Below are 56233 nucleotides of genomic sequence, written 5' to 3' on the forward strand. Positions count from 1 at the left end.
TGAGAGGGACGGTGGCTAGCATGAAGTCGCCGCCGTCCACAATATTTAACAAATGCCAATAACCGTGGTTCGTGCAGATCTCAGAGAAGGATATGTAAGAGCCCACTCTTACGATTTTGTCGCGTGACGGCGAGCGTCATTTTTCGCTCGACGCTTCGCCAGCTCACGATATAGCGCGGGGGCGACACTCCGATCCAATCGGCGACGCGCACCCATTCGCCTTCTTCCGGGGGACCGTACAGTTCGAGATAGGCATCCAGCCGATATGTCACCTTTCGCAGGCGCATGACTTCAATGCAGGTCCGCAAAGTCTGTAGATCTCTCGCTGTTCGTTCAAACGCTCTGATCGAAAGATGGTTTGATGAAGCTGCATCCTCTAAGTGCCTCATCAATTCGTCCCTCGGGAGGAAGAAGACCGTTGTCGACATATCGGTAACTGCGTCGCAGTGATAACGATCCGCAAATAGCGATGCTTCGGCGACCAGATCACCAGTATTGGCTATGTTTAGCGTTAAACGCCCGCCATCTTGCTGCGCTCGCCGAAGAAAGAACCGCCACTTGCTGTGGAACGTCACAGATCTTTGACTCAATCAATGGTCAAAACTTCAAGAAATGCGCAAATCGCGTCATTCAATTCTAACCCAAACGTCAAGCATTTCTGACCCAAAAAGGAATGCGGGCAATCAGGTTTGGCGAACATCCTTTGTCGCGAATTATTTCGAGCTCTCGCTTCACTGAATAGAATGAGCCAGCACCTTCGGGAGGAGGTGAAGATGCTGGCTCTTTGCGTTGGCGCTCCCCGTACATTTTTCGCCCCCGCTCATGCTGGCTTACTCTGGGAGGAGCGAGAACCAGCAATTTTGGTGTTGTCCTCTGACCTAGAGGACCTCTGCTCTTTCAGTCAGCCATCAGTTTCGCGGCATATTCCGGGATATCAGATCGCGAGATTCCGATCTCAGCGAGCTGGTAGTCGCTCATATTGGAAAGCGTGGAGAGCATCCGAGCCATTTGCAGTGTCTTCAAGGCACTACTTGCAGTGGATCCGACCCACGCCAAGAGGCTGATTGATAGGGCGATGGCGTGACCGCGATCTGTGCCAGCCGTTTGGGTGTCAGCAACCATAGGCGGCCTCCAAAGCGAGCTTTTTGATGTTGCTGCGTGGGATGCCCAGATCTGTCAAATCACGGTCGGATAGAACTGAGAGTTCATAATACGTAGCTCTATAAACCCTGCGTTTGGCCTGTGCCTTTCGCATCGTGTCCAGCTTTTGACTAAAGAACGTGCGGCCAGCTTCGAAAACGACATCCAGCCCGCTGTTTGATCGTGTAATTGCCATGATATTGCCTCGTCTCTTGCTGCGGTGCAGTATTTATGCTGCACTGCAGAGATACGTCTGTTTGGTAGCGCTCACAATTCGACAATTTGGCAAAGGCCCCATGCCATATTGGAACAGCAAAGGTCATGACATGGACATTTCTGCGCAAATGCTAATCTTTGCGACGGTTGTCGAGCAGGGCAGCATCTCTGCGGCTGCAAGATCGATGGGGCAGACCCCATCAGCTGTGAGCAAACAAATCGGTCTGCTCGAAGATCAGGCCCACTACCGCTTGCTCAACCGTACCAGAACGGGGGTTTTGCCCACACAAGAGGGCCAGGAATTCTACGAAAAATGCAAAGCGATGGCCGATAGGTTCCAAGAGGCCGAAGCAATGATACTCAACTTAGATGGTATCCCGAGAGGAGAACTCAAAATCACTTCAACCGTCGCGTTTGGGCAGTCTCAGCTGATTCCGGCTTTACCTGAATTCATGGAAGAGCACCCAGAGGTCCAAGTGTCGTTAGATTTAACCGACCGGGAAATCGATCTTCGGAGTGAAGGGTTCGACGTGGCGGTCTGTTTCGCCGAACAGCGTAAGAACCCTGATATGGTCATCAGGCGCATTATGCAAAGCCGCAGGGTTTTGTGTGCCTCACCTGACTACCTCGAGCGGTCTGGAGTGCCCACGAATTTTGAAGAGCTAGCCGAACACAATTGCCTGAGGGTTGCAGGCAAAACCCAAAGGAATGCTTGGAACAGTGCTGGCGCGACAATTGGAGATAGATTTGAAGCCAAAGGCAGTTTTGGAGGAAACAGCACAGATGTTGTCTTTCGTGCTGCGCTAGCCGGAATTGGCATCGCGCGGCTACCATTCTATATGGCAGACCGGAAGCTTCAGTCCGGCGAACTTGTCCATGTCATGCCGGAATACGCACCACCGAGCACGGATATCGTGGTGATGTTTGCCGACAAGCGCAATCTAGCACCGAAAACACGCGCGTTCGTGGATTATTTGGCGCGGCGATTTCGAGATACCTAAGACAACCAAAAGACATGACAAACAAGTCTGTAAGCCAAACAGAAGGTCACAAATCAAGCCGACCCTTTTCGGCGGAAAAGCCTAGTCGCATTCGAAAGGCAAGTTGCTTAAACGAGCGATTAGACGACACTAAGTTGCAACAAGTCCTAAGACTTCCCCGAGACAAGGTTACTTCAATGACTACAACGACAGTTCCGCGACTGAAAGATAGACCAAATTGGGTTTACCTTTTGCGGGAGTTCGATGCGCTATACCGCCATGGTTCTGCGGGAGGCAGTAGTGCCATCCGTGCGCATCGCAAAACTGTACGAGATCGACTTTCTGCTGCAATGGCGCAGAATCCGGAAATCCTTCAAAGGTTACGTGAGTTGAAGCCCGTAACTGCGCATTTCGCTCGAGCGCTGGATTTAGGAGAGCGGGCCGCTATGCAGGGCATGGCTCGAGCACTTAGGGAAGTGCGAGATGAGCTTACATGGGAGTATGGCTACGAGCGTATTAGCAAAACGCTAAGTCAAAAATACGCCTACTGCGAAATACTTGGCCCGAATGGACCTATTGAATGCAAGAACCTCATATTGGGTTTTGTACTCTTTGCACCCAGTACGACCTACCCGCAGCACAGTCATCAAGACATCGAAGAAAGCTACATTTCAATTGCGGGTGCCTAGTCCGAAAACAATGCAGCGGTCTTTGCGCCGGGATCTCTCATACTCAATCGATCGGGAGATGAGCACAGAATTACGACTGGAGATCTTGACCCATGTCTGTTGGCATATGCATGGACGGGCCCAGAGGCGCGGTTAAGAACCCCGAACATGCGATTAACCGGAACACGGAAAGCCAAGGCGAAATCGTAGATGATCATCCAAAAAAACATAGGCTTCATAGTTCAGACGAAGTTCAAGGGTAGCTCACAGCTAGGTGCCACAGGATACTGAGCAGCCCGCTCCGACTGATCCACCGCTGTGCTTAGAGAACGGAGGATAAGTTAGACTAGCTTGTCCACCTTCAGGGCGTCGATTGGCCAGCATAGCCGACATTCGCGTAGGCGCAGTCCCACATCATCAGCAGGCGTAATGCACAACAAAGCGGACCTTTCGCTGCAGTCGCAAATGCGTCCAAAGTCCACATTCGCAATGCCCCATTTTTCACCACCGCTTGCCGAACAATTCAAGGGATGTTTCCCTTCAAAGCCTTAATCCGGTCACCTCTGGCCCGGATGGTGGGTTTTCGATCTTTTCCGGGATGGATCTCGTGGCAGAGTCGATTGAGTGACAGAGCAATGTCCGATAGCTCTTTCAGTGTTGCCAATCCAGAAAAGCATTCGCAACGCCTAGATGCTTTTCCTTGGTCTCCGAATCCATCCGTATTGCTGCTCGACACATCATGGACCAGCGCGGATTGTGTGCGAGCTTATCCAGATGTTTGAAGATAAAACGCCAATACAGGCCATCCCAGACCTCTGCCCAAGGTCCTTTGCTCCAATGACTCATCTTTCGGATATAGTTTGAACCTGAAAAATAGGGTTTGGTGGTGATAAGTCCACCATCGGCATGCTGGCTCATAGCATAAGCGTTTGGGACCATGACCCAGTCATAGCTGTCAACGAACATCTCCATGAACCAGCGATAGACCTCATCTGGGTCGATCTCGCACAGGAACATGAAACCACCCAGGACCATCAGGCGTTCGATGTGATGGCAATAGCCGCTCCGCAGTATGCGCCTGATCGTGTCGTCAATCGGGTCGATGCCGGTGGTGCCATCGTAGAACGAGGCGGGCATCTTGCGGCTGTGGTCCCAGTGATTGGTGGTTCGCATCTCGACGCCAAGGCATTCATAGGTGGCGCGCATGAACTCTCGCCAGCCAATGATCTGCCGGACAAACCCCTCTACCGAGTTGATGGGGATATCCCGTTTCTGCGCGTGTTCAAGTGTTGCGTCCAGTACTTGCCTGGGCGTCAGCAGCCCGATGTTCAGAGCGGGAGTTAGAACCGCGTGCCACAGCCAGCTTTCCCCTTCGACGATCGCGTCTTCGAAATCCCCAAACCGATCAAACCGGCGTTCGAGGAATTGTTTTAACCAATCCGCGGCCGCCCTGTGCGAGGTCGGGTAGTAGAGCCTGTCCAGCGACCCGAGCGCGTCCGGAAATTCTGTGATGACACCATTCTTTGCGGCGTGGTCAATGGCGTCATGCGCAGGCCGATCGATCCAGGGCAGACTGCCCAGCAGCGCTTTGGGAACCTTTTTGCGATTATCTTCGTCAAAGCTCCACTGGCCACTCATTGGTTGATCACCGTCCATCAGCACGTCCAGACGACGGCGCTGGCTTTTGTAGAACTCTGCCATTAACCAGCGTTTGCGGCCCTTAATCCATGTCGCGTTATCTGCTGGCGTGTTCAGAAAGCCGGGTGATGGCCGTATCTTCAGAGCGATACGCAGAGCCTGAGCGGCCTTTTCCAGGCGGTTTTGCGCGATGAAGTCCACTGGGTCGGCCATCACTACGCGATCGACCCCGTCCTTGGCCAGCCGCTGAAACAGGCGTAGGCAAGAATCCGTCCGCATCTCATATCGGTAGATTTCGGCATTCAAGCCTTTGGCGATCAAATCCTGATGGTAACGTGCCATGCTGGCACGATGGAGCCAGAGCTTTTGCTTATGCATCCGCGCGGGATATCTCGCATCGCCAAAGAAGAGCGGATCCTCGAACAGAACCACCAGATCCGGGAGCTCGGCAAAACCCGGATGATCGGCAAAAAGCTGGTTGGGCAGAAGGATCGTGGCAATGGGCATGATGGTTCTGGCACGCTCTATTTACCACCGAACTATGCCGCGTGGCTGCTTTGGCAAATGATTGTTCTTTTGTTACCCCTGCGACCGTCGGCTCTGCGGCACGCACTGCTTCATCGCAACAAGTTAAGATTCTCCAGAATGGTGGGGTTCTTCTTCTTCAAATTGAAAAAGCCCGCATTGGCGTAGGGCCAAGCGACACTATCGTATTTGCGTCTTACCCGAAGCAGTACCACGCCAGCCTCGGCCAATTTCGGTTCGGCTCTGTCCAGACGCGCCCGTACGGGACCGATGGGTGGATAGGCGGTGGCGACGGTTCGCACCCCGACCCGCTGGGCGGCTGCAAGGATCGGGACACTCCAGTCATCGGCAGATTGAGGCTGCACGTCAGTGTTCACCAAAATGCTGCTCAGTGCGGCACCAGCAAATCCTTGCGCCGCCTCGCCAATTGGCTGAGGAGACCGACCACGAGTCGCCAGTAGCCCCAACACATCTGCCGGTTCGTGCGGCATAAGATCGGCACCACATAGGTCTTCTTCGGTCAGCAAAAGCAAATAAGGCCCTGAATTTGGCGCATTGCATGGCGCGATCGGTCGCCTTGGGTGATCGGCAGTTTCAGTCAAAGGATCAGCCACACCTGCAAGACCTGTCGGACAAAAGCGACCCTGGTTATACTTCTCTATGTTCTCGGCGCGGGCCAGGTAGCTTTTACCTTTCGTGTGCAGCCCAGCGACCCATCGCCAACTGAGTGTATTCGACGCCGGATCACCATCGAGCAAATGCCTGAGAAAGAAATCCGCACCCAGTTCCCATGGCAAGCGAAGCGTGAAAACCCAGATCGACGCCATCCACATGCGCGCATGGTTGTGCAAATACCCCGTTCGGATCAGCTCTTTTGACCAGTGATCGAAACACTCGATGCCGGTCGCGCCGGACACGGCCTCGCGGTAGGTCAACTGCAGGCTCGGATCAAATTCCAACGCCTGATGGCTTTTGACCAAGTCGGATTGGTACATTGCCCAGACACTGGGGCGTTGTTCCAGCCAACCCTTGAAATATGTGCGCCAGCATACCTCCTGCACGAACTGCTCAGCCTGACTGTGGCTATGGGAGGCTAGTACACGTGTTAGTACTTCTTCTGTTATGAGTCGGTGACGGATCCAAGGTGACAAAGCCGAAACATTCTTGCGCTGTTCAGCGCCAAAATCGTAGTTTCGCGTGCTCGCATAGTGGCGACCGGTACGCGCTGCAAAGCGCTCGAGTCGTTGCAACCCGGCTGCACGTGTTGGGGTGAATGCAACCTGTTTATCGCTCAAGGCCAGTCCCGGAAGCAGATCACTCATGGCGCGCGCCCACACCGGGTCGAGCAATAGCGGACGTCATCCCAAACCTTCGCCTATTTCTTGCCCCATCTGAACGGACGACCGCATTTGGCGCAGAGTTTTTGTGGTAGATCAGATCTCTTACGCATTTTCATGGGGCATCTCCGAAGGGCAGGCTCAATTGGGTTGCCGCATCCTTTTTCGAGATTTGTTTGCGGTTTAAGCGCGCGGTCTTTCGGCTGGCGTGTTTCGCAACAATCGCTTGCGCCTCCGAGAGAAACTTGGGGCCACGCCGCACTGCCCAGACTCGTTCGCGTGCGGCTTTTGCCGCCGCAAGGTGGTCAAAGATACGAACCGGATAGCGCCGCCCGATCACTTGAGTTGAAGCCTCATACTTCCAAGGCTCGTGAATGTATTTTTCGGGAATTTCCGCAAGTTCAGGCAGCCATGTTCGGATGAATATCCCGGCCAGGTCCTGATCATACCCTTGTTTGACCGGGTTGTAGATGCGCACTGTATTGATGCCCGTAGTGCCCGATTGCATCTGGACCTGGCTCCAATGAATGCCAGGTTCATAGTCGGTGAACAGACGCGCCAGATGCAGTCCAGGTGCACGCCAATCCAGCCACAGATGATAGCTTGCCACCGCCATTACCATAGCGCGCATCCGGAAATTGAGCCATCCCGTCGCCTGTAGAGACCGCATACAGGCATCCAAAAACGGATATCCGGTTTCCCCCGCAATCCATGCGCCGAGAATCTCGGTGCTTGGGGATTGCGGACGCAGACCGTCATAAGCCGAGTGCAAGTTCTCAAATTCAATCCGAGGGTCGTCTTCAAGCTTTTGGATAAAGTGGCAATGCCAGTGCAGCCGACCAGAGAAAGAGCGCAAAGATTTTTGCCAGTTTCGCGCCCCTTTCGGAAGGCTCGGACGACGAGCTTCGCAGGCTTGCGTAACCTCGCGCATCGAAAGAGCGCCCCATGCGAGATACGGCGAAAGCCGGGAGCACGCCTCTGCCCCCGACACCGGGCTGGACATGTCGCGCTGATAGTTCTCACCGCGATTGGCCAGAAAACTTGCAAGGCGTTCCAGCCCAGCACGTCTGCCCCCGGCCTGACGTTGCGGGCAAGGATCGCCGGCCAAGCCCAAATCGCGTGTTGTTGGTATGTGCCCGAGTTCAAGGTCAAGTGGCGGCAATGCGGGCGCAGGGGTGATTGGTTCAGCCATAAACTTATCCCAGCGCGTCGCCCAGCCATCCCGAGACCCAAGTTTTCGCCAAACACCATGGTTTTGCACCTCGGTCCAGGGAACCCCCTGCTCGCGACACCACGCGGCGACTTTTAGATCGCGCTGATAGGTCCAATCGTTACCGGTCTCTTCATGGGACCAGAGCGCGTGCAACAGCCCAGCCTGCCTTAAGTCATCCAAGACATCGACAATTGGACCGAATCGTACAAGCAGAGGCTGGCCCAGCCGAGCGAGATCTATCCTTAATTCTGCGAGTGTTTCAGAAACAAAATTCCAGTGCCGTGCGGATGCATCCGGCTGTTGCCAAAGCTCTGGTTCGACAACGTATATAGGTAAAGTTGGTCCAAGCTGAGCGGCTCGGGCCAGCGCCCGATGATCTTCCACACGCAAGTCCCGTTTGAACCATACGACTTGCACTTGCCATGCCCTCGCACATTGTTTGGGTGATGCGGGTGAAACTAGCCCGTACCGAATACCTGTCCACGTCAACAGGTTTTGTCTTCCGTGAAGCAATCAGTCCTCGGTGTTGGGACACACTCTGCTTGTGTTCAATTCAAAATCGCGATCGATAGGTTCAGTGCAGAAGCGAAGGCGACCCAGGTCAGATACGGTAGAAAGGCCAACATTGCGATCCCATCCGATCTGCGCACCTGTTGAATGAAGGCGGCAATCACGATCAACAGCGATAGAATGATCAAGAGGGCCAACCACGGCAGGTGCAACACGAAGAAGACGGGTGACCATAGTAAGTTCAGGCCCATTTGTGCCCACCATAACTTCATCGCAATAGCGCTCTTATCCAACTCGAACTGACGCCAACCCACCCAGGCGATCAGCACATAGAGCACAGTCCAGACCGGAGCAAATATCCAGTTGGGCGGGTTGAACACGGGTTTGGATAGACCCGCGTACCATTCCCCCGGTGCGGTCAGTGTTCCTATCAGGATGCCACTACCCAGCACGAGTGCTAGGAAGCCAATCCGTATCAACAGTTTTGTCATCTTTGGAACCTCATTCGTATGACGTAGCCACACGAACGGCCATCAGCAATCTGGGATCGTCAGCAAGGTCTGAGCGTCAGCAGAGAAAACTGCAGTACTGCTTTCACCTTCCTTCGAATATGTCACTGTGGCGCCAGCAATCTCTGAACCGCTGACAGTGATTTCGCGCTGGCCGATGGTATCATCGACGTCGATGCTAAAGGAAATACTGGATCCAGCCTTGAGGGACGCAATCTGGAGTTCAATGAAATCTTGTCCGTCCACAACCGGAGGCGCATCGAGCAAAGCTTCTGCTCCATCGATAAATTCGAGAGGCTGGAACACCTCCACCCCTGCTCCGGCCTCAGACACATCAAAAATCAGACGGCCAGAAGACGGCGAAAGATCTACTCTCAAAGTCGAGGAACTCAGATCGCACCTTCCCACATTGTTAATAGTGAATTGATCCTTGGGCGCGCCCTCGACAAAGCGCACCTCAAGTCCAGCATGGAGCGTTCCGGTCGAAAGAAAGCCAATGGCCGTTGCCAACAAGTATGAACGAAACATCGCAACCTCTTAATCGTCTCTATACATACATTACGCCCCACACAGGTTTTGGATTGTTTTTGCAGGTGTTCAATTCAAAGCGATGCCCAAAAAACAGGCCGGTATTCGCCAGATACCTGGTGGTATGTAGGCTGAGTCGTTAGGAAAGCGCACTTTTTCCGTCTCCTGAACACCCAGCTACGAGCGCACGTTTCGCTGTTCTAGGTGTTCGGTCCCGGCATCTGGTGGATCGGATTTAGGATGAATCGATCTGGCTCTAATGTCCAGATTTTGCAGGTGTATTCGTAGGGCGTGAGACCAGAGAGCGTCTTGAGGCGGCGGGCGAAATTGTAAGCATCAAGGAAGTCGGCCAGATGTGTGCGAAGCTGGTCGTGTCTGTCATAGTGGTATCGTTTAACGGTTGCGTCCTTGATCGTGCGGTTCATGCGCTCAACCTGGCCATTGGTCCACGGATGGTTTGGCTTGGTTAGCCGATGCTCGATGCCGTTGGCTTCACAGATCATGTCGAACCGCATGGGCCGGGAATAGATTGTGTTGCGATTGCGCGGCTGCTCGGCGAACTGGATGCCATTCGTAGTCCTCCGTTTTCTGAACATAGCGGTGGACCCGTTCAGTTGGGGAGGCTCAAACCAGAGATCACTTCACATAAAACCGCTATTCAGTGATGCTCGCTGTTTGGTGTCGTACTTTCAAACATCAATAGTTGCGAAATCTGACGCCCGGTATGTCACTCTCCGTCGACCACGAAGCGAACAACGCTGACCTTTTCAGCGCTTAATTCGATGCGAGGTTTCCGAAACTGATTACGCGACGCGTCAACAATGCCCGGGCCTTGTACTCTACCAATCCGGAAAACGTGTCGTGAAATAGCTGGGGAGTCGGACTGTTAACAGCCGCTGCAGCATGGATCTCAAAGAAATGCCCACTGTTATTTTTGCGGGGCTTCCATCCTCTGGAGAGTAGCCAATCGCTTGTCGTGTTTCGGTGATATCCCAGCGCATACCTGGGTTATCTGACATTAGGTTTAGGGCTGCGAAGGAAATATCCTTGGCATCTATTGCGGCGCGCATTCCGTTTAGAAAGTCCCGATCACTCAACCACATTTCCTGACCCCACCGGCCCATCGCCATGTGTGTGCCGGGTTTGTTGTCGTGAGTCCATTGTGTCCAGCCGATGCGCAAGCAGATGACCGACAGTCCGTGATGCTCAGCGAAATAAGCCCCTGTCCGTTCACAGAATAGCTTTGACATGCCGTAGGCGTTTACTGGCCCTGGTGGTGTCGTGCTGTTGAGCACCTGATGCGTGAACCTTTTGTCGCCGTGAACCCAGTTGGAGCTGGCAAGAACCACGCGGCTGACGCCCATGGCTGCCGCATGGTGATAGAGGGAAAGCGTTGCGTCCATATTGTGTTTGATCGCGGAGGCCCAAGTGGCGGAGGGCTCTCGGTCACCAGCTAGATGCACGATAACGTCCACTCCCTTAAGCAAACTGACCCAATTGCTGTCGTCGGACAGGTCTGCGGTGTGAATGTCGGGATGATCAACTGGGCGAATATCGATGCCAGAAACGGTGTAGTCGGGGTCGCTTTCTAGCGCGTCAAAAAGTTTGCGGCCGAGATGCCCACCAGCGCCTGTAATCAGGACATGCATGACAGGAGTTCCTTGTTGTTTGCGAGTCCCAATGGCATTTGGGATGCATCTTCCTCCGCCAAGACGCGGAACGTCTGCCGAAAATTCAGCGTTTCATTCGGTGCGAGGTTGCGTGCCGGGGAGTGCCACTCCGCTTCGCAATAGGCGTAATCGCCCGAGTTAAAGACCTCAAAAGGATAGTCGTGTGCAAATTGATCGCCCTGTTGAGGTTCTGGTACTGAACACATCAGCTGAGGGCCGTCAGCGCCGCACCGCGCCACTGTACGTCCGTTTGGGTTCGGTAGCCCGACCTTGAATTCCTGCTGTCTGTTGCAATCCACGACAATGCTTTTGCCGTGCGTAGCTATCATCCCTTCGGAAGAGCCAAAAACAGGATAAAATGCGGGGTCTTCCAACTCGACACCGATCTTGGCAGGGGTGTTAAGCATCATGACTGACCAAATGCCGGTGAGGCGAGAGGAGGTCCCATGGTTGACCACGATGTGTTCTATTTCCCAGCTTTCCGCCGAGGTCAGCGTGATGCGGCGCGACACTGACAAATGCGAGGTCGGGCATAATGCGCTGGTCATGTCGATGCGAGTGCTGCTTCTCGAAGTGATCTGATAGGGGCCGCTGTCCAACACGGGAAACGGAGCGCCGTTTACCCAGGATGCATCTGGGGCGATCCAAGTCTTCTCACCGCCCCAGAGTGGAAAACTAAATTGTGGAGAGCGTGTGGGCAGATCAGTAAGCCGTGTGTCATCGACATCCAAACCGTCGAGATCTGCGTTTTTAAATAGGAGGGAGCGACCTTGGAAGACTATATCCCATAAGCGGCCCCCGATGCCGGGCAGGAGTGTCAGCTGCAGATCGTTTTGCTGCAGGTGAAGATCGCTCCATCTGTCCAACATGTAACCCCTCCTATCGGTTTCCCGGCGCGATAGAATACACCGGGACAATCGCTTAGGTGTGCTTGAACTGGACGACGTTCTCGGCAGTAATCGGCATAACCCCGGTTTCAACGCGCTCGGGTAGAGGATTGATGCCAGCCGCCTTCCAATCGGGCAAGACCTTCAGCGCGTCAGTGTTCTGCCAATGCATCATGTGGAAGGCGAGAAAGATCTCAAGATAGGATTTCTGAGCCACTGCGCCGTGAATTGTGCCGTCTTCGATATAGGGAAGCATATCATCATTTCGGTCCATCGCGACGATCTTGATGTCCTTGCGTCCCGCCTCATTGACGGCAATTGCAGCACCTTTGCCGCTGTCGCCGTCCGTGCCGCCAATGCCAACAATATCCGGGTTCGCCTGAATTGCCTGAAGGTAGGCTGTCGGCGCATAGGACGGGTCGGCCTTATCATTGACGACGTCGACGACCTCGATATCCGGGTATTTCTCGGCAAAGATTTGTTTGTACCCTTCGACACGCTCCAATGTGGAAGGGGCAGGGAAAGTGCCGAGGATAACCTTGCCTTTCCCGCCAATCGCTTGCGCAAGCATTTCGCCGCCGACACGTCCTGCTTGAACGCCGTTGATACCAAGGAATGTGGACCGGGGACTGTCGGGAATATCGCCAATACAACATGTGACTGGAATGCCAGCCTCGACCGCACGTTCGACGCCGGGGGCCAGAGTGGCTGGATCACCGGGGAAGATAAGGATGCCTGCGGGACGTCTTGCGATCAGTTCATCCAATTGGCGTGCTTGTGCGGCCGTGTCGAAATCCAACGGGCCCGTGAATGTGGCCTTGATGCCCATCAGTTCCTCAAGGTCTTCCATCGCATTTCGATAGTCCACCCAGAACGGCACCTGCGTGACGATGGACAGGAACACATACTCCTTGCCGGCCGCTTGCGCCATGGCTTCTTTGGACAGCATGGGCATTCCGAACGCTGCGGCCAATCCAGCAGTGGTGCCCGCTGTCAGCAGCCTGCGCCGATTCACATTCAATTCAGTCATCATAGTCTCCCTGTTTTGGATCTTTGGTTATTGTTGAGTTTTGGAAAGCTTGGGGATTAGCCCCGTTTGCTTCGGATCAGCATGTCCAAGGCGACCGCTGTAACGAGTACCCCGCCGATGACGATCATCTGCCAGTAGATCGATACAGCCAGCATCGTCATAGTGTTGTTAATCAACGCAACGAAAACGACGCCGAGGAAAGCACCAAGAATAGTACCTTCGCCGCCGCGTAGGGATGCGCCACCGATGACCGCAGCCGCCAGAACCTGAAGTTCGATACCGTTGCCTGCCGTGGGCGTACCGCTCATTAGGCGGGAGGCCAGCAATACACCCGCCAAAGCAGCCAGAATACCGGTCAGTGCGTACAGAATGATACGCACGCGTGTGACATGGATGCCTGACAACATCGCGGCCTTTTCATTGGCGCCGATGAAATAGACCTGACGGAAAAAGCGTGTATGGCGGACGGCCAGGTCAAACAGGACGACCAGCAGAATGGTGAACAAGACGATTACAGGAAAGCCGCCTATGCCGGCTTTGCCGATCCAGGCAAATGATGCAGGCAGGCTTGAAACCGAAAAACCTTCGGTCAGGACAAGAGCGATGCCGCGCGCGATCGACATCGTGCCGAGGGTCGCGATAAGCGGATTGATCCCGAGTCCGGTCACCAGCAAACCGTTTACTACACCGACAATTCCACCCAGCACTAATCCGCATACCACAGCGAGCGGTATTGGCATGCCGGTCAAAAGCAGCATGGCTACGACAGTAGAAGACAAGGCCATTACCGACCCAACGGAAAGATCGAACCCGCCGGATGCAAGTAGAATCGCCATACCGATCACGATGATCGCGGTGGGGGCCATGCCCACGGCCACGGCTCGAAAGTTCGAGAAGCTGAGGAAATAGGGATTAACGTTGGACATCACGATGATGATGGCGGCGATCAGAACGATCAGCGTCAGTTCACGAATATCGACAAAAGCTTGTAAAACACGGCGCAGCAGCGGACGCTTCATGGGCAAGTTGGCTTGAGCGGTCATGGTCACGTCGCGACTCCTGATTGATTGGTTTGGGCTGCGTCCACAATTGGAACGGAATTTCCGGCGGCCATTTGAAGAAGCGTGGTTTCGGTTGCCTCAGCGGCTGCGATGTCTCCCATGAGGCGACCGTCGTGGACGACAAGGATGCGGGTTGAGAGAGAAACAAGTTCGGGAAAATCGGATGACACGACGAGGATGGCCATTCCCTCGGCTGCTCGACGCAAAAGTTCGGTGTGGATTTGGAATTTGGCTCCGACATCGACCCCTTTTGTGGGCTCCTCAATGATCAGAAGAGCTGGCGCGCGTTTGAGCCACTTGGCCAACATAATCTTTTGCTGATTGCCCCCTGAGAGATCACCAACAAGTTCGTTAATCCCGCCGGTTTTGACACTGAAGGCGTCAATGGCTGTTTGGCTGGCTGCTTTGATCGAGCCCGAACGCATGAACCCAGCAGACGCATGATCGGAAAGACTGGCCGCGATCAGGTTGTCGCTGAGTGATTGTTCCAGAAAGAGGCCTTCAGTCTTGCGTTCTTCGGGAACAAACCCGACCCCAGCACGCATCGCCTGCCGCAAGGACGCAAAGTTAACAGGCTTGCCTTGAAGTCTGATCTCCCCGGTCGCGCCATGCATCAATCCGACAATCGATCGAACAATCTCGCTGCGGCGAGCGCCCATCAACCCTGCCATCCCTACAATCTCTCCGGCTTTAATTGAGAAAGAAATGTCTTCGAATTCACCTGGATGGGTTAATTCTTGGACATGCAAAACCTCTTCGCCGTTAACCTTAACTGACCGCGTGACATCACCGGGGTGAGCGCCGCCGATCATCTCGGCAACGACTTGTTCCTGAGAAGTTTCCGAAACCGGTAAAGTGCTGATGTGGCGCCCATCTCGCAAAACGGTAATGCGATCCGAGATCTGGAAAATCTCGGCCATATGGTGGCTGACATAGACGATGCCAATCCCTTTTTTTGTCAGGGACTTTAGGACTTCAAATAGTGCGTCTACTTCGTCGGGTGCCAATGCCGATGTCGGTTCATCCAGCAAAAGGACGCGGGAATTCAACGACAGAGCCTTGGCGATTTCAACAATCTGGCGGGAGCTGATCGGCAAGTTTTCCACGGGTGTTGAGACGTCGATATCCAGACCGAATTCCGCCAGCAACGCCTCCGCTCGGCGGCGCAGTTCGGGCCAGTCAACTACGCCGAACCGGGTGGGTACGCGGCCCGCGTAGATGTTTTCCGCAACAGAGAGCGCGCCAGCGAGGCTGAGCTCTTGGAAAACACAGCCGATGCCCAGGGATTGCGCGTGCGATGGGCTTTCGACTCGCTGTTCCTTGCCGTCGCACAGGATACGCCCAGCAGAGGGTTGGTGAAGCCCATAAAACAGGCCGAGACAGGTGGATTTTCCGGCGCCGTTTTCTCCACAAAACGCGTGAACTTCGCCGGGTCTCAATTCAAAGTCGACGCCATCCAAAACAACGTTCGTGCCGAAACTTTTGCCAACCCGATCCAGCTGGATCAGTGGCTGTAGCCCCGGTGAGTCAGGTTTCATTGCTGGCGTCATACAAGCTTCCTCCCGCCTTTTGATTGGCATCTGATATCTCAGATGTCAACCGAAAAAGAAAAGACCGTGAGGTGCCCAAAAGAAAGGGGCGGCGCCGTTCTGGCCCGCCCCCGTCACAACGAAGCTACGTTTTTGCTAGGATGCGGTCGCTCCTTCGAGGACGATGGCGGCGCTTTTGTAGGCTTGTCTGGTGCGGTCAATATGCGCTGTGAGAAGATATTTGATTTGGGCCATGTCACCTTCGCGAACGGCAATAGCGATTTTCGAATGCTCGTCGAAGGAGAGCTCAGTATGCTGTGGCAGCTTCGCCAAATGGGTTCGCAATGCGGCAATCTTACCGATGTAGCGTGTATAGCTGGCCGTCAGATAATCGTTACCGGCATGTTCAAAAATCAACTGATGAAATGTGGTATCCAGTGAAAGGTAGCCCTTTTCATTACCTCGCCTGCGTTCCTTCTCCATGTCCTTCACGACACGCTGCATGTCGCTGGCAAGACCTTCCGGGTTCCGCAACAACGCAAGTTCAAAGGCGGCAGTTTCGATAGCCTGTCTGAAATCGCAGATCTGAGTCACTTCCGGCTCAGACAGCGAAAAAACGCGTGCGCCTTTTTGAGGCTCGATACTGACCAACCCTTCGTCACGTAATTGAGCGAGTGCTTCGCGGACTGGCGATTTCGATACGCCCAGCTCTTCGGAGATTTTTCGCTCCGACAAAACCTGACCCATTTTCAGGGAGCCATCGATAATACTATTCCGCAAATGTTCCAGTGCGAGTTCACGCAAAGACTTGGGTCTCTCAAGCGCCATCTGAGGATATCTCCAAAAAAAGGTGTTGCCAGATGCAAGATATCTGATACACCAGATTAGGCAAGCTGGTATATCAGATATCAGAACGTACTTAGGAGATCATAAAGTGCGCGCAGAGTTGGTCGTCGATTGTAAGAACCAGCACGGGGAGGGGATTTTCTGGAATCCCGCCAATGGCCTTATCTGGTGGACCGACATTGAAGGCTGTGCGCTTTGGTCATTTGATCCTGCAACGTCGGAAACTGCCTCTCATGAGATGCCGGAGCGCGTGTGTTGCTTCGCGCCGCGCGCGTCTGGCGGTCTGATCGTTGCCTATGCGGATCGAGTTGTCTTGTTCGATTCGCCCAATAGCGAGCAAACCCTCGTGGCGCGATTCGAGTCGAACAATCCGGAGACACGGCTGAACGATGGGCGAACCGATCGCCAGGGGCGATTGATTGTTGGAGGCATGAACGAAGTTTCTGGTAAGGCCGATTCGTCAGTCATCCTCGTCGATAAAGACTTGAGTGTACGAACGATTATTGAAGGAGTGTCTTGCGCCAATTCGACTTGCTTTACGTCCGACGGTGAGACGATGTTCTTCGCGGATACCCCGGATCGGGAAATCGTCGCGTTTGATTACGACACCCGCAGTGGAACCGTTTCGAACCGTCGGCAGCACGCTTCCTTCAATGATGAACCTGGCTTGCCTGATGGGTCCTGTGTCGATGCCGAAGGGGGCGTTTGGAACGCCGAATGGGAAGGCCATCGCGTTGTTCGCGTCGCACCTGACGGCACGATAGATCGAGTGATCGAGGTGCCGGTCTGGAAGCCCACCTGTTGCGCTTTCGGTGGGCCTGATCTCGACACGCTGTTCATCACGACCTCAAGGCTGATGAGTGACGAAGCAGCTTTAACAAAAGAACCGGAATCCGGCGGCCTCTTTGCTGTGAAGCCCGGCGTTCGTGGCGTGATCGACGCGCCATTCAAAGGATAACCAACGAAATTCTGGAGGAGAAACCTATGTTGAAAACGCTTATGACCACTACGCTTGCTGCGGGGTTCGCCACGCTGGCAACGGTCGCTCTGGCGGAGAATTATCCGGCACCGGTTCCACTTGAGGACGGGGCACAAGCGCCAATCGATGCAATTGAACCCAAAAACGATACGTTCCGGATCGCGTATATGCCGCCGGCGACCGAGTTCAACTATTACATCGCCATCGGTGAAGGCATCAAAGCGGTTGCTGCGGAGGCCGGGGTCGAAGTCTTCATGCTTGCGCCCCAGTCCGGTGCGGACATCAACGGCCAAATGGGCATGATCCAGGATGTGCTGACTCAGGATGTGGATGCGATCATCTTTGGTACACATGACGAATTTGCTGCGGCACCACTGCTAAAGCAGGCTGTCGACAAGGGCATGGCCGTTTTGATGATCAATTCGGACATCCCGAACTTCCCGACACCAATTCATGGCGTTGTCGGGTACTCTCAGCGGAACGGCACGCATGCTATCGCTGATTGGGCCATTGAGACTTATGGTGATCAACCGCTGAAGGTCGGCATTATCGAAGGCCAGCCAGGCTATCACTCGACCGAGCGTGTGGGTGGCTTCCTCGACGGTATCGAGGGCAACGAAAACTTCGAGGTTGTGGTGTCCATTGATGGTAAATGGAACGTTGAAGGCGGCAACACTGCTGGTATGGATATCCTGCAGTCGAACCCTGATCTCGACATGATCTTTGCGGCGAACGACTACATGATCATTGGGGCATCCTTTGCTGCGAAAGCACTTGGCCGCAATGATATCGTTCTCTTGGGCAACGATGGCGACACGTCTGGCCTTGAAGAAATTGCGGCTGGTAACATCACGGCAACAGTCAACACCTCACCGTTCTTGATGGGTAAAGCGGCTATGCACGCAACCATTGATGCGCTCAACGGGTCCTATCCCGGCGGCTGGATCGAAACGCCCACATCAATTGAAGACAAAGACGGTGCGATCAGCGTGCTGCAAGAGCCAGAAAAGCTCTTCCCGCAGCCGTCCAAAGAGTACTGAACTTTCTCCCCGCTTCCCGGTGGCGCGTGCGCGTGCTGCCGGGTCGCAATTCACCCGAGTTTCCCTTTTGTCGAGGCAATCGCAATGACACCCGCAACGCCCCTTTGGGAGTTTGTCGATATCACCAAGGCCTATCCTGGGGTTTTGGCGAATGACAAGGTCTGCATCCGGCTTATGCCCGGTTCCATTCATGGGCTGCTGGGTGAAAACGGCTGTGGCAAGTCGACTATGATCAAGACTCTGTCCGGCGTGCAGCAACCCGATAGCGGTCAAATCCTGCACAATTGCAAGCCGGTCACGATCAGCGACCCGCAGGCGGCACGTGAATTGGGTGTCGCAACAGTTTTTCAGGAATTCTCGATCGTGCCCACCTTGTCGGTTGGCGAGAACATCTTCCTTGGCAATATGCCTCGGTCCCGCTTTGGTGTGATCGACTGGACCAAAGTCCACAACGAAGCCGCGCGCGTTTTGGCGGAAATGGATGTCGATGTTTCTCCCGAAACCATCACCGGCTCGCTATCGGTAGGCGAACAACAACTGGTCGAGATCGCGAAGGCAGTCGCGATGGACGCTCGCATGATTATCCTGGATGAACCGACGGCGGCATTGGGTGAAGATGAAATTGAGCGCCTGCACCAGTTACTGCGCAATATGCGTGAGCGCGGCACGGCTATTCTCTATGTGTCGCACAGGCTGGATGAGGTTGAACGGATCGTTGATGAAGTGACGATCCTGCGCAACGGCTGTGTTGTGCGTGCAAGTGGCGAGACCAAGATCAACGTCTCTGAGATTGTCAGCGCAATGGTCGGTGAGGACATTGGTGAGCATTATCCAAAGGAGCGGAACGCGACCAAGGATATTATGCTAGAGGCGGCGGGTCTGGCCACCAATTTGGGCGTGAAAGATGTATCGTTTTCGTTGCACCGGGGTGAAGTTCTGGGCTTGGGTGGCGTATTGGGCAGTGGCCGCACAGAGATTGCCCGCGCCCTGTTCGGGACAGATGAGCTAACCGCCGGGCAGATATCACTGAACGGCAAACCGGTTCGCTTTCGCCGGGAAATTGATGCGATCCGTGCGGGTTTGGCTCTTGTTCCAGAGAACCGTAAGTTTGACGGGTTGTTCTTCAATTTCCGTGCAAGCGGGAACGTCACCGCAGCGTCCCTCGGCGGGCTAAGCCGGTTCGGTGTTTTGAATCTCAAGGCTGAAGAGCAAGCCACCCATGACCTGATCCGCGATCTGGAAATCTCGACCCAGGCCGAGGAAAAGACGGTCAACTACTTGTCTGGTGGTAATCAGCAGAAGATTGTGATTGCACGTTGGCTGTTCTCAGCCTCTGACATCCTGATCCTTGATGAACCGACGCAAGGGATCGATATCGGCGCCAAGATCGCTGTTTACAAGCTGATTAACAGGCTCACGCGGACGGGAAAATCGATCATTCTGATCAGTTCAGACCATGATGAGTTGCTTGCGATGAGCGATCGGATTGCCGTCGTACAGCACGGAACGATAGTGCGCACGGTCGATGCATCCGACCTTACTCATGATGACCTTGTGCGCGCGTCCGCCGACACCCCCCAATCCAAGCCTAAGGAGGCTTTCGCATGAAGCGGATCTTTGACACCCAGTTGATCGGACCATTTGCAGCAATGGTGATCGTCGCACTGATCGTGGCACTTACGACCGAACGCTTCCTGAACCCGGGCAACCTTTCAAACCTGTCCCTACAGGTAAGCATCGTGGCATTGATCGCAATCGGGTCTACTATAGTGATCTTCGCTGCGGGCATTGATCTGAGTTCCGGGTCTATGGTGGCTTTGCTGACCATGATCCTTGCGCAAATGTTGAAGTTTGTCGGCATTCCACTGGTTCTGGCGTTGCCACTCATTCTCCTCATGGGCGGATTGCTTGGTCTATTTATTGGGCTGATAACAGCCTATGGGCGTATCCCGTCTTTCATCACAACATTGGCGGCGTTGATTGCCTTCAGGGGCCTTGCCCTGACCTTCAACAATGGATCACCGATCTTTTCGCTGGATCCAGCGTTAGAGCCAATCTTTTACGGCAAGCTATTCGGCGTTCCGATGCCTTTCTTCTACCTCGTGTTTTTCTACGTCCTTGCCGCGTTCACTATGAACTTCACGAAACTCGGCCGTGAGATCTATGCCGTGGGTGGTAATCCAGCCGCTGCCGTTCTGACGGGTATCAACGTGCGTAAAGTTCAGACGACGACATTTGTCATCGCGGGTTTCATGACCGCGGTTGGTGCTATCCTGATGTCAGCACGCCTCAACTCTGGTTCGCCCAATTATGGCCAGACGCTGGAACTGCAGGCCATTGCCGCTGCTGTTGTTGGCGGAGCCAGCCTTGCAGGCGGCCGCGGCAACATCCTCGCCACGCTGATGGGGGCGATGACAATCGTTATCGTCCAGAATGGTTTGAACCTAAACGCTGCGCCATCTTCGGTTCAAAACATCGTGCTGGGCCTGATCATTCTGTTGGCCGTCGGCATAGACATGTGGCGTGCAGAGATTTCGGGCTTGATGGGTCGAGTGTTCGGCCGCCCTTCATCGCAGCAGTCATCTAACGTTAAGAAGGAGGCCTGAGATGGATTTGTGGCTCAAAAATAAGCTGGTCCTGGTGACTGGCTCAGGTTCCGGCATCGGCAAAGCCACTGCCCGGGTCTACCTGGAAGAAGGTGCGCGGGTCATCGTGCATGGCCTGACCGAGGCGGAAGTGTCCGACTGCGTCGAAGACCTGTCATCTCTGGGCGAGGTTGAAGGTATTGCGGCCGACCTAACCAAGACGTCTGATGCGGAAACTCTGGCGGGTTTCGCGCAAGCGCGCGGTACAGTTGATGTGCTGGTCAACAATGTCGGCATCTTTTCGGTCAAACCGTTTGAGGATCTGACCGATGACGACTGGATGCATTACTTCAACATCAACGTCCTGTCCGCCGTTCGGATGAGCCGGATTTTCCTGCCCGAGATGCTACGCCGGGGGGAAGGGTCCATCATCAACATGGCCAGCGAAGCGGCAGTGAAACCACTACCTCAGATGGTGCATTATTCTGTCACTAAAACTGCCATGTTAGGTCTGACACGTGGCATGGCAGAATTGACAAAGGGGACAAAAGTCCGGGTTAACTCGATCCTGCCTGGTCCAACCTGGACCGAAGGTGTCGAAGCCTATTTTGACGGCCTCGCCGATCAAAAGGGTGAGCCGCTCGACACGATAGTCGACAATTACTTCAAATCAGATGAGCCCACATCGCTCATACAACGCTTTGTCCAACCAGACGAAGTCGCCCGCATGATCGTCACGATCTCTGCAAGCACAGCCTCCAATGGTTCTGCGCATCGGATCGAAGGCGGCATCGTTCGCAATATTCTTTAACTGCTAACTGGAGGAGTCCTACATGGCCGCTCTCACTTTCTCTCACATCGGCATCACAGTTCCCGACCTGGAAAAAGCCGTGGAGTTCTATTCCAAGGCGTTCGGCCTGTATGTGCTGATGGAACCAACTGAAATCCTGCATGACGAAAGCGCCATCGGTCAGATGTGCGACGATGTATTTGGGGAAGGTTGGGGAAGCTTCCGCATCGCGCATTTGTCGATGGGCGACGGTGTTGGCATCGAATTGTTTGAGTTCCCGAAGACCGTCGAAGAAGAACGCCCGTTTGAATATTGGCGGCGTGGCTTGTTTCATTTCTGCGTACAGGACGAGGATCTGGAAGGCCGCGTCAAGGTTATCGAAGACCTGGGCGGGCGCCAGCGCATGAGCCAAGTGCGCAAGTATTACCCAGGTGAAAAGCCCTATCGCATGGTCTATATGGAAGACCCTTTTGGCAACATTTTCGAGCTCTACAGCCACTCGTACGAATTGACCTATTCGGCGGGTGCTTATGACTGATCGCGCCGCCTTTCCCCCCAGAACGGACAAACCCAAGGTCGTGATCACCGATTACGACTTTGGTGATGTTGCCGTTGAGACGGAAATCCTGGAAGCCGCAGGAGCCGAGGTGATTGCGCTTCAGGCCAAGCGTCAGGAAGACCTGTTCGATGTCGCGCCGCATTGCGCAGCGATGATGAACCAATATGCCCGGATCGGGAAAGAAACGATCACGCGGATGCGAAACTGCGAGGTCATCGCGCGCTATGGCGTAGGCGTGGATATCGTGGATGTCGGCACGGCGACGGAAAAAGGTATCCTCGTCACCAATGTGCAAAACTATTGCACCGAGGAGGTCGCCGATCATGCGATTGCCCTTTGGCTGACCCTGGCGCGCAAGTTGCCTGACTATGATCGGGCCACTCATGCAGGGATCTGGAAATGGCAAAGCGGGCAGCCGGTCTACCGTTTGCGCGGGCGGACGATGGGTGTCGTCTCGCTGGGTAAAATCGGGCAAGCCATCGTGGCGCGGGCGCAATCTTTCGGAGTTACGGTCATCGCCTACGACCCGTATTTGCCAAGAGAAGTCGCGGCAAAGATTGGGGTCGAGCTGGTGAGCAAGCCCGAATTGCTGGCAAGGTCCGACTATATCCTGATGCAGGCACCGATGACGCCGAACACGCATCACTTTTTGTCGGATGCCGAATTCTCGGTCATGAAACCCGGTGCGATACTCGTGAACACCGGACGCGGACCAACGGTCGACAACAAAGCCCTATTCCGGGCGCTGACCGAAGGCCATCTGGCCGCTGCAGGGCTCGACGACCCCGAAGAAGAGCCGGCCAAGCGCGCCAACTGGACGCCTGATGACAACCCGTTGTTCACATTGCCCAACGTCCTCGTAACGCCACATGCGGCCTACTATTCCGAGGAATCCATACACGCAGCGCGGGTCACTGCGGCCACTCAGGTGGCCAAGGTCCTGACAGGACAAAACCCCGACTACACAGTCAATGCCGACGCGTTGGCCGTATCTACCGCATAACAGGAGACAAGAATGCCAGACGTCAGCACGGACCTCAGGGTTTTCAATGATTTTGAAAGAAACCCAGAACTTCTCAAAAAATTCGACAAGGTGTTGGAGGCGTACTCTGCTGCTGCCATTTTTGCGGATGTGCAGTACCGAACAGGCGTGATGGACAGCGCCATCAAGCCCGCTTTCCGCGCCAAGGTAACAGGCCCGGCCGTGACGGTTCAGCTTTCAAAAGGCGATCTGGTCGACCCATTGAGAGCGCTTGAAATGGGACAACCCGGGGACGTGATCGTCGTGGACGCGGGTGGTGATCGTCAAACTTCAGTCTGCGGCGGTTTAATGGGTGGTCTGGCCAAGAACCGTGGCATTCGCGGTATGATCGTAGATGGCACTGGGCGTGACACAGATGAGTTGGAAGACATCAACTGGCCAATCTGGACACGCGCGATCACGCCGCGCGGAACGCACACGATGTTCTCGGAACGTAAAGAAGAACTCTCGATCAATGTGCCAATCGCCTGTGGGGGCGTCGTCGTAAACCCCGGAGATTTCATTGTAGCTGATCTTATGGGCGTCGTCGTGGTTCCACAGGAAATTGCCGAAGAAACCGTGCGCCTTGCTCAAGAGCAAGCTGACCGTGAGGAGGAAACCCGTGAATGGGTAGCCCAAGGCAAAACTGTTGAGGATCTGCTGAATGAATTCGGTCGCATCTGAGCCAGCGCTGATCGGCGTAGATTGGGGCACTTCATCGTTCCGTGCATTTCTAATTGGTGCGGAGGGCGAGGTGATCGATGGGGTCTCGTCGCCCGAAGGTATCATGCAGGTTGCGGGGCAAACCTTTGACGCGGTCCTTGATCGCCTTATCGGCCCTTGGGTCGCCAAGGCTGACCTGCCGATCCTGGCTTCTGGCATGATCACCAGCCGCAATGGTTGGGTAGAAACGCAGTATGCCGAAATGCCGCTGAGTGCCGCCGGCCTTGCGCGAGCGCTGGTCCCCCACGAAGCGGCCAACGGAGCGCGTATTCATTTTGTGACCGGTGCTTCGACAGAACATGCCGGAGGACCCGACGTAATGCGTGGCGAGGAGACCCAGATCATTGGGGCATCTTCGCTAGGCTTGTGCGAAGGTATGTTCGTGATGCCGGGAACGCACAGCAAATGGGTTCAGGTTGCGGATGGGAAGATCGTGGATTTCTCGACCTACATGACAGGTGAGATCTTTTCGGCGCTGAAAGAACACACAATCCTTGGCACCTTGATGAAGGAGGACGCCTTCAGCGAAGACGCGTTCGTGATGGGCGTCAAGGCAGGCCTCAGTGGTGAGTCGAACCTGCTCCACAGCCTGTTTCATGTTCGCACGCTTCCTCTCATGGGCAAAATCCCAAAGGTCGCGACGGCCGATTACTTGTCGGGCTTGTTGATCGGGACCGAGGTTGCTGCTGCGACCGGCAAAGTAAAAGACGTCGGCAGGATCACTGTTGTTGGACGAAGCGACTTGTCCGACCGATACAAAATAGCGCTCCGAACTGCTGGTTTCGACAGCCGTCGCGCGCCAGATGATATCGTTGCAAAAGGGCATTTTCTGATTGCTCGCGCTGCGGGGTTGGTTGGATGATTGACCTCACCGCAGCTCTTGCTGAAAACCCGCTGATAGCGATTTTGCGGGGGCTGGCACCAGAAAATGCGCGCCCGGTGTCTGATGTACTCTTCGATACCGGGTTTCGGATAATCGAAGTGCCGCTCAACTCACCAGACCCGCTGGAATCGATTACGCAGATCGCTGCGAAACATGGCGCTCAAGCCATAGTCGGCGCTGGCACAGTGTTGACTACGGATCAGGTCGCGTCGGTTGCAGATGCAGGCGGGCGGATCATCGTGTCGCCCAATATGAACCCGGACGTCGGGCGCGCGGCTGTCGCGCGGGATCTGTATTGGTGTCCAGGTGTCGTGACCCCATCCGAGGCCTATACGGCGTTGGATATTGGAGCATCGGTCCTGAAATTCTTTCCGGCGGAAATGGTGCCACCCGCTGCCATCGCTGCAATGCGCGCCGTATTGCCTGCAGACGCAGTCGTCGCTGCGGTAGGCGGCATAACGCCGGATACGATGGCGTCGTATCATGCCGCGGGTGCAGATGGATATGGGCTGGGTTCCGCGCTGTTCAAACCGAACTATACATTGGATGATATCGGTAGGCGCGCGCGCGCCTTCACCAGTGTATTGGAGGAACTTGGATGAAACAGGCCCTTGTTACGGGCGGTACGCGGGGAATCGGTGCTGGTGTTGCACGGTCTTTGGCAGGCGCAGGTTGGTCCGTCATCGCTGCGTCCGCCTCCCAATCTGAATTGGATGCATTCGAGCCTCAGGACGGGATCAAGGTGCAAATCCTGGATGTCACCGACCAGACATCCATCAATGATGTCTTCGGCGAACTCACGGGTCTCAATGCCTTGGTGAACTGCGCAGGTATTCTTCTACGTGGCGAAGAATATGACATCGGCGTCTTCGCCAAGGTGCTCGATGTGAATCTGACAGGCACCATGCGCTGCTGTCTTGCCGCGCATCCATTGTTGGCTGAAGCTAGTGGGGCCATCGTCAACACCGCCTCTATGCTCAGTACCTTTGGTGGGCCTTTGGTTCCGGCGTATTCCGCTTCTAAGGGCGGCGTGGCACAGTTGACCAAGGCGCTCGCAGGTCGCTGGGCCGAAGACGGTATCCGGGTCAATGCCATCGCGCCGGGTTGGATTGAGACAGAGATGACCCAGGGCCTTCGGGAAGACCCTGAACGAACAGCGGGGATCATGGCGCGTACGCCAATGAAGCGCTGGGGGAAACCCGAAGAAGTCGGTGCGCTTGTGCAATGGCTTTTGAGTGAAAACGCCAGTTTTGTGACCGGATCGATCTATCCGGTCGATGGCGGCTATCTCGCTATGTGAGGAAAATCTATGAATGACGATGACACCGCCCGAGTGCCATATCAATTGCCATTCCCCAAGGATGCGCAAGACGAGATCGTGATCCCGAATGCCATGAGTGAGGACGACAGACTGTGGGTTCCGCAGGCAGAGAACGTCTGGTTCCGACCGCTCTGCCTGAACCGCTCGCAAGGTTATTGGATGAACCTTCTCAAAGTGCGCAAAGCTGGTGTTCTTTCGCGGCACCGCCATCCACAGCCAGTCCACGGTTTTGTCCTGAAAGGGCGCTGGCATTATCTGGAACATGATTGGGTTGCGGAAGAAGGGGGATATGTCTTTGAGCCGCCGGGTGAGACTCATACTTTGGTCGTTCCCGACGATGTCGAAGAGATGGTCACCTATTTCCAGGTCAATGGCGTGATGTGCTATGTTGATCCGTGGGGCAAGGTCACTGGCTACGAAGATGTCTTTACCAAGATTGATCTGTGCCGAAAACATTTCGGGGAAGTCGGTCTTGGAGAAGATTACGTTGAACAATTCATCAGGTGATGCACCGCGTTTCGCGCTTGTGGCCCATGATGCGCGAAAGGACGAAATCGTTGAATGGGTGGGTCTGCAATTGGCCCGCCTGTCCAAAGTACAAATCTTTTCGACAGGGACCACCGGTAGTCGCATTATGCAAGCCTATCCACAACTGGATGTGACCTGCCTGAAAAGCGGACCACTCGGGGGAGACCAACAGATCGGCGCTATGATCTGTGAAGAGAAACTGGATGCACTGATTTTCTTCGTCGATCCCCTGTCGCCCATGCCACATGACGTCGACGTTAAGGCTCTGACCCGTCTCGCAACGGTATATGATCTGCCAATGGCATGTTCGCGCTCAACCGCGGATCTGATCGTCAAGGGGCTGATTGACGAGGATGACAACGCGTCTGCGTGATACGCCACGCGCCGCAAGCACCGATCAGCCAGTTCTCAGAAGGTGCTCTGCCAGACTGCCGAGGTTTTCGCTGCCAAGCTGGCTCATGTTGGCCTCAATGTCAGCTTTCAGGATGTGAACGAGATGGTCGATCCCTCGTGCTCCGAACGCTGCAACAGCATATTGAAAGGCGCGCCCGACCATAACGAAATCTGCACCTTTCGCCAGGGCACGCATGATGTCCAATCCCCAGGCAACGCCAGAGTCGTAGATCAGTGGCACATCTATTCCGACCGCCTCGCGGATGTTCGGGAGTTGGTCAATCACGGCAGGCCCGGCTTCGAATTGACGCCCGGAGTGGTTTGAGACCCAGATGCAATCCACGCCTTCGGCCACCATATTTTGCGCGTCCTCCGGCCGCAGGACACCCTTGACGATCAGGTGACCCTCCCATTCCCGCCGTAGTTTGCGCAGGTAGTCCCAATCTGGAATTCCACGGATCAGAGCGCCTGCATGAGTAAAGCTTTCTCGCCCACGCGCGGGGACGTAATCGTCAAAGAACCGCATACGTGGCATGATGCCCTCGCGCAGATGCGCAAGACACCAAGCCGGTCGTGATGCCATTTCAGTCAGCGTGCGCAGGTCAGCTTTTGGAGGCACCGTCAGATTGGCGCGGCGCTGTCGTTCGCGTCGGCTCTCTTCTGGAACGTCCACCGTGATAATCAGCGTATGAAATCCCGCTGCCTTAATCCTCGGCAGCATCGCGCGGCGCAGATCGCCGGAGTTCACCGGGTAATGCTGAAACCATCCGTTTTTGCCAATGTAAGGTGCCACATCTTCCGGTGAAGCAACCGCCACGCTCGACAGCGAAAACGGAATGTTGTGAGCAACCGCTGCCTTTGCAAGCATCCGCTCTGCTCCTGCCCACATTAAGCCGGACATGCCTACCGGTGCTATCCCGAATGGCAGTTCGTAAGTTTTACCCATCAATGTAGTCTGCAGGTCAGCCTTTGTTCGACCGCATAGTACACGCGGCATGAATCCGATGGCATCAAGTGCGTCCCGGTTGACCTTCAACCCCAGCTCCCGGCCAGTCGCGCTGTCGAGGTATTCGAAGGCAAACTTCGGAATGCGCTTCTGTGCGGTTTTCCGAAGGTCTTCTATCGACGGGTGGGATAGGTCCAGATCCATCCGGGTCCTCTGCTCGTTGTCTAACGTTTGAAGCTCCTCAGTCGGTCACCAAAGGGATGGCAAGGCCAAGGAAATTGCGGGCACATAGGTGATGAACATCAACAAGATCAGCATGCCGACAAAGAATGGCAGGATCGCCCGGCTCAGGCTTTCGATGGAAACCTTCGAAATGCTGCTGGCCACGAACAGGTTTACTCCCAAAGGTGGTGTGCAAAACCCAATGGCCAGGTTGACCGTCAAGATGACACCAAAAACAATCGGATCGACACCCAACGCGGTTGCAACCGGCAGCAGGATCGGCGTCATGATGATGATCGACGAAATCGTCTCCATGAACATTCCGATCACCAACAACAGCAGATTGATCAGCAACAGGATGATGATTGGGTTGTCGGACAGGCTGGTGATCGTTGTTGCGAGCTCTGTCGGGATTCTTGCGAGCGTGATCAACCTGCCAAAGGCGGTCGCCATGATCACCAATACCAGAATGGTCCCGCTGGTCTTTGCACTGCCCGCCAAAACCTCTGGCAGGTTCTTGAGGGTGATGTCGCCATAGACGAATATGCCGATGAAAGCGGCATAGACTACGGCCACGGCACCGGCTTCGGTTGGGGTGAAGATACCGCTGTAGATGCCCCCAAGGATAATTACCGGCACCAATAGCGCCCAGATGGAAGACCGGAAGCTCTGCCAGACGCCCGGGCCTGAGAACGTAGTCGTCGATTGCTGAACAACCTCGTCCTTTCGCAGCAGAACACGAGCGACCAACATGAACATGAGGGCAAAAAGGATGCCAGGAACTACACCTGCGAGAAACAGTTTGCCGATCGAAACCTCGGCAGTAACACCATATATGATGAATGGAATACTTGGCGGTATCATTACACCGATCATTCCTGATGATGCCGTCAATGCGCCGCTGAATTTGCGTGTATAGCCGACCTTTTCCATCTCAGGGATCATGTTCGACCCGATGGCGGCTACGGTCGCAGGAGACGAACCGGATATGGCGGCAAAGAACACGCAGGCGAGTACGTTTACATAAGCAAGCCCACCCCGGATATGACCGATCAGCGCATTGGCGAACCCAACCAGTCGACGAGACATTCCGCCGTGCTGCATCAGGTCGCCTGCCAATATGAACAGAGGGACGGCAATTAGAGGAAAGGAGTCCGCGCCTGTTACCACCGACCGTGCCAGAAGAACCATAGGTGGCGCGCCATCCACAAAGACCATCACGATCATAGTAGCTAGGCCCAAACAGATGCCAATTGGCACACTGAAGAGCAACAGGGCAAAGAGCGTCAAGAAAAGCGTTGTTGCAAGCATGCCGGGTTCCTCACGCTTTGGTTCCTGCGATCAGGCGCAGGGTTCGGATCAGATGTTGAGTGACGCGGATCGCGGACAGGCCCGCGCCAATCGGCGCCGAAGCATAAAGGATCGGAATCGGTAGCCCCAAAACGACCGAAGTCTGGCTGGCGACAAAAGGCTGTCGGATAAGCTTGATGCATTCAATTGTCAGAACGATCAGAAATCCAAGGACAAGAAGCGCGATCACAACATCTGCGTAAAGCCTTGCGCGCTCGCTTAGGACATCACGCAGGACCGTGATACGCACATGATCGCCTGTGTGGAACGCATAGCTGACGCCAAGCCAGACAAACCATACAAACAACCAAAGCGTTAGCTCTTCGCCCCATGAAAGAGAGGCATTCAGAATGTAGCGCATGAACACATTGCCAAAGATCAACAAGACAATCGCAGCCAGAAGTGCGCTGGCTAAGACCTTTTCGGCATTCATATCGATCCATTTGATAACCGACACCGTTCACCTCCCCTTGAACGAAAGGGGCACCCGAACCCTCATGGCACGGGTGCCCGTATTGGCTGAGTAGTCCGAGGATCAGCTTCCGCTCGCTGCGGAAACCGCTGCCACCCAGTCGTCATAGGCTTCGGCGCCAACCTCGTCGCGATACTGCAGACGGACGCTTTCGGTTTTGTCGGCAAAGGCCTGTCGCTGCTCTGCAGTCAGTTCCAGAACCTCGACACCGGCAGCACGGATCTGTTCCAACTGTTCCGCATCTTCGTTTGCGACCAGTTCCGCCTGATAGTCACGTGCGGCGGCCATCGAGTCCCGGACCAGTTGCTGATGCTCTGCGGACAGCGAGTCAAAGAACGGTTTGGAGATGACCGGCATATAGACCGCAAAGACATGGCCCGTGGTCGAAAGGTATTTCTGCACCTCGTAGAAACGCTGTGAGGTAATGATCGCCAGTGGGTTTTCCTGACCGTCGATCACGCCTTGCTGGAGAGCAGAATAGACCTCACCAAAGTTCATTGGCGTCGGGTTGGCCCCGAGCGTTTCGAATGTCGCCACATGCGCCGGAACCTTCATGGTGCGCAGCTTGACACCCTCGAGATCTGCGGGGGTTGCAACCGGACGGACATTGTTGGTCACATTGCGTACACCCAATTCAAGCCAGCCAAGACCGACCAATCCCTGGTTTTCGACCCGTGCAAGCATGTCATCACCAGCATCACCATCAAGAACATCAAAGGCGATGTCCTTGGAGGAATACATGTAAGGCAGTTCAATTACTGCAAAAGCCGGGTCCCAGCCCGCGAAGAAAGAAGAAGGAGGAATGGCCATTTCGAGTACGCCGGTTTGAACACCTTCGATCATCTCGCGATCAGGACCCATCTGCGACGAGGGGAATATCTGTACGTCGATCTCACCATTCGAGCCAGCTTCGACCAGTTCTTCAAATTTCAGTAGCGCGCGATGCATATGAAACGCTTCTGCTGCGCCATGCCCAACCTTAATGACTGTTTCAGCGGATGCTGCAAAAGCAAGCCCGGCTGACATGACGACGCCAAGCGCCAGTGTTGACTTCTTGAACAAGGTATCCTCCCACGGATTTAGTTTTCGATCTGTTATCTGAGATATCAGATATAATATAGAAATCAAGCGTACATGTGCTATTGTGTTAGAAAGACGAAATAGGACGAAGTGAAGATGACTGAGATTTTGCAGATTAAGCGACCGGAATCGTTGAGTAAAACTGCTGAAGAGCACATCCGAAAAGGCATTATCAATGGCACGTTTCAATTGGGTGAATCGTTGCCGGAGGTGAAGCTGTCAAATGCCATGGGCATCAGCAAAACTCCGATTCGCGAAGCGCTATCGGCTTTGAACCTTCAGGGGCTCGTTCAGATATTTCCTCATCGAGGAGCCTTCGTATTCTCTCTTTCTCAAGAGGACGTGGTGCAGCTTTGCCAGTATCGGCTCATCCTAGAATCTGCAGCTTTGGAGCAGGCGCTTGAGAAGAACCCCACTGCTCTGATCAATGAACTGGCTGCGATTGTTTCGAAGATGTCAGAAGCGCAGGAAGCAGATGAATTCGAACACTACTTGGAACTTGACGCCGAGTTTCACGACGCGTTTTTCAGGTCCTGCGGAAACAGTTACCTGCGGGATGGATATCAAAAAGTCAGTGATATCGTCCAAACTATGCGGACGCACCTGTCCAAGCGTTCCGATCGAACGACGAAATCTTTCGAGGAACATCAAGCGATCACATCGCTATTGGGCGAGGGTAAGGCAAAAGCAGCAACGAACACTCTCAAACGTCAAATCACTCGCGGTGAGCGTTCTTATTCTGATTTGGTTGGTGTCAATCAAAGATAGGAGGCTCAGTTACAGAAGTAGCACTGAAGACTAGTGGCAGCATTTTGACCATTCTGATTTGCTGGAAAGCCTTTGAGTCGCAAATGGCAAAGTTTGCGCGCTTCAGAAAGCCAAGTTTACATAAAATCAATTGCTTAGATGTCGCCGAATGGCAAAACTATGTGTCGCCCGACAACCCTTGTTGGACGTCAGACGAGTTTGACCTTTGCGTCATGAACTGACCCAACACCCCCTTGTCATACACCCGCAGACTGTCTCGTTTGATCTGACTTCCCTTCGGGAAATCAGGGCTGATTTGCAGATCAGACGGCGAAGCCGCCTGTTCCTGCTGATCTGCCACGTTGCGAACGCGGGAGGGGGCGAGGCAATGCTATTCGACAGGGTGGTGCGGCCCGCAGGCGCAGCCGAGGACACGGCGCTGTCTAATAGGGTTGCCCGAGGGGGAGGGCAGCGCCCTCACCCTGACGGCCAGGGGCGTTTGGCTTGTCCAAATCCCACTGGCCAACAAAGAGGTCGATGACCGCTAGCCCCACCACAACTAGTAAGTACGGCCCTAAGCGGACTTTGACTCTGTCTATTGGTGCTGCAGCGCAGCTCCCAAAGAGCAGACATTCACACCTTTCGCGTCGAGTTTGCTTTGTAGGACTTCGCTTTCCTAGACAAAGAGATCGCAAGAGGAACCACAACAACGGTGAGCAAGATCAATGAAAGCACAAGTGAGACGGGGCGGACCCAGAACAGGTTCATCGTGCCTTGAGAGATTATGTAGGTCTGAAGGAACGTTTCTTCCGCCATTGAGCCGAGCACGAGGGCGAGCACGGTTGCCGCAGGCGAATACCCGTATTTCTTCATAGCAAAGCCGATCAGCCCACTAATGACCAGGATCCACGTTTCCACGATGCTCGCATTGATCGCATAGGCACCGATAACACACAGAAGAACGATGACTGGCACGACATTGACATACGGCACGTCAAGGAACTTCACGAAGAGTGGAATGGCGAAGATGCTGAGGGCGATCAGAATCATGTTGCCGAGATACATGCTGGCGATCAGGCCCCAGACAAATTCGGGATCGTTGACGATGAGAAGCGGCCCAGGCTGCAGCCCCCACATCAGGAAGGCGCCGAGAAGCACTGCAGTTGCGCCAGAGCCTGGGATGCCAAGAGACAGCAAAGGCACCATGGCACCGGCTGACGCCGCATTGTTCGCCGCTTCGGGGGCGACCAGGCCGCGCATCTCGCCTTTGCCGAAGTTCTCGGGGTCTTTTGCGATCTTTTTCTCGACCGAATAGCCGATGATCGAACCGAGTGTCGCGCCGGAGCCTGGTAAGACACCGGCAATGAATCCGATGGCCGATCCGCGCCAGAATGTGAAACGGGACTCGTGATAGTCCTGTCGCGTTGGCCAGAACTCTTTGTCCCGGAAACTAATGCGCAATCGCTTCGCGGGCTGTCGATGCTGTCCGTTCAGAATGCAGTGCAGCAGTTCGCCGATGCCGAACAGACCGATGGCCACCGCGACGAAATACACGCCGCCGATCAACTCTGGAGAGCCGAACGTATAGCGCTGCTGGCCGCTCATTACGTCCACGCCAACGGTGCCGATGGCAAAGCCGATCAGTGCAGAAATGAACCCTTTGAACTTGTTGTCGCCCATCATGGTCGTCAGCATCAGCAAGCCGACGGCGATAATCAGGAAGTACTCGGACGGCCCAAAAGATGCCGCGAAGTTGGCAAGCGAGGGGGCAAGCGCCGTGATCAAAATGACGCCAATTGTGCCACCAAAGAAGGACGCAATCGCTTGCATGACAAGTGCCGGACCCGCTCTGCCCTTCTGGGCCAGCGGATAACCATCGAGCGTCGAGGCGACTGTCGCGGATTCACCAGGCGTGTTGATCAGGATCGAGGTGATCGTCCCGCCATACATCGAGCCGTAATAGATGCCCGCCAGCATGATGATGGCGATTGTCGGCGTCAGGCCGAAGGTCATTGGAATGAGGACCGCGATACCCGCCGCCGGACCAAAGCCAGGGAAGAGACCGACGATCATACCAACAAAGGCGCCAATGACGAGGAAGAGAAGTCCTTCAGGCGAGGCCGCGACGCTGAGGCCAAGAGACAGATTGGAGACGATATCGGCTAGCATGGGTGATTGACTCGTTGGACAAAGGGCATGGCATCAGAAGCCCAGAGGGCCGGTGGGGAGCGAGGCGTTCAGAAGAACCTTAAACAGGAGGTAGAGCCCACCGGGCAGGGCGAGGCTGTAGAGCACGTTGCTGACCGGATGCGGTCGATTGAACGTGAAGAGGAAGATCAGCATGAAGATCAGCATGGCGGGCAGCGCGCCAACCAATTTCAGGATGGCGACAAAGCCGCAGAGGTAAGCGAATGTGATGGCCACATCGCGCCCGTATTCCGGCCCGCCATCAAGCGCATCGGTGTGGATGCCCATGGCTTCAGCCGTGCCTTCGGCGACGGGATCTGTCTGATGTGTATGAGACACCCCGGCCTGTTCTTCAGCGCGCCGTTCGCGGATGTCGTTCCAGAGATTGATGGTGCAGGTGACGATCAGCATCACACCGATCAGAAGCGGGAAGAAACCGGCCGCCGGACGGCCCGAAGATGTGTAGAGCGACAGGGTCGACAGCCCGTAGGCAGTGTACCCGATCGCCAACAGCAACAAGGCTGCGGCGAACCACTTTTTCATGGTTTCCTCCCATATTTACGATGACTGTCACGGACACATCCTGTGTCCGCAACAGCTTAACGTGTCTGCTTAGTTGATCGCGCCGATGTCTTTAAGCACTGCTTCGTATTTGGTGCTGGTGTCGGCCAAATAGGCACCAAATTCCTCACCCCAGATCGGGTTGCCGGACATGCCGTTGGTGACCAGGTACTCCTGCCATTCCGGAGTTCCGACCACCTTTTGCAGGGTCGCGACCCACCAGTCCTGAACAGCCGGATCCAGTTCGGGGGGCAAGACCACGCCGCGCGGCAGCGAGAAGCTGAAGTCGTATCCTAGTTCTTGGAACGTCGGAATGTCCGGATGGTTGGTGCTGCGCGCGGAATCCGAGAAGGCCAGTGCCTTGAAGGTACCCGCTTCCATCTGACCGGCCACTTCGGACGGATTGGCGACAACCGCGTCCACACTGCCCGAGGTCAGCGCGGTGACGAGTTCGCCGCCGGAACCGATGGGCACATATTCGTACTCAATGCCTGCGGCCTGAGCAAAGAGGCTGGCCGTCACGCGCTCTGGACCGGCCGACCCACTGCCCGCAATTGTAACCCGCCCTGCTTTGGCGGCCTCGACGAATTCATCAATGGAACCAAAGTCGGAGTCTGTGCGCACTACCAGGAACATGGCGTCACTTGCCAGCAGCCCAATGGGCGTAAAATCCGCATAGGTCCAGTCTGTATCCGAGACGAGTGGCGTCCCGATGAAATTGCCGCTGGTCGAAGTGGCGGCATAGGGATCGCCGGCCTTGTTCTTCACGAAACTGAAGCCAACCGCTCCGCTGCCACCTTCGCGGTTCTCGACGACGATATTGCCAGGGTAAAGTTCATACTTCTTTAGAATGTCGACAACGGTGCGGGACATGCGGTCATTACCGCCGCCGGGACCGAAGGCGATCGTATAGTTCAGACGTTCGCTGGGATAGCTTTCGGCAAGTGCCGGGGCTGCGCCTAGTGAGAGCGCGGCCACAGCGGCCAGCGTGGTGAATGCCCTGCGATTGATCATGGTTTCCTCCCTGCGATCATTTTGCATTTTTATGACATTATGTGCAATACGTCTCAAATCTGCATCTTGTCAAGTAAAAATGCAATCTTGTTGATCTGGATGGCAATACCTCATCATTACAACATTGCACAAAACCATGGATTATACTTGTTAATGTGGATCGAGAGCTTTCTTGTCAGTTTCAATATTGCTTTTTGCATCTTTGCACGGTAAAAGCCAATTCAAGCAAGTCTACGATAAGGGAGGATGGACATGCGTTTGATGGTATTGCCCTGTGATGGGATTGGCCCAGAGATCATGGGGGCGACCCTGGATGTGGTGCGCACCGCAAGCGCAAAGTTCGATCTGCGCCTCACTTTCGAAGAGGAAATCTCCGGCTTCGACAGTCTGAAACAACACGGCATCACGTTGCGCGAAAACGTCCTGGATCGTGCGCGCGCAGAGTTCGATGGTGTTATTCTCGGCACACAGTCTCATATGGACTATCCACCTGTGGCCGAAGGCGGTCGAAACGTTTCCGCCGGATTCCGCATCGGGCTCGATCTTTACGCTAATGTGCGCCCGGCGCGCTCCCGATCTTTCCTGCCCAACAAGGCCCCTGACATGGATCTCGTGATCATGCGCGAAGCCACCGAAGGGTTTTATCCGGATCGGAACATGTTCAAAGGCGTGGGCGAGATGATGCCCGACCCAGACATGGCGCTGTCGGTCCGCAAGATCACTCGGCACGGGTCCATGCGCATTTGCCGTGAGGCCTTCAAGCTGGCCATGCAGCGCAAGAAGAAGGTCGCGGCGATCCACAAAGCCAACTCCTTCCTCATGACGGACGGTCTCTTCCTCGAATGCTTCCGCGAAGTTGCGAAGGACTATCCGGAGGTTGAGACCGAAGAGTTGATCGTCGATGCCTTTGCGGCTCTTCTGGTGCGCCAACCACAGAACTACGATGTCGTCGTTGCTACAAACTTCTACGGCGACATCCTGTCCGACCTCGCCTCCGAGCTCTCCGGATCCCTTGGCCTGGCGGGCTCTATCAATGCGAACGCAGAAACCGGTCTTTGCTGTGCCCAAGCGCAACATGGCTCGGCTCCCGACATTGCCGGCAAGAATGTTGCCAATCCAACCTCGCTCATTCTGTCAGCCGCGATGATGTTGTCGTGGCTCGGCGAACAGCGCGGGGAACCGAAACTGATGGAGGCTGGCCGCGCGATCTCAGACGCTGTTGACGCCGTCATCGATGATCCGGCGAAGCGGACCCGTGACATTGGCGGTTCTATCAACACGGATGCGTTTGGACGGTTTGTGGCAGATCACCTGTCCGCCATGAGCCTGGCGGCGTAGCGCCCTCCTCGCTCACGCACCGAACACTGGGGCGGTCTTAGAACAGGACCGCCCCAAAAAGGATTTCAGCAGATGAAAATTGCCAAGCCTCGCACCGCTTTCATTCACGCGACACGTCTGGCCATCGACCCGGTCGAAGCAGCCGCGGACCAGCTCTGGCCGGAGGCCGAGATGGTGTCGCTACTGGATGAAAGTCTTGAAGTGGATCGGGAGCGGGCAGGCAGCCTGACGTCTGCCCTTGCCGACCGCATCATGGCGCTGGCAAGCCATGCGCAGAGCTTTGAGGCGACGGGCATTCTCTTTACCTGTTCCGCCTTTGGCGAAGCCGTTGAAGCCGCTGACGCAGCGCTCAACATCCCGGTGATGAAGCCGAACGAGGCGATGTTTGCCGACGCGTTGTCGCATGGCGACAAGATCGCGATGATCTATACCTTCCCGCCTGCAGCGGCAGGTATGGAAGCCGAGTTCCGGGCGCTTGTATCCGCACGCGATGCCTCTGCCACGATCGAAAGCCATCTCTGTGAGGGCGCGCTGGCCGCAAAACAGGCGGGTGACGCTGAAACCCACGACCGGCTCATCGCCGAATGCGGCGCGCTCCTGAAAGGCTATGACGCCATCCTGCTCGCCCAGTTTTCCATGGCAAGTGCAGCGGCGGGCTTGGGCCAGCGAACGGATGCACCGGTTCTTACCAGTCCGCAATCGGCGATCCTCGAAATGCGCCGCCGCGTCGAAGGGGCGCAAGGCTCATGTTGATCGGGGTCATTGCGGATGATTTCACGGGCGCAAGCGACATCGCCAACACGCTGGTCAAAGGCGTTCCGGTCTTGGGTGGTCTGAAGACCGCACAATACTCCGGTGTGCCTTCTGGCGAGGCTGCTCCGGGTATCGAAGCCGGGGTGATTTCGCTCAAGAGCCGAACCGCGCCTGTCGAGGACGCAATCCGGGATAGTCTTGAAGCGCTAACCTGGCTGCAGGCGCAAGGATGTCAGCAAATCATCTTCAAGGTCTGTTCGACCTTCGACTCGACGCCGAAGGGCAATATCGGACCCGTCGCCGAAGCACTGGCCAAGGAGATAGGCGCAAAGGCCATCCCCGTCTGCCCGGCCTTTCCGGGTGCGGGCCGGACCGTCTATCAGGGCCACTTGTTTGTCTTCGACAGGCTCTTGAGTGAATCCGGGATGCAATCCCACCCGCTCACACCGATGACCGATCCCGATATCCGACGCTGGCTTGGTCACCAGACGAAACTGCCAGTTTCGCATTTACCCCTCGCCCATCTTCGGAAAGGCGTCGATCCAGCTCGGAAGCACGTTCAAGCGCGAATTGAAATTCAGCCGACCTTCGTCGTGACGGACGCTGTGGCTGATGAGGACTTGCTCACGCTTGGTACCGTCATCAACGATGCGCCACTAATGGTCGGAGGCTCCGGGATCGCCATGGGTTTGCCGCGAAACCTAATAGAGCAAGGACTTGCAAAAGGAGGGGCGGCAGAATTTGCGCCTGCGCACGGTCCCGGTGCCATCATCGCCGGGTCTTGCTCGGGTGCCACTCGGGCGCAGATCGTACATCACGCGAAGGACCATCCGGTTTATGCGATTGACGTCGCAGGCGTGATGGCAGACGAGATCACCGCAGCAAACCTTGCTGACTTCATCCAGAGCTACATGGACGCCATGCCTCTTGTCTACTCATCTGGCGATCCGGAGGAGGTCGAGGCGGCACAAAGGCAGTTCGGACGTGAAATGATCGCGGCCAAGCTGGATGAGCTGTTCGCGGATACAGCACGCCAACTGTTCGACCGTGGCTATAAGCGTCTCGTCGTCGCTGGCGGCGAAACCTCGGGCGCGGTGGCTCAGGCCGTTACAGCACACCTTGCGACTGAAGCGCTGATCGTTGGGCCCGAGATTGATCCTGGGGTGCCGATCCTCTTCTGCCCTGTCAATCCGCCCGTGGCGCTGGCGCTGAAATCTGGGAATTTCGGGGCAGAGGACTTTTTTGCAAAAGCGCTCACCTTGATGGGGCAACCATGACAATCAATGAGCAGCAAACCCGTGAAGAAATGGCGCGTTTGTGCGCCTCGCTCTTCGAACGCGGCTTCAGCGTCGGCACGGCAGGCAATGTGTCAGCGCGGGTGGAGGACGGTCTGCTCATGACACCAACCAACAGTCGGCTGGGCGATATCGAGCCGGATCGGATTGCCAAGCTGGATCTCGAAGGACAGCACGTTTCCGGAGACCCGCCGAGCAAGGAAGTGTTTCTGCATCAGGCGCTCTATGAATCGCGACCACAGACCGGGGCTGTCGTCCATCTCCACTCGACTTGGTCTACGGCCCTGTCCTGTCTGGCTGATCTCGATGACGAAGACTGCATTCCACCCATTACCCCTTATGTTGTCATGCGGGTCGGCACTGTCAAACGCGTGCCCTACGTCAAACCGGGAGATCCGAAATCTGGCGATCTGATCCGCACCTTGGGCGGGTCCGCCGCAGGCATCCTGCTTGCCAATCACGGACCGGTGGTGGCGGGCAAAGACCTGTTTTCGGCAGTCGCAGCCGCAGAGGAATTGGAAGAAACAGCCAAGCTTGTCGTCGCGCTCCGTGGTATAAGTGTGAAAACACTGTCCGACGACGACGTTGTCGACCTGCGCAAGACTTTTGGAGAGATGTAGCCCATGAAAACCGCCGATCTGATCGACAACCATGCCAAGGACCTCTCGCTGATCTACCTGCCGTTTCAAATGCTCGGGAAAGTGACGTCCATGGCGGGGCCCGTTCAGACCATCAAATGCTTCGAAGACAACACGGTGGTGCGCGCGCAGCTTGAACAGTCCGGTGAAGGCCGCATTCTCGTCGTCGATGGCGGTGGATCGACCCGCATAGCCTTGCTGGGCGATATGCTGGCGGCCCTCGCGATCAAGAACGGTTGGACTGGTATCGTACTCAACGCCGCCATCCGGGACAGCGCTGAAATTGCCCACTTGCAGATCATGGTCTGCGCGCTGGCAACCTCACCGGTCAAAAGTGCGAAGGAAGGCTGGGGCAAGGTGGGTGAAACCATCCATATCGGTGGCACAACCATTGCACCCGGAGATTGGCTCTATGCCGACGCCGATGGTGTGCTCGTCAGCCGTCGCGAACTGACGATTTAAACACATCCCGATTATTGTCGTGCGATGGATCGGATGAGGTGTGTCGCGGTCGCCTCATTGGTCGCCAGAAGCGTGTTATAGTGGATGCCGAGCCGTAGGAACGATTTGACATCCACATCATGCGGCATCGACGTGAGCGGGTCGATGAAGAAGATCAGCGCATCCAGCCGGCCTTCGGCGATCATCGCGCCAATCTGGGCCTCGCCCCCGAGCGGTCCGCTCTTCAAAGCTGCGATCTCAAGGCCTGTCGCCTCCGCAAGCCGGCCGCCTGTCGTGCCCGTCGCGTAAGCGTCAGACGTTTTAGATGATTGAGATGAGCTTTGGCCCAAGCCACCATTTCATCTTTTTTGCCATCATGGGCGAAGGGGGCGAGCGTCTGCACATCAGTCATTGTCCCGACGCTCCATGTCAGTGACGTCGTTTTGCGCTTCGGCCCAATTCCAGGCGATCGGCGATTTGCGCTTCAGGGCACCGCTCAAATGCTGGCGCATCTTGTAGGACGCATCGGCCACATTCCCTCCCTCGAGCAACGACAGAATTTCGAGATGCTCGGTGCATTGCTCCACCAGCCGCTCAACATTGATCTCTGCACGGTACTCCATGAGCCGCCGCATTTGGTTTACCCGTTGCAAGGCCATGTGGAAGAACGGATTACCGGACAGTTTGATGAGCTCCTCGTGAAACAGCGAGCCGTTTTCCAAGAGGGCCTCGGGCGTAACCCTCGCATGATCCATATCGAGCATCCCTTCCTGGATACGGCGCTGTTCACTCAACACCTTGCGCTCTAGGTGAAAGGAAGGCTCAAGCATGGCGGCCGGTTCAATCGCCATACGGAAGCGATAGATTTCATCGAAGGCCTCCGGGGTTTTGGCCACTGGCAGAAAGCGCCAGCCATAGCCCTCCTTGCGCTCTGCCCACCCTTCCCGGGCTGCGCGAGCCAGCAGGTCCGATACTTTCGCCTTGGTCCAGCCATAGCGCTCGCGCAAGAGCTGCTCGGTCACCTCGGCAGGAAGCTCGTTTGTCAGCCAGTCGTCAGCGAGGCGCTGATAGTCATCAACATCATTAGCCGTTTGTGAGTCGACAAGCTCGCTCAAATGTTCCGGTAGTGTCTCCGGCACGAAGTAGCCGCGATTGACGCGGCGGATAAGCAACCCCTTATCCTCAAGTGTCTCCAGAGCTTCGCGCACCGGGGTCCGGGACACATCATATCTGTCGGCAATCTGCTGAGCAGCGATATGCTCGCCGCAGGCAAGATTGCCCAAGGCGATATCCTCGGCCAGACGCCGAGAAATCTTCTTTGACAGGTCACTTGAACGCATGAAGTCTCTTTGTTTGGAACGCCTACCGTCGGCTAGTACAACTCTCAGGATTGCACATTTCTTTGAATACTGAGCTTATTTTAGGTTTTTGGCTTGGTAAAGCGCAATTAAAGTTGCTTCACTTTGATCGATAAGACTGATGACATAGATCATTTTGCCCTCGTGCCGGGAGCTTTCAGGGATCTGGCAACCTGCCGAAATGAAGTCTCCATCGGCCCATTAAGCGGTCGTTCGAGGACGGCCCTTTGCCGCCTTTGATCCACCTTAATCGCCGCCGCAGTGCGGCGCGCCAGACCGGACTTTCGCTGCAGACGCAATTGATGCGTCCAGCTTTGTCGCGCAGTCAATGCCTTCCTGGATGATACACGGCACACACAAGCTGTGTGCCGCCGCGCAGTGTGCAAGCTTCCCTCGCTTATTCAATTTCAATACCTTTGGCCGAAACGAACAGCCAGCCGGAGTTCTCCATGAGTAAGCAAGTTCCCGTTATTGCGGCCAAAACACCTGCAAAAGTCGAACTCGAAAAAGGAAAGGACTACTTTTGGTGCCGGTGCGGACTGTCAATGAGCCAGCCATTCTGCGATGGCTCTCATGCCGGATCCGACGTCAAGCCGTTGAAGTATACTGCAGAGAAATCTGGCACAGCAGCTCTTTGTCGATGCAAGGCAACCGCCAACGGTCCTTTCTGCGATGGAACTCATGCGACGCTTGGCGATCTAGAACCTGGTGATACCGCACCAGAGCCTAAGTCTGACATTCCGCTCGCTAAAGCCACTCCGGAGGAACCCACCGTCGCACGCATTCATGAACTCGCCCGCGATGGTTTGTCCAAACTTGGACATCACGGCGAGATGGGCGCGATGGGCGTACCACGCAAGGACCTACCCCATTGGGACGATATTCAAATCCTGCCTGCTCAAATGGCGCGCAAACCGTTGCTGGATGACGTGGACGTGGCGACCTCGGTGACGATCGGACAGCGCGCACGGAAGCCGCTGAAACTTGAGATTCCACTATTTGTTTCAGACATGAGTTACGGGGCGCTCTCGGAAGAAGCAAAGACGGCTTTGGCGCGTGGAGCGGAATTGGCTGGAACGGGGATTTGCTCTGGGGAAGGCGGAATGCTGCCCGAAGAGCAGGCAGAGAACAGTCGGTATTTCTACGAACTAGCCTCGGCCAAGTTTGGCTGGCGCCCAGAACTTGTCGAACACGTTCAAGCCTTCCACTTCAAGGGAGGACAGGGTGCGAAAACTGGAACCGGAGGACATCTACCTGGAGATAAGGTGCAAGGTATAATCGCCGAAGTTCGAGAATTGGAACCTGGGCAACCTGCGATCTCTCCTGCCACATTCGCTGATCTGCGGGAACCGAGTGATTTCCGCAATTTGGCGGATGAGGTTCGCGAGCGTTCTGGCGGTATCCCTATCGGCTTCAAGCTGTCAGCCAATCACATAGAAGATGATATCGATTTCGCACTAGAGGCCAGTGCTGACTACATCATTCTTGATGGGCGCGGCGGTGGCACGGGCGCCGCTCCGCTCATTTTCCGAAACCATATTTCGGTACCCACAATTCCAGCGCTCGCAAGAGCGCGCAAACATCTGGACGCCAAGACTGGGCAAGACGTTTCGCTGGTCATAACCGGTGGGCTGCGCGTGGCAGAAGATTTTGCAAAAGCTATAGCGATGGGCGCAGATGCAATCGCCGTGAGCAATTCTGCAATGCAGGCTGTGGGCTGCATTGCGGCGCGTATGTGCAACTCAAACAACTGCCCCGTCGGTGTGGCAACACAGAAACCGGAATTGCGCAAGCGCCTCGATGTGCAAATTGGCGCTGAGAAACTCGCTCGTTATTTCGGTGCAAGTGTGGAATTGATGCAGGTCTTGGCCCGCGCTTGCGGACACAACAACCTTTCGGATTTCCATCATGGAGATATCACAACGTGGAAACGGGAGATGGCAGAGTTGAGTGGCGTTAAGTTCTCTGGATTAAACACATTTTAGCAAAGTGCAGTCGGCCCCTTGCGAACCTTCATCGATAAGTCAAGATGCTGCGTCCGCAGCCCGCTTTTCTAAAATTCGCTATGGGTGCACCTTCTCGGCTGTGGCCGATGACTGCATCGGGACAGAGCGCACCTTTACGAGAAATTCCTGAAGGTCTGCTTTCATTGACAGAAGGGGCGACACGACGGCCGCCCCCTCGACTTAGAATGTGACTGCCAGACCTACAAGGCTTCCACCGCTGTGCTGCGGATGTCTTGCCACTGGTTTTCGGCTTTTGAGATCGTGCCTGCGCGATCTTTGTTGAATTCATCAAAGATTGCGCGGTTCAGGAAAACGTAGAGCTTGTCTTCGATGACAGCGTGGAACTCGGGGTCACCGTCGAACTTTTTGCCCACGGAAACGCCAAAAGTGCAGTAGCCACCGTTCTGGGGCAGGAACGCCGCAGGGTTTGCTTCAAAGGCTTTCATGTTGGCTTCTGAGGTGAAGTAGTAAGCCACATCATCATGGACGGCGGTGAATGCAGCGGAACCCTCAACCGGGTTTGCAGTTGCGATGAATTCAACCGGATCCACCCCATGCAGGCCCAGAGGCGCACCGGCGGCGGTAATCCCACGCGATACGTTGTATTCGTCAGCCGCCATGGCTGCTGTGCCGCTGAGAGCTAGGCCGGCGAAAATAGCGGAGGCTATTGCGAGTGTCTTGATCATTTGGAATTCCTTTTTTGACTGCGAGGCCCGACCACCGAGCACTCATCTCGTGCTCAAAAAGATTGCCTTCTAAGAACGATCAATCAATTATCCTGCCAAAAATACGAACTTCTGGTATTTTATTTCGAACGATCTGACTGATCTGTGTTGGAGCGAACAGCCATGTCTTGAAACGCGAAAGGGGCCGCATCAAATGTGCGGCCCTTAGCGACGTTACGGTGTCTCAAGCGCTCAGCACCGCGTCTTCTGGTTGATGTAGTCCAACAACCAAGAGGACGGTCCCGCCGAGCAATGCATAGTACCAGAAATCAAGGCCCGTGAAGTTGAGCAGGAACGGCGCAATAACGAAGGTCACACCGACAAGGAAGTCGACCGTGAGGTGTAAACTGTACGGCAGCACTCGAATGACACCCAGGTGATGATCCGTAAGGACCGTCAGCCCGAAGGCGGCAATGCCAGTAGCGACAGAGAGCCAAAACGCCATTGGGTTTTGTGCGCCCAAGCCGAAGATAAATGGCATGACAATGAGGCCAATGGCGACAGGATAGTCGAGATATGCGTGGATGGTTTTGGTGACAAAGCGTAGAGACATGGTAGTTTTCCTCTTGTTCTAAACTGCGACGCAGCATTGATGAGGCCAAATTAGGCCTTCGACAGAGGTCAAACCATGTCCGTAAGTTTTGAATAGTGCGCAGATCGTTCAGACTTACGAACGAACGGGGTTTTGCGACTTTCGGAACTCTGCCGGCGTCATCCCGGTCTCTTTTTTGAAAACCCGCGTGAATGACGAGTCCGATGCATATCCGGCATTTTCAGCGGCTTCCGCTAGAGAGGTGCCAGGCTCTTGCAGAACTTTCTTGGCAAGCTCCATACGCCATCTCGTGACGTATTCCATTGGCGTCATGCTCATCGTTTTCTGAAATTGAACCGCAAAGCTGGTGCGTGACATCCCTGCGGCCTGGGCAAGTTTTTCCACTGTCCAACTGTCGGTCGGAGATTTGTGAAACGCATCGAGGGCACGGCTCAGGTTCTTGTCCGAAAACGCACCCAAACCCCATTCGGTGGCCTCGTCACCATTAATGAAGCTACGGATGGCTTGAGCGAGGATTGCTTCTGACATTTTCAGCGCGATCAGGTCTCCGCCCAGTTTTGTCCCACCAGCCTCTTCGCCAATCATACGAAGTGTGGCTTCCATCCAGCGACCGGCGCTTTCACCGTAGTTTTTCAGATGGATATACGGTGGCAGGCGATCCAGCAGAATGTGCCTTGAGCTTGGGTCGAACGAGAAATGCCCGCAAACAAGCTGCGTTTCGCTCTGCGGTTCATCACCACCAAAAACCAATACACCTGACCCATCGTAGCCCGATTTTTCCAACACGGTGTCAAGCGGCAGGACTGTCTTCTCTGGCTCATGACCGCAATACAGCGAATGCGACGCCCCATGCGGAATGATGACGAGATCGCCCTGCGCCAGGTCTATAACCGTGTCGGTACCTTCGACGCGCACAAGGCAGCTACCGCGATGCGCAAAGTGAAATCGGGCAACGTTCTCGTAACTCGGTACGGCGACGCCCCAGGGTTTGGTGAACGATGTGCGAAAGTACAGCGTCCCGCGCATGGATAGGCTGGTCAGAATGTGGCTTAGAAGATCGAGCATTCCTTCTGTCTAAGCAGTTGGTTGCGAATGTACAGCGCTGTGAACGATCTGCACAACTATTAGAACATTTAGCCATATTTTAGTACGATGGGGAGCCACTTGTCCTGGTTGGATATCGGCTCATACCGGTCACTCGACACGGTACCGATTTTCTGCATTTGCAGCCCGGATTCCGGTCATTCGCCGCGCCCGCAAAATCTGTGGTTGGGCGAATTCAAAGATCGCGGGACCTCAGCCGCCCTTCGAATTCTTGGTTGCAAGGTCCGCTGTGTACGCTTCTCGATTGCGGCAAAAAGCACCACGTGCGGAAGTAACTGCCTATTCTAGCTTTCTCGTCGCTATGTAAGATTCGCAGGTCTCATATGCATTGACTACGGGTACTCACGCGTGGATCGTTTGCTATGTGCTGCGGGCAACCGAAAATTGCTTAGAGCATCTAGACTATGAAAAACTTCGTAAGAGACTTTATGGGCATCGCGGCTATGACCTTGGTGACCGGGTCGTTTTTTGCAGTGCATACTTGGATGTATGTCCAATAGCATATGAGTTCTCCGATTTGATTTGCCTGTCTGAGTAGGTCGGAAAGAGAGAAACGCTGGAAAAGACGAGTCGCGAATGCAGAGAAAGCGCCCCAAACCCAGGCGCTTTTTCGCTGTTTCTGTCGCGCAACTTGTTTGTGTGATCAAAATTCGGAAAACCCAAACCAAGATGGGGAATTTTTGTAGGCGCGTCGTGCACGAACTGGCAGGAAACTAGCCGCCCTTTCTAAATGTACTTACCTGTCGCGCGAAACGGCTGACTGTGGCTGGCAGGGGCGAAACCACACGTTGCGGATAAACTGCCCAGAATTCTAGTTGCGGCAAGGCTGGTTTTGGATCAAGCGCAATCAACTTCCCATCATCAACCTCTGTCTGGTAGATAATCGGTGGCAACATGCTAACTCCCAAACCCGCTTTCGTTAAGACCGCCATCGCGGAAAGCGAGTGGCAAACCGCACTGTTGCGAATAAGCGTTTCGTCTCTCTGGAACCAGTCGAGAATATCATCGTGCATGGTTGAGCCGGGGCCATGTGTGATGATCGGTAGTTCTCGAAAGTCGGTTGGCACTATCGTGCGTTGCTGCAGCCCGGACCGGGGGGCAGTCATCCAAGTATAGGATGTGGTCCCAAGTGACTCCAATACAATGCCGTCTTGTTCAATTGGACCTGAGACCAACAGAAGTTCCAGGTTTCCGCGCTCATAACTTTCCCAGAGCGTCTGCGTTAGACCCACGTGGACTTCTAGAACAACACTTGGAGTCCTTTGCTTCACTTCCTGCACAAGTTCCGGCAGCCAGGAAAGCGCAATTGTTTCGTTCACGCCTACCCTAAGAAGTCCGCTGAGGCTCTCTTGCTTGGCCAAACGAGTATGCATTTCTGCAGAGAGCGAAAGCAATTCTTCAGCACTTTCAACAGCTTCCACCCCTTTTGGTGTGAGGGTGGCACGACGACGGCTGCGATCGAACAACAGGACACCCAGGCCGGTTTCGAGATCGCTAATGCGCTGGGAAATCGCGGGTTGACTGGTATTCAGCTTTCGCGCCGCAGCCGCGAAACTTCCCATTCGTGCAACCCAATAAAGTGCTTCCAACTGCCGGAAATCAAACGGATGTCGAGCCATGGCATAATTTCTAACACATAATGATTTCTTATCAATAAGTATAACAACTATCACAGTTTTCATATGAAACGTCCCTGTTTAGCCTGAACTGGCATTAGTAAGTCGCGGCTAGAGAGAAAGTGCTGACGAACGGCACCAGCTGTCAAAACTGGGAGACTGAATTCATGAACTTACATCAGATGAAGCGTACGGCTCGAGGATTGATCGGCGCTGCAGCAGTGTTCGGAACGATCCTGACCGCTCAGCCAGCACTCGCCAAAACGGTTCTCAAGGCCAACAGCCAGTGGCCGGAAGCACATTCGGGTTCGCAAGTCGACAAATGGTGGGCCGAAGAAATTGAAAAACGTACCAATGGAGAGGTGCAGGTTCGACTGTTTTTTAGCAGTGCATTGGGTAAGGCAGGCGAGAATCTGGAGCTAATGCGCAGCGGCGCTATCGAGATCGCCATGATGTCTCCGGGTTACTTTCCAGCGCAGTTGCCAATGCATGCCGCGCCCAACTCCATCCCAATGGCCATGGACACAGTGGGCCAAGCCACAGAGCTAATGGAACGATTGATGGACGAGGTGCCGGCACTCAACGCGGAAGCCGAAGAGAACGGCCTCAAGACGCTGTTCTTTCACCATCTGAACCCCTACCTTCTGGTTTGCAAAGAGCCAGTGACAGATGTTGCGGGAATGGCTGGAAAAAAACTCCGGACATGGGGAGAGGCGTTGCCGCAAGCAGCACAAGCAGTAGGGGCAACCCCTGTAACGCTGTTCTTGCCCGAAGTTTACGAGGGGTTATCCCGAGGAACCGTGGACTGCATCCCATTCTCGGTTGATCTCGTTGTGAATTACAAGATCTACGAAGTGGCAAAACATATTTCTGAGATCACAATCTGGGAAGGGCCCACCAATGCTACCTGGATTTCTCTTGATGCCTGGAATGAATTGAGCCCGGAACATCAGGCGATCATTGAAGAAGTCTCGCGTGAAGCAATGCGGAAAGACCGCGATGTAACCCTGGCCGCCGACGCTGGGGCTCGTGAAACGCTGGCTGATCTGGGCGTTACATTCCACGAGTTTCCTGAAGAGGAACAGCAAAAGTGGCGCGATGCAAACCCTGACTTTTTCGCCGACTTTATTTCTGTCATGGACGAAAAAGGCCAAGGGGACGATGCGCGCAAAATGATCTCGATCTGGAACGAGGTTGTTCAGTAGATCCTTCCGGTGGTCACCTGTTTCCGTTCGGAAATGGGCGCAGGTGACCACACCTTAACGTCTGAAAAGTTAGGCCGCTTGGATTTTGTGACTTTGCTCTAAAGGGTTCGCACTCTCTTCGTTCGCGGTCCCATTAGAGTTTTACCAAGCATCTAGCAGAATGCGCGAAGCATTCAGAGGTTGAAATCTACACAGCTACCAAAGGCCGAAAGCAAAGGCGTTTGAAATCCTCAGGTGGCAAGAATGGTGATTGCCAATAGCAACACCGGGAAGAGCAAGCAGCCCGCCGGAACCAAGCGACGGCACTTTTAAGCTACAGCAGCAAGGAGAGCATTATGTCAGGGAATGGCAGCACGCCAATGACCCATTCCGGGATGGCTCGGACGCTTCAAAAGCTACGACGGGGCGCAGCGGTCGTTGCTGGTTTTGCTATGCTGGCCATGATGCTGACCGGAGCGCTTGACGTCATCGGCACCAATGTCTTGGCGTCGCCGATCCCTGCAGCATTCGAATTTATGGCGACCATGATGGTCCTGGTGATATTTTTCTCTGTCGCCCTCGCTCAAGCTCAGCGGTCACACATCAGAGTTGGCGTGTTTACCGATAACCTACCCAGACCGTTGCGCAAGCTCACGGACATCCTGCAGTTTTTGTTAAGTCTCGTGTTTTTTGGATTTGTCGCATGGTTCGGCTGGAAGTCTGGCCTTCGGAGTTTTGAAGTCGGAGAGTACGTATCGGGCGCAGTCAACTTTCCGATCTGGCCGGCTCGTTTTGCACTGGCAGTCGGGGCGACCCTCATGGTTCTCCAAAACCTTTATGACCTTGTTGCGTGCGTCCTTGGCCGTGATGACGCCACCGAGACCGAGCGCGCCGTCGAGCGCGACACTCAGATTCCGTAAGACATCCTGAGGAATAGTCATGGAACCCCTTACAATTGCTATCTTGGCCGCGGTTTTCCTCTTCCTGTTCCTGGGTTTTGGGATACCAGTAGGTGTGGCAATGGGTCTTGTCGGCGTCGGCGGTATGCTCATTGATCTCGGGCCGAACTTTGCGTTTGGGCAACTGCAAACCTTGCCGTTTGCAGTGGTCAACGACTACTCGCTCGCAGTTTTGCCCATGTTCGTGCTGATGGGAGTGCTGGCAGAAGCTTCGGGTGTAACGGCCGAAGTATTCCGAGTGGCAGACATATGGTTGCGCCGCATGAAGGGGGGGCTCTATCAGGCTGTCATCGTCGGATCAGGGATCTTCGCCGCCATATCTGGATCCACAGCGGTTAATGCCGTGGTTTTCACCCGAATAGCATTTCCAGAGATGGTCAAATACGGGTATTCGCGCAGTTTGTCTTTGGGTGCAATCGCGGGTGCTGGCAGCTTCGCCGCGATGATCCCACCGTCGATCACTATGGTGATTTACGCTGTAATGACAGAGCAATCAGTAGGCCAACTCTTAATTGCCGGGGTGATTCCCGGCTTGATTACAGCTGTTGTTTATCTGTCCGGAGTCCGCGTTTTGGTTGGCATCAAACCAGACTTGGCGCCACCGATCACCGAAGCTGTTCCGATGCGTGATAAGTTGAGCGCTTTGCGAGGAATATGGCCAATCCCGGTGCTCCTCATGCTCGTATTGGGCGGAATTTACACAGGCGCGTTTCCTCCCTCTGCAGCAGGTGCAGTTGGTGCGTTCGGCGCGTTCCTTTACGCGCTTTCGCGTAAAAAGACCTTCAAAGGCTGGTTGGTTCCCGCGCTTCAGGATGCTGCCTTCATCAGTTGCATTTTGTTCATTGTGCTTATCGGTGGTTTGCTTCTGTCCCGGATGCTCGTCGTGGTCGGCGTGATCGATGATATTGTATTGATCGTCACCGCCATCGCAGACACACCAATAAAATTCCTCCTCCTCGTCTCTGCAATCTACATCGTGCTTGGGTGTTTTTTGGACACCACTTCAATGATGGTTGTGACCTTGCCGTTCTTCTTTCCTGTCACCCAAGAGTTGGGAATAGATCCAATATGGTTCGGCATCGTAGTAACAAAACTGATCGAGATATCAGTCGTCACTCCTCCTGTTGGGCTAAACCTATTTGCTGTGATGGGAGGCGTTAAGGGGCAAGCGACCTTTACAGATATCTACAAAGGCGTTGTTCCGTTTATTTTATTTGATCTCATCGTACTTGGGCTTCTCATCGTTTTGCCGGGACTTGCGACATGGCTGCCGCAGGCGATGATCCAGTGATGAATGCCTAATGATCAAGGCGCGATCCTGTCCTGGAGGCAGTCACCAAGCGATTTGCTTGCAACACACAGGGCGCGGAAAATCTGCGAAACAGCTAGGGGAACTGATCCCGTGACGACAGCTTCGATAAGGACGGATTTTGGCCGCCCAAGATACCAAGGGCTTAAAAGGCCAAACCGATTGCGCCTTGAAGTTCTTTGGGGCAGCGCTGCCCAAATTGATGTTCCCCGAGGGACAATGCTATCCATCACCAATGTTGATGGGGGTGCCTCTGCCTGGATTACAGCGCTGGCCGGCAACGAAAGAACATTTTCAACGTCATCGATTGACATTTCTCAGGATCAAACTCTCTCACTGGACGTGACCAAATTCGACAGTCGCGTTATGGCAGCTATCGCGGCAAATCGCGATGGTTGCCTAGAAACATCAAAAGCTTACAGTGTCTTTAATCAGGAATCCGAGCCGGGCGAAGCATTTCTGACTCGGGTCACCGAAGACACAACATTTTTTGTGATTTCTCCGATAAGCAGAGATTTTGTGTCGGAAGGCGGCGGCGGACGGTTTGCCGTAGACGTTAAACTTCCCAAAGGTACATCCACTGAGTTCCTTTTGCCGGACCCGCTGGGCAAGGTTTGCGACGAATGGCGAATAAGTCGCGGTACGGCACATGACTACGAACTAAGAAAGGGTCAATTCGTACAGATAATTGACATCGAGGGACAGCAGTGTTCGGATTTCATGGCTATGCGTGCATCGAGTCTGGACGCAGGTGTTGAGCGCTACATCGATTCGACTGTTTCTAGAACCATGGCTCGCAGCGCGTATCCGCTGCCGGGATTGCATGACAAGTTTTATGATCAGGATATCCATCCCCTTCTTGCCGTTCGGCAAGACACAGTAGGCCGCCATGACACATTTGCATTGGCATGTACCGCACGTGGCTACGAAGATCGCGGGTTCCCCGGGCACATCAATTGCTCGGACAACATTTCAGACGCCTACTATCCCTATGGAATTGCGCGTCGTGCAGCATGGCCAGCGATCAACTTCTTTTTCAATTCATGGATGGATGCAAGTCACGGTCACCTGGCCTCAGACGAGGCTTGGTCACGACCCGGCGATTACGTCGCAATGCAAGCCCTGACTGATCTCGTCTGCGTCTCAACAGCCTGCCCTGATGATGTGGATCCGATCAACGGGTGGAACCCGACCGACATTCAAGTCCGAATTTATGAAGAGGATACGTCGATTTCACACTCTGTTTCTTGGAGAGCGCAGCCAGAAGACAGCGCCAAGCTGACACGTCACTCGGCCTTTCACCCGCGCACCTCCGAACTCACCAGCGCCTATAAAGTATCCCGGGATCTTTGGACCCCGACACATTACGATGCAACGGGTGTGATCGAAGAATACTGGGCTTGCAAAACCGCAGCTACGCTCCAAGACATGTCCGGGCTGAGGAAATACGACATTGTCGGACCGGACGCGGCAGAGCTCTTACAGCACTGTCTCACACGAAACGTTGAAAAACTCGCGCAGCATCGGGGCTTCTACGCACTCATCTGTGACGAGCGCGGCAGTGTGATGGATGACGGGACACTCTTTTGCATCGAACCGACGACCTATCGCTGGTGCTGCGGTTCAGACAACTCCGCGATTCATTTGCGCGAAACGGCAGAGAGACTGGGGTTCAATGCGCGGATTCTTTCGCTTGGGCACCGCATGGTAAACCTTGCTTTGCAAGGCCCGAAGTCACGCGAAATTCTCAGCAAGATTGTGTATGCACATCCTGCGCGCCCGGCGCTCGCAAATATCAAGTGGTTCGGTTTCACAGTGGCGCGGATTGGTGACAGCACCGGACCCATGTTTATGCTGTGCCGTTCCGGATTTACAGGCGAGCTTGGTTATGAAGTCTTTTGCGACAAAGACGACGCGCTCGAAATCTGGGATGCTATTGTGGACGCGGGTAAACCACTTGGACTTGTACCCATGGGGGGAGCAGCTCTTGATATGGTACGCATCGAAGCCGGAATGATGATCGCGGGCGCTGAATTCGCGCCCGATGTTGACGCAATGGAAAGCGGCCTGGGCTTCGCAATAGACTTCAAGAAAGAGACATTCATCGGAAAGAATGCCCTCGTCCGCAACGCCGACGCGACCCGGCGTAAGCTTGTCGGCCTGACCTTCAACGGCAAAGACGCACCGGCCCATGGCGATCCCGTCTTTGTCGGGCGCGAGCAGGTTGGAGTAATCACCAGCGGGACGCATTCGCCACAGCTGGGCTATGCCATCGCGATGGCTCGCGTCGCTGTCGAGAATGCAAGCGAAGGCAGCCAGCTTGAAGTCGGAAAACTGGACGGACACATGAAACGCCTGCCCTGTACAGTAACCGGATTGCCCTTCATCGATCCAAAAAGGGAGAAGGCAAGAGCGTGATCGTCTAAGAAAACAAGGACACATTGTTGCTTGGCGTGCGTGTCAACAATTGTTGCCGAAACGACATTAACTACAAATCGGCCATGCCAAGCCAATACGACGACTAATCGGTCGTCGCAGTGTACGTTCAATGCATTGCAGATAATTGGTGGGTATGGGTGTTACTGAAACTTCAGCGGCGTCGGCGTACGAAAAGAAAACTTTAAAGGCGGAGGTCCCTAGCCGGTATGATCAGAGCGTTTCGAGTTGTGAGTCGTCAAACCTTGGGAGATACGGTGGAATGAAACACGCTATTGCTGGCGTATTGCTCGCAACCGTCCCTATCGGGGTGGCAGCCCAGGAGACCGCATTCACGACTGGACTTGCCACAGTAGTCAATCCCGGTCTGTTTGACTGCGGTCCCAACTCTCGCGTGAGTGCCGTTGGCAAAGTTGTGTCCGATGATGGCACAGTTTGGACGGTCCCCGCCGAGACGCATTATGGAACCGTTCCTTTTGCCGCTGACCTCTTCAATGAGTGTGGTGGCGACCAATTTGAGTCCTTGGCAGAACTTGATCTCGAAAGCGTGCCTCTACTGGACGCGGGTGGTAGGGAGGAATTCACGGCGTATATTTTCGCCGATAACTACTTTGAGCTGTATGTGAATGGCAGATTGATCGCAGGCGACCCTGTCCCGTTTACCAAGTTTAATTCGAATGTTGTTCGCTTCGCAGCGGAGCGTCCTGTGACGTTGGCCATCATGATGGTCGACTGGGAAGAGAACCTTGGCCTTGGCTCAGAAAACAATCGTGGCAAAGCCTTCCACCCAGGAGATGGCGGATTGGTTGCACATTTTAAGGATGCGAGTGGCGTGACAGTGGCAATTACTGATGACAGCTGGCGTGCGCAAACGTTCTACACTGCGCCTCTGAATGATCGCAGCTGCCTTGTAGTTGACGGCCCGATCCGCGACAGTTCTGGTTGCAGCGAGGCGGGCGTAGATGATGCAACAGGGTTTTCAGCCGCGCATTGGGCTGTACCACCGGACTGGATGATGCCCTCCTTCGATGACAGCATCTGGCCTTCCGCAGCAACGTTCAGCAACGACACTGTTGGAGTGAACAACAAGAAAGCCTTCACTAACTTCGAAGACCTTTTTGATACGCCTGGCGCTGACGCCGACTTCATTTGGTCCTCAAACCTCGTACTAGACAACCTCGTGCTGCTGCGAAAGACGTTCGACTAGCGCCCCCATTGTTGTCGGAGTAGTGAAGGATTGGTCCATTGGATCAATGGTGTCGTCGTTCTTTAACGATACTACGTTGTAAAGTCGACTTTCAGGTCAATTGGCTGAGGGTCGCTGCGGTTCGCAACCCTTGGGATCACACGCTCTCAGGTATTGCGCCCACGGCGAATGTCTGGAAAGCGGGCTGCGTCCGCAGCATCTTGATGGTTGGTCGAAGACCTGGAGTGGATCGGCATATCGATCATAAGTGCCGGCTTTGCGCAGCATAGCCGACACCCATGTATTTTGCAGCATTTGGGAGGTATGGGCTCACAGCCGACCCCGGAGACACCGCAGCATTAGAAACGGCTTGGCGGAATAGCTCATCAAGGACGGCCTTATCCGGACCTTAGCGTTTGTTCGCCGCGCTGCATTGCGGCTTCCCCGGAGCCGCCATTCGCTGCAACCGCAGTACCTTAGTTGAGGTGAGCTCACGCAATGCGGTCCGATGCTGCCGCTCAATCGGCTGAACGACTGCGGACGCCTTGCAGTCGAAGCAATTCTCAGCTGCACTTGCGAAGTCCCACTTATTGTCGCATTGCCCGGCGGATTGGCTTTTTCCGATTCGACTAAGTCCGAAGGCGCTGCTTGCGAACCTTCAAGCATCTACTCCTCATCTTTCGAAGCGAAATTGAGCGATGCGATCATGCCGCGGCTGCGGCGAAGCATCGTTACGATCGAGCCCAAAACAATGATCCATAAGGCAAGGTTCAGAACGGACCACCCCAGTATCATCGGAACAAAAATAGCAAGTATCGCGGCCACCGTCGCGACCGCCATGCGCTGTGGCTTGGCCATTGGACCGCGAAAGTCTGCAGCCAATCCCTGGGCGCTGCCAAGTTCGCGAACATAAGCGGTTCCAATCGCAGAAGCGGCGGCGGCCCATCCCAGGCCAGGATGACCGGTTCCTAACCCAAGCCCCACCAAGATGAGGGCGTCTGCGACTCGGTCTGGCGCCTCGTTCCAGAATGGGCCGTCAGGCGCACCTCTCCCGCCCTCCACCGCAACCATTCCATCAAAGAGATTGCATAGAAGGCGGCACTGGCATCCAACTGCCGCGCCGACAAGGCACACCACGTACCAGAAACCGTCGGTCGTGCCCGACAGCCAGAATGCCATCCCTGCGAACGCCGCAAACACCATGGAGAACTGGGAGATAAGATTGGGTGAGATGCCGCGCTCGGCCAGTGCTTTGGCAACGCGTGCGGCGAGTTTCGAATTTCGGCTAGCGATAGGGCGACGTTCAGGCATAGCGGCTCAGTGTAATTGTGTAAAGGAACGCGTAAATCGTCGAAACGGTGAGAGGAACCGAGATCGTTGCAAGAAGTGCGGGCGTTCCTGCAAGCCTGTGGATCACTGATAATAGAACGAGGGAGATCAGAAAAGCCGCGAGAGGCGGCAACACTATGCGCAGCCATCCTGCCGTGCGTTGGAAGATTTCCTCAATCGTTCGCTTCAGAAAAAGCGTAATCGAGGCGGTCAAAAGTCCCTGGACAATACCAGCAACAAGCGGAGCTGGCATCTCATGTGCGCGATTGGCAAAAAAGGCCCATCCTCCCATCAGCACAAAGCCTCCGACTCCGT

At 54.9% G+C, this 56233-nt stretch carries 57 protein-coding genes and 1 pseudogene (1 of these 58 cut by a window edge); 27 read left to right on the top strand and 31 right to left on the bottom strand.

Annotated features, from left to right (window positions below; genetic code table 11):
* Positions 1 to 80 precede the first annotated feature (80 nt).
* The 3 genes from Q5Y75_RS28605 to Q5Y75_RS25790 all read right to left on the bottom strand — a co-directional run bounded on the left by Q5Y75_RS28605 (position 81) and on the right by Q5Y75_RS25790 (position 1336).
* A complete protein-coding gene (locus Q5Y75_RS28605) occupies positions 81 to 575 on the bottom strand; it encodes a cyclic nucleotide-binding domain-containing protein (RefSeq protein WP_371933311.1) in 495 nt (164 codons plus the stop codon).
* Positions 576 to 897: 322 nt separating this feature from the next.
* Positions 898 to 1122, bottom strand: a complete 225-nt coding sequence (locus Q5Y75_RS25785; RefSeq protein ID WP_306202964.1) for a DUF1127 domain-containing protein — start codon at positions 1120 to 1122, stop codon at positions 898 to 900.
* A complete protein-coding gene (locus Q5Y75_RS25790; RefSeq protein WP_306202966.1) occupies positions 1112 to 1336 on the bottom strand; it encodes a DUF1127 domain-containing protein in 225 nt (74 codons plus the stop codon). The genes Q5Y75_RS25785 and Q5Y75_RS25790 overlap by 11 nt, the downstream gene beginning before the upstream one ends.
* A 100-nt stretch (positions 1337 to 1436) precedes the next feature.
* Between Q5Y75_RS25790 and Q5Y75_RS25795 the strand changes: the two genes are divergently transcribed.
* Positions 1437 to 2357 (top strand): LysR family transcriptional regulator, encoded by a 921-nt coding sequence (locus tag Q5Y75_RS25795; RefSeq protein ID WP_306202968.1) that lies wholly within the window; start codon positions 1437 to 1439, stop codon positions 2355 to 2357.
* Positions 2358 to 2533: 176 nt separating this feature from the next.
* Positions 2534 to 3025 carry a dimethylsulfonioproprionate lyase family protein gene (locus Q5Y75_RS25800; protein WP_306202971.1) on the top strand — a complete coding sequence of 164 codons (492 nt, stop codon included), beginning with the start codon at positions 2534 to 2536 and terminating at the stop codon, positions 3023 to 3025.
* A 630-nt stretch (positions 3026 to 3655) separates the two neighbouring features.
* Here the strand turns inward: Q5Y75_RS25800 and Q5Y75_RS25805 are convergent.
* From Q5Y75_RS25805 to Q5Y75_RS25865, 13 genes and pseudogenes are all read right to left on the bottom strand, one after another.
* Positions 3656 to 5149: a cryptochrome/photolyase family protein gene (locus tag Q5Y75_RS25805; protein WP_306202973.1), complete on the bottom strand. Its 1494-nt coding sequence runs from the start codon at positions 5147 to 5149 to the stop codon at positions 3656 to 3658.
* A gap of 110 nt (positions 5150 to 5259) precedes the next feature.
* Complete coding sequence (locus Q5Y75_RS25810; protein ID WP_306202975.1) at positions 5260 to 6489, bottom strand: FAD-binding domain-containing protein; 1230 nt, start codon at positions 6487 to 6489, stop codon at positions 5260 to 5262.
* A gap of 53 nt (positions 6490 to 6542) precedes the next feature.
* A complete protein-coding gene (locus Q5Y75_RS25815; RefSeq protein ID WP_371933312.1) occupies positions 6543 to 6623 on the bottom strand; it encodes a DUF2256 domain-containing protein in 81 nt (26 codons plus the stop codon).
* Positions 6620 to 8134, bottom strand: a complete 1515-nt coding sequence (locus Q5Y75_RS25820) for an FAD-binding domain-containing protein (protein WP_306203078.1) — start codon at positions 8132 to 8134, stop codon at positions 6620 to 6622. The genes Q5Y75_RS25815 and Q5Y75_RS25820 overlap by 4 nt, the downstream gene beginning before the upstream one ends.
* Positions 8135 to 8265: 131 nt before the next feature.
* A complete protein-coding gene (locus Q5Y75_RS25825; RefSeq protein WP_306202977.1) occupies positions 8266 to 8718 on the bottom strand; it encodes a TspO/MBR family protein in 453 nt (150 codons plus the stop codon).
* A 42-nt stretch (positions 8719 to 8760) separates the two neighbouring features.
* A complete protein-coding gene (locus tag Q5Y75_RS25830) occupies positions 8761 to 9264 on the bottom strand; it encodes an aggregation factor core (RefSeq protein WP_306202978.1) in 504 nt (167 codons plus the stop codon).
* 200 nt (positions 9265 to 9464) lie between these two features.
* Positions 9465 to 9752: pseudogene (locus Q5Y75_RS25835) on the bottom strand (integrase core domain-containing protein); the annotation flags it as partial.
* A gap of 351 nt (positions 9753 to 10103) precedes the next feature.
* On the bottom strand, positions 10104 to 10913 hold the full coding sequence (locus Q5Y75_RS25840) for an NAD-dependent epimerase/dehydratase family protein (RefSeq protein WP_306202980.1): 810 nt from the start codon (positions 10911 to 10913) through the stop codon (positions 10104 to 10106).
* A complete protein-coding gene (locus Q5Y75_RS25845; RefSeq protein ID WP_306202982.1) occupies positions 10901 to 11803 on the bottom strand; it encodes a hypothetical protein in 903 nt (300 codons plus the stop codon). The genes Q5Y75_RS25840 and Q5Y75_RS25845 overlap by 13 nt, the downstream gene beginning before the upstream one ends.
* A 52-nt stretch (positions 11804 to 11855) precedes the next feature.
* Entirely contained in the window at positions 11856 to 12851 is a 996-nt protein-coding gene (locus Q5Y75_RS25850) for a substrate-binding domain-containing protein (RefSeq protein ID WP_306202984.1), read from the bottom strand.
* A 56-nt stretch (positions 12852 to 12907) separates the two neighbouring features.
* A complete protein-coding gene (locus Q5Y75_RS25855) occupies positions 12908 to 13894 on the bottom strand; it encodes an ABC transporter permease (RefSeq protein ID WP_306203080.1) in 987 nt (328 codons plus the stop codon).
* 2 nt (positions 13895 to 13896) lie between these two features.
* Positions 13897 to 15462 (bottom strand): sugar ABC transporter ATP-binding protein, encoded by a 1566-nt coding sequence (locus Q5Y75_RS25860; RefSeq protein ID WP_306202986.1) that lies wholly within the window; start codon positions 15460 to 15462, stop codon positions 13897 to 13899.
* Between the two features lie 135 nt (positions 15463 to 15597).
* Positions 15598 to 16269 (bottom strand): GntR family transcriptional regulator, encoded by a 672-nt coding sequence (locus Q5Y75_RS25865; RefSeq protein WP_306202988.1) that lies wholly within the window; start codon positions 16267 to 16269, stop codon positions 15598 to 15600.
* A gap of 106 nt (positions 16270 to 16375) precedes the next feature.
* Between Q5Y75_RS25865 and Q5Y75_RS25870 the strand changes: the two genes are divergently transcribed.
* The 13 genes from Q5Y75_RS25870 to Q5Y75_RS25930 all read left to right on the top strand — a co-directional run bounded on the left by Q5Y75_RS25870 (position 16376) and on the right by Q5Y75_RS25930 (position 27089).
* A complete protein-coding gene (locus tag Q5Y75_RS25870) occupies positions 16376 to 17245 on the top strand; it encodes an SMP-30/gluconolactonase/LRE family protein (RefSeq protein WP_306202990.1) in 870 nt (289 codons plus the stop codon).
* 188 nt (positions 17246 to 17433) lie between these two features.
* Positions 17434 to 18306, top strand: a complete 873-nt coding sequence (locus tag Q5Y75_RS25875) for a sugar ABC transporter substrate-binding protein (RefSeq protein ID WP_306202992.1) — start codon at positions 17434 to 17436, stop codon at positions 18304 to 18306.
* An 84-nt stretch (positions 18307 to 18390) separates the two neighbouring features.
* Positions 18391 to 19914: a sugar ABC transporter ATP-binding protein gene (locus Q5Y75_RS25880; protein WP_306202994.1), complete on the top strand. Its 1524-nt coding sequence runs from the start codon at positions 18391 to 18393 to the stop codon at positions 19912 to 19914.
* On the top strand, positions 19911 to 20912 hold the full coding sequence (locus tag Q5Y75_RS25885) for an ABC transporter permease (protein ID WP_306202996.1): 1002 nt from the start codon (positions 19911 to 19913) through the stop codon (positions 20910 to 20912). Before Q5Y75_RS25880 ends, Q5Y75_RS25885 begins: the two co-directional genes overlap by 4 nt.
* 1 nt (position 20913) lies before the next feature.
* Positions 20914 to 21702 carry an SDR family NAD(P)-dependent oxidoreductase gene (locus tag Q5Y75_RS25890; RefSeq protein WP_306202998.1) on the top strand — a complete coding sequence of 263 codons (789 nt, stop codon included), beginning with the start codon at positions 20914 to 20916 and terminating at the stop codon, positions 21700 to 21702.
* 22 nt (positions 21703 to 21724) lie between these two features.
* Positions 21725 to 22219, top strand: coding sequence for a lactoylglutathione lyase family protein (locus Q5Y75_RS25895; protein WP_010437254.1), 495 nt, complete (start codon positions 21725 to 21727; stop codon positions 22217 to 22219).
* Positions 22212 to 23243, top strand: a complete 1032-nt coding sequence (locus tag Q5Y75_RS25900; protein ID WP_010437255.1) for a C-terminal binding protein — start codon at positions 22212 to 22214, stop codon at positions 23241 to 23243. Before Q5Y75_RS25895 ends, Q5Y75_RS25900 begins: the two co-directional genes overlap by 8 nt.
* Positions 23244 to 23255: 12 nt before the next feature.
* Positions 23256 to 23945, top strand: coding sequence for an RraA family protein (locus Q5Y75_RS25905; protein WP_306203002.1), 690 nt, complete (start codon positions 23256 to 23258; stop codon positions 23943 to 23945).
* Complete coding sequence (locus Q5Y75_RS25910) at positions 23926 to 24846, top strand: 2-dehydro-3-deoxygalactonokinase (protein ID WP_306203004.1); 921 nt, start codon at positions 23926 to 23928, stop codon at positions 24844 to 24846. Before Q5Y75_RS25905 ends, Q5Y75_RS25910 begins: the two co-directional genes overlap by 20 nt.
* On the top strand, positions 24843 to 25469 hold the full coding sequence (locus Q5Y75_RS25915) for a 2-dehydro-3-deoxy-6-phosphogalactonate aldolase (protein WP_306203006.1): 627 nt from the start codon (positions 24843 to 24845) through the stop codon (positions 25467 to 25469). Before Q5Y75_RS25910 ends, Q5Y75_RS25915 begins: the two co-directional genes overlap by 4 nt.
* On the top strand, positions 25466 to 26167 hold the full coding sequence (locus Q5Y75_RS25920) for an SDR family NAD(P)-dependent oxidoreductase (protein WP_306203009.1): 702 nt from the start codon (positions 25466 to 25468) through the stop codon (positions 26165 to 26167). The genes Q5Y75_RS25915 and Q5Y75_RS25920 overlap by 4 nt, the downstream gene beginning before the upstream one ends.
* A gap of 9 nt (positions 26168 to 26176) precedes the next feature.
* Complete coding sequence (locus Q5Y75_RS25925) at positions 26177 to 26695, top strand: 2,4'-dihydroxyacetophenone dioxygenase family protein (RefSeq protein ID WP_306203011.1); 519 nt, start codon at positions 26177 to 26179, stop codon at positions 26693 to 26695.
* Positions 26676 to 27089: a methylglyoxal synthase gene (locus Q5Y75_RS25930; RefSeq protein WP_306203013.1), complete on the top strand. Its 414-nt coding sequence runs from the start codon at positions 26676 to 26678 to the stop codon at positions 27087 to 27089. Before Q5Y75_RS25925 ends, Q5Y75_RS25930 begins: the two co-directional genes overlap by 20 nt.
* Before the next feature lie 24 nt (positions 27090 to 27113).
* Here the strand turns inward: Q5Y75_RS25930 and Q5Y75_RS25935 are convergent, their stop codons facing one another.
* The 4 genes from Q5Y75_RS25935 to Q5Y75_RS25950 form a co-directional block, all read right to left on the bottom strand.
* A complete protein-coding gene (locus Q5Y75_RS25935; protein ID WP_306203015.1) occupies positions 27114 to 28259 on the bottom strand; it encodes an alpha-hydroxy acid oxidase in 1146 nt (381 codons plus the stop codon).
* 45 nt (positions 28260 to 28304) lie between these two features.
* Positions 28305 to 29588: a TRAP transporter large permease gene (locus tag Q5Y75_RS25940; RefSeq protein ID WP_306203017.1), complete on the bottom strand. Its 1284-nt coding sequence runs from the start codon at positions 29586 to 29588 to the stop codon at positions 28305 to 28307.
* A gap of 10 nt (positions 29589 to 29598) precedes the next feature.
* Positions 29599 to 30084, bottom strand: coding sequence for a TRAP transporter small permease (locus Q5Y75_RS25945; RefSeq protein ID WP_170357713.1), 486 nt, complete (start codon positions 30082 to 30084; stop codon positions 29599 to 29601).
* Positions 30085 to 30162: 78 nt separating this feature from the next.
* Positions 30163 to 31161 (bottom strand): TRAP transporter substrate-binding protein, encoded by a 999-nt coding sequence (locus tag Q5Y75_RS25950; protein ID WP_306203022.1) that lies wholly within the window; start codon positions 31159 to 31161, stop codon positions 30163 to 30165.
* A 114-nt stretch (positions 31162 to 31275) separates the two neighbouring features.
* Here Q5Y75_RS25950 and Q5Y75_RS25955 point away from each other — a divergent pair, with 114 nt between their 5' ends.
* Positions 31276 to 31947, top strand: a complete 672-nt coding sequence (locus Q5Y75_RS25955; RefSeq protein ID WP_306203024.1) for a GntR family transcriptional regulator — start codon at positions 31276 to 31278, stop codon at positions 31945 to 31947.
* A gap of 612 nt (positions 31948 to 32559) precedes the next feature.
* Here Q5Y75_RS25955 and Q5Y75_RS25960 read toward each other — a convergent pair.
* From Q5Y75_RS25960 to Q5Y75_RS25970, 3 genes are all read right to left on the bottom strand, one after another.
* Positions 32560 to 34095, bottom strand: a complete 1536-nt coding sequence (locus Q5Y75_RS25960) for a tripartite tricarboxylate transporter permease (protein ID WP_306203026.1) — start codon at positions 34093 to 34095, stop codon at positions 32560 to 32562.
* A gap of 33 nt (positions 34096 to 34128) precedes the next feature.
* On the bottom strand, positions 34129 to 34656 hold the full coding sequence (locus Q5Y75_RS25965; RefSeq protein WP_306203029.1) for a tripartite tricarboxylate transporter TctB family protein: 528 nt from the start codon (positions 34654 to 34656) through the stop codon (positions 34129 to 34131).
* Positions 34657 to 34725: 69 nt separating this feature from the next.
* On the bottom strand, positions 34726 to 35688 hold the full coding sequence (locus tag Q5Y75_RS25970; protein WP_306203031.1) for a Bug family tripartite tricarboxylate transporter substrate binding protein: 963 nt from the start codon (positions 35686 to 35688) through the stop codon (positions 34726 to 34728).
* 252 nt (positions 35689 to 35940) lie between these two features.
* Between Q5Y75_RS25970 and Q5Y75_RS25975 the strand changes: the two genes are divergently transcribed.
* The 5 genes from Q5Y75_RS25975 to rraA all read left to right on the top strand — a co-directional run bounded on the left by Q5Y75_RS25975 (position 35941) and on the right by rraA (position 40174).
* Positions 35941 to 37026, top strand: a complete 1086-nt coding sequence (locus Q5Y75_RS25975; protein ID WP_306203033.1) for an isocitrate/isopropylmalate dehydrogenase family protein — start codon at positions 35941 to 35943, stop codon at positions 37024 to 37026.
* Positions 37027 to 37098: 72 nt separating this feature from the next.
* Positions 37099 to 37779 (top strand): aspartate/glutamate racemase family protein, encoded by a 681-nt coding sequence (locus tag Q5Y75_RS25980; protein ID WP_306203035.1) that lies wholly within the window; start codon positions 37099 to 37101, stop codon positions 37777 to 37779.
* A complete protein-coding gene (otnK, locus tag Q5Y75_RS25985) occupies positions 37773 to 39056 on the top strand; it encodes a 3-oxo-tetronate kinase (RefSeq protein WP_306203037.1) in 1284 nt (427 codons plus the stop codon). The genes Q5Y75_RS25980 and otnK overlap by 7 nt, the downstream gene beginning before the upstream one ends.
* Complete coding sequence (gene otnC, locus Q5Y75_RS25990) at positions 39053 to 39694, top strand: 3-oxo-tetronate 4-phosphate decarboxylase (protein WP_306203038.1); 642 nt, start codon at positions 39053 to 39055, stop codon at positions 39692 to 39694. The genes otnK and otnC overlap by 4 nt, the downstream gene beginning before the upstream one ends.
* Before the next feature lie 3 nt (positions 39695 to 39697).
* The gene (gene rraA, locus Q5Y75_RS25995; RefSeq protein WP_306203040.1) at positions 39698 to 40174 is read left to right on the top strand and encodes a ribonuclease E activity regulator RraA; all 477 of its coding nucleotides are present in this window, start codon (positions 39698 to 39700) and stop codon (positions 40172 to 40174) included.
* An 11-nt stretch (positions 40175 to 40185) separates the two neighbouring features.
* Here rraA and Q5Y75_RS26000 read toward each other — a convergent pair whose 3' ends face one another.
* Both Q5Y75_RS26000 and Q5Y75_RS26005 read right to left on the bottom strand, forming a co-directional pair.
* Positions 40186 to 40503: a methylglyoxal synthase gene (locus Q5Y75_RS26000; protein ID WP_306203042.1), complete on the bottom strand. Its 318-nt coding sequence runs from the start codon at positions 40501 to 40503 to the stop codon at positions 40186 to 40188.
* 54 nt (positions 40504 to 40557) lie between these two features.
* Positions 40558 to 41493 (bottom strand): GntR family transcriptional regulator, encoded by a 936-nt coding sequence (locus Q5Y75_RS26005; RefSeq protein WP_306203043.1) that lies wholly within the window; start codon positions 41491 to 41493, stop codon positions 40558 to 40560.
* Between the two features lie 467 nt (positions 41494 to 41960).
* On the opposite strand from Q5Y75_RS26005, the gene Q5Y75_RS26010 reads away from it, so the two are divergent.
* Positions 41961 to 43496 carry a glutamate synthase-related protein gene (locus Q5Y75_RS26010; RefSeq protein ID WP_306203045.1) on the top strand — a complete coding sequence of 512 codons (1536 nt, stop codon included), beginning with the start codon at positions 41961 to 41963 and terminating at the stop codon, positions 43494 to 43496.
* Between the two features lie 221 nt (positions 43497 to 43717).
* Here Q5Y75_RS26010 and Q5Y75_RS26015 read toward each other — a convergent pair whose 3' ends face one another.
* From Q5Y75_RS26015 to Q5Y75_RS26030, 4 genes are all read right to left on the bottom strand, one after another.
* On the bottom strand, positions 43718 to 44203 hold the full coding sequence (locus Q5Y75_RS26015) for a YHS domain-containing (seleno)protein (RefSeq protein ID WP_306203047.1): 486 nt from the start codon (positions 44201 to 44203) through the stop codon (positions 43718 to 43720).
* Positions 44204 to 44426: 223 nt separating this feature from the next.
* Positions 44427 to 44795, bottom strand: a complete 369-nt coding sequence (locus Q5Y75_RS26020; RefSeq protein WP_306203049.1) for an SPW repeat domain-containing protein — start codon at positions 44793 to 44795, stop codon at positions 44427 to 44429.
* Between the two features lie 114 nt (positions 44796 to 44909).
* Positions 44910 to 45860 (bottom strand): AraC family transcriptional regulator, encoded by a 951-nt coding sequence (locus tag Q5Y75_RS26025; protein WP_306203051.1) that lies wholly within the window; start codon positions 45858 to 45860, stop codon positions 44910 to 44912.
* 752 nt (positions 45861 to 46612) lie between these two features.
* Positions 46613 to 47581 (bottom strand): LysR family transcriptional regulator, encoded by a 969-nt coding sequence (locus Q5Y75_RS26030; protein ID WP_306203053.1) that lies wholly within the window; start codon positions 47579 to 47581, stop codon positions 46613 to 46615.
* 101 nt (positions 47582 to 47682) lie between these two features.
* On the opposite strand from Q5Y75_RS26030, the gene Q5Y75_RS26035 reads away from it, so the two are divergent.
* The 5 genes from Q5Y75_RS26035 to Q5Y75_RS26055 all read left to right on the top strand — a co-directional run bounded on the left by Q5Y75_RS26035 (position 47683) and on the right by Q5Y75_RS26055 (position 54610).
* Positions 47683 to 48720, top strand: coding sequence for a C4-dicarboxylate TRAP transporter substrate-binding protein (locus Q5Y75_RS26035; protein ID WP_306203055.1), 1038 nt, complete (start codon positions 47683 to 47685; stop codon positions 48718 to 48720).
* Positions 48721 to 49055: 335 nt separating this feature from the next.
* Positions 49056 to 49619: a TRAP transporter small permease gene (locus tag Q5Y75_RS26040; protein ID WP_306203057.1), complete on the top strand. Its 564-nt coding sequence runs from the start codon at positions 49056 to 49058 to the stop codon at positions 49617 to 49619.
* A gap of 19 nt (positions 49620 to 49638) precedes the next feature.
* Entirely contained in the window at positions 49639 to 50949 is a 1311-nt protein-coding gene (locus tag Q5Y75_RS26045; RefSeq protein WP_306203059.1) for a TRAP transporter large permease, read from the top strand.
* Between the two features lie 237 nt (positions 50950 to 51186).
* A complete protein-coding gene (locus tag Q5Y75_RS26050; protein WP_306203061.1) occupies positions 51187 to 53385 on the top strand; it encodes a DUF1989 domain-containing protein in 2199 nt (732 codons plus the stop codon).
* A gap of 280 nt (positions 53386 to 53665) precedes the next feature.
* Positions 53666 to 54610 carry a hypothetical protein gene (locus Q5Y75_RS26055; RefSeq protein ID WP_306203063.1) on the top strand — a complete coding sequence of 315 codons (945 nt, stop codon included), beginning with the start codon at positions 53666 to 53668 and terminating at the stop codon, positions 54608 to 54610.
* A 645-nt stretch (positions 54611 to 55255) separates the two neighbouring features.
* On the opposite strand, the gene Q5Y75_RS26060 is transcribed toward Q5Y75_RS26055, so the two are convergent.
* Both Q5Y75_RS26060 and Q5Y75_RS26065 read right to left on the bottom strand, forming a co-directional pair.
* A complete protein-coding gene (locus tag Q5Y75_RS26060; RefSeq protein ID WP_306203064.1) occupies positions 55256 to 55900 on the bottom strand; it encodes a CDP-alcohol phosphatidyltransferase family protein in 645 nt (214 codons plus the stop codon).
* On the bottom strand, positions 55893 to 56233 hold the 3' portion of the coding sequence (locus tag Q5Y75_RS26065) for a hypothetical protein (protein WP_306203066.1). 28 nt of this gene lie beyond the right edge of the window; the window shows 341 of its 369 coding nt (coding positions 29–369); its start codon lies beyond the right edge, outside the window; the stop codon is at positions 55893 to 55895. The genes Q5Y75_RS26060 and Q5Y75_RS26065 overlap by 8 nt, the downstream gene beginning before the upstream one ends.

The sequence above is a fragment of the Ruegeria discodermiae genome (assembly GCF_030758345.1).
Taxonomy (GTDB): domain Bacteria; phylum Pseudomonadota; class Alphaproteobacteria; order Rhodobacterales; family Rhodobacteraceae; genus Ruegeria_C.

What these genes read in the sequence shown, in the direction of transcription:
- Q5Y75_RS25785 (WP_306202964.1), bottom strand. Translation starts at nt 1,122, where the DNA reads ATGGTTGCTGACACCCAAACGGCTGGCACAGATCGCGGTCACGCCATC.
- Q5Y75_RS25790 (WP_306202966.1), bottom strand. Translation starts at nt 1,336, where the DNA reads ATGGCAATTACACGATCAAACAGCGGGCTGGATGTCGTTTTCGAAGCT.
- Q5Y75_RS25795 (WP_306202968.1), top strand. Translation starts at nt 1,437, where the DNA reads ATGCCATATTGGAACAGCAAAGGTCATGACATGGACATTTCTGCGCAA.
- Q5Y75_RS25800 (WP_306202971.1), top strand. Translation starts at nt 2,534, where the DNA reads ATGACTACAACGACAGTTCCGCGACTGAAAGATAGACCAAATTGGGTT.
- Q5Y75_RS25805 (WP_306202973.1), bottom strand. Translation starts at nt 5,149, where the DNA reads ATGCCCATTGCCACGATCCTTCTGCCCAACCAGCTTTTTGCCGATCAT.
- Q5Y75_RS25810 (WP_306202975.1), bottom strand. Translation starts at nt 6,489, where the DNA reads ATGAGTGATCTGCTTCCGGGACTGGCCTTGAGCGATAAACAGGTTGCA.
- Q5Y75_RS25815 (WP_371933312.1), bottom strand. Translation starts at nt 6,623, where the DNA reads ATGAAAATGCGTAAGAGATCTGATCTACCACAAAAACTCTGCGCCAAA.
- Q5Y75_RS25825 (WP_306202977.1), bottom strand. Translation starts at nt 8,718, where the DNA reads ATGACAAAACTGTTGATACGGATTGGCTTCCTAGCACTCGTGCTGGGT.
- Q5Y75_RS25830 (WP_306202978.1), bottom strand. Translation starts at nt 9,264, where the DNA reads ATGTTTCGTTCATACTTGTTGGCAACGGCCATTGGCTTTCTTTCGACC.
- Q5Y75_RS25840 (WP_306202980.1), bottom strand. Translation starts at nt 10,913, where the DNA reads ATGCATGTCCTGATTACAGGCGCTGGTGGGCATCTCGGCCGCAAACTT.
- Q5Y75_RS25845 (WP_306202982.1), bottom strand. Translation starts at nt 11,803, where the DNA reads ATGTTGGACAGATGGAGCGATCTTCACCTGCAGCAAAACGATCTGCAG.
- Q5Y75_RS25850 (WP_306202984.1), bottom strand. Translation starts at nt 12,851, where the DNA reads ATGACTGAATTGAATGTGAATCGGCGCAGGCTGCTGACAGCGGGCACC.
- Q5Y75_RS25855 (WP_306203080.1), bottom strand. Translation starts at nt 13,894, where the DNA reads ATGACCGCTCAAGCCAACTTGCCCATGAAGCGTCCGCTGCTGCGCCGT.
- Q5Y75_RS25860 (WP_306202986.1), bottom strand. Translation starts at nt 15,462, where the DNA reads ATGACGCCAGCAATGAAACCTGACTCACCGGGGCTACAGCCACTGATC.
- Q5Y75_RS25865 (WP_306202988.1), bottom strand. Translation starts at nt 16,269, where the DNA reads ATGGCGCTTGAGAGACCCAAGTCTTTGCGTGAACTCGCACTGGAACAT.
- Q5Y75_RS25875 (WP_306202992.1), top strand. Translation starts at nt 17,434, where the DNA reads ATGCCGCCGGCGACCGAGTTCAACTATTACATCGCCATCGGTGAAGGC.
- Q5Y75_RS25880 (WP_306202994.1), top strand. Translation starts at nt 18,391, where the DNA reads ATGACACCCGCAACGCCCCTTTGGGAGTTTGTCGATATCACCAAGGCC.
- Q5Y75_RS25885 (WP_306202996.1), top strand. Translation starts at nt 19,911, where the DNA reads ATGAAGCGGATCTTTGACACCCAGTTGATCGGACCATTTGCAGCAATG.
- Q5Y75_RS25890 (WP_306202998.1), top strand. Translation starts at nt 20,914, where the DNA reads ATGGATTTGTGGCTCAAAAATAAGCTGGTCCTGGTGACTGGCTCAGGT.
- Q5Y75_RS25895 (WP_010437254.1), top strand. Translation starts at nt 21,725, where the DNA reads ATGGCCGCTCTCACTTTCTCTCACATCGGCATCACAGTTCCCGACCTG.
- Q5Y75_RS25900 (WP_010437255.1), top strand. Translation starts at nt 22,212, where the DNA reads ATGACTGATCGCGCCGCCTTTCCCCCCAGAACGGACAAACCCAAGGTC.
- Q5Y75_RS25905 (WP_306203002.1), top strand. Translation starts at nt 23,256, where the DNA reads ATGCCAGACGTCAGCACGGACCTCAGGGTTTTCAATGATTTTGAAAGA.
- Q5Y75_RS25910 (WP_306203004.1), top strand. Translation starts at nt 23,926, where the DNA reads ATGAATTCGGTCGCATCTGAGCCAGCGCTGATCGGCGTAGATTGGGGC.
- Q5Y75_RS25915 (WP_306203006.1), top strand. Translation starts at nt 24,843, where the DNA reads ATGATTGACCTCACCGCAGCTCTTGCTGAAAACCCGCTGATAGCGATT.
- Q5Y75_RS25920 (WP_306203009.1), top strand. Translation starts at nt 25,466, where the DNA reads ATGAAACAGGCCCTTGTTACGGGCGGTACGCGGGGAATCGGTGCTGGT.
- Q5Y75_RS25925 (WP_306203011.1), top strand. Translation starts at nt 26,177, where the DNA reads ATGAATGACGATGACACCGCCCGAGTGCCATATCAATTGCCATTCCCC.
- Q5Y75_RS25935 (WP_306203015.1), bottom strand. Translation starts at nt 28,259, where the DNA reads ATGGATCTGGACCTATCCCACCCGTCGATAGAAGACCTTCGGAAAACC.
- Q5Y75_RS25940 (WP_306203017.1), bottom strand. Translation starts at nt 29,588, where the DNA reads ATGCTTGCAACAACGCTTTTCTTGACGCTCTTTGCCCTGTTGCTCTTC.
- Q5Y75_RS25955 (WP_306203024.1), top strand. Translation starts at nt 31,276, where the DNA reads ATGACTGAGATTTTGCAGATTAAGCGACCGGAATCGTTGAGTAAAACT.
- Q5Y75_RS25960 (WP_306203026.1), bottom strand. Translation starts at nt 34,095, where the DNA reads ATGCTAGCCGATATCGTCTCCAATCTGTCTCTTGGCCTCAGCGTCGCG.
- Q5Y75_RS25965 (WP_306203029.1), bottom strand. Translation starts at nt 34,656, where the DNA reads ATGAAAAAGTGGTTCGCCGCAGCCTTGTTGCTGTTGGCGATCGGGTAC.
- Q5Y75_RS25970 (WP_306203031.1), bottom strand. Translation starts at nt 35,688, where the DNA reads ATGATCAATCGCAGGGCATTCACCACGCTGGCCGCTGTGGCCGCGCTC.
- Q5Y75_RS25975 (WP_306203033.1), top strand. Translation starts at nt 35,941, where the DNA reads ATGCGTTTGATGGTATTGCCCTGTGATGGGATTGGCCCAGAGATCATG.
- Q5Y75_RS25980 (WP_306203035.1), top strand. Translation starts at nt 37,099, where the DNA reads ATGAAAATTGCCAAGCCTCGCACCGCTTTCATTCACGCGACACGTCTG.
- otnK (WP_306203037.1), top strand. Translation starts at nt 37,773, where the DNA reads ATGTTGATCGGGGTCATTGCGGATGATTTCACGGGCGCAAGCGACATC.
- otnC (WP_306203038.1), top strand. Translation starts at nt 39,053, where the DNA reads ATGACAATCAATGAGCAGCAAACCCGTGAAGAAATGGCGCGTTTGTGC.
- rraA (WP_306203040.1), top strand. Translation starts at nt 39,698, where the DNA reads ATGAAAACCGCCGATCTGATCGACAACCATGCCAAGGACCTCTCGCTG.
- Q5Y75_RS26005 (WP_306203043.1), bottom strand. Translation starts at nt 41,493, where the DNA reads ATGCGTTCAAGTGACCTGTCAAAGAAGATTTCTCGGCGTCTGGCCGAG.
- Q5Y75_RS26010 (WP_306203045.1), top strand. Translation starts at nt 41,961, where the DNA reads ATGAGTAAGCAAGTTCCCGTTATTGCGGCCAAAACACCTGCAAAAGTC.
- Q5Y75_RS26015 (WP_306203047.1), bottom strand. Translation starts at nt 44,203, where the DNA reads ATGATCAAGACACTCGCAATAGCCTCCGCTATTTTCGCCGGCCTAGCT.
- Q5Y75_RS26020 (WP_306203049.1), bottom strand. Translation starts at nt 44,795, where the DNA reads ATGTCTCTACGCTTTGTCACCAAAACCATCCACGCATATCTCGACTAT.
- Q5Y75_RS26025 (WP_306203051.1), bottom strand. Translation starts at nt 45,860, where the DNA reads ATGCTCGATCTTCTAAGCCACATTCTGACCAGCCTATCCATGCGCGGG.
- Q5Y75_RS26030 (WP_306203053.1), bottom strand. Translation starts at nt 47,581, where the DNA reads ATGAAAACTGTGATAGTTGTTATACTTATTGATAAGAAATCATTATGT.
- Q5Y75_RS26035 (WP_306203055.1), top strand. Translation starts at nt 47,683, where the DNA reads ATGAACTTACATCAGATGAAGCGTACGGCTCGAGGATTGATCGGCGCT.
- Q5Y75_RS26040 (WP_306203057.1), top strand. Translation starts at nt 49,056, where the DNA reads ATGTCAGGGAATGGCAGCACGCCAATGACCCATTCCGGGATGGCTCGG.
- Q5Y75_RS26045 (WP_306203059.1), top strand. Translation starts at nt 49,639, where the DNA reads ATGGAACCCCTTACAATTGCTATCTTGGCCGCGGTTTTCCTCTTCCTG.
- Q5Y75_RS26050 (WP_306203061.1), top strand. Translation starts at nt 51,187, where the DNA reads ATGCTATCCATCACCAATGTTGATGGGGGTGCCTCTGCCTGGATTACA.
- Q5Y75_RS26055 (WP_306203063.1), top strand. Translation starts at nt 53,666, where the DNA reads ATGAAACACGCTATTGCTGGCGTATTGCTCGCAACCGTCCCTATCGGG.
- Q5Y75_RS26060 (WP_306203064.1), bottom strand. Translation starts at nt 55,900, where the DNA reads ATGCCTGAACGTCGCCCTATCGCTAGCCGAAATTCGAAACTCGCCGCA.